The organism is Yoonia rosea, from assembly GCF_900156505.1.
GTDB classification, from domain to species: Bacteria; Pseudomonadota; Alphaproteobacteria; order Rhodobacterales; family Rhodobacteraceae; genus Yoonia; species Yoonia rosea.
Map to the genome: position 1 here is coordinate 969,317 of NZ_FTPR01000001.1, position 55,509 is coordinate 1,024,825.

Annotated in this window: 59 protein-coding genes and 1 tRNA gene (2 of these 60 only partly in view); 32 read left to right on the forward strand and 28 right to left on the reverse strand. The window is 58.3% G+C overall.

The genetic code is table 11. The features are described from left to right. The 3 genes from speB (B0B09_RS04680) to B0B09_RS04690 form a co-directional block, all read right to left on the reverse strand. A protein-coding gene (gene speB / locus B0B09_RS04680) for an agmatinase (RefSeq protein ID WP_076658560.1) crosses the window boundary here: on the reverse strand, window positions 1–538 show its 5' portion. Its footprint begins 404 nt before the window's first position; 538 of the gene's 942 nt are visible here — the first part of the coding sequence; the start codon lies at window positions 536–538; its stop codon lies beyond the left edge, outside the window. Then, window positions 538–1,506 (reverse strand): agmatinase, encoded by a 969-nt coding sequence (speB, locus tag B0B09_RS04685; RefSeq protein ID WP_076659797.1) that lies wholly within the window; start codon window positions 1,504–1,506, stop codon window positions 538–540. Before speB (B0B09_RS04685) ends, speB (B0B09_RS04680) begins: the two co-directional genes overlap by 1 nt. A gap of 67 nt (window positions 1,507–1,573) precedes the next feature. Beyond that, a complete protein-coding gene (locus B0B09_RS04690) occupies window positions 1,574–2,731 on the reverse strand; it encodes a M20 aminoacylase family protein (RefSeq protein WP_076658561.1) in 1,158 nt (385 codons plus the stop codon). Between the two features lie 63 nt (window positions 2,732–2,794). Here B0B09_RS04690 and mazG point away from each other — a divergent pair, with 63 nt between their 5' ends. Both mazG and B0B09_RS04700 read left to right on the forward strand, forming a co-directional pair. Then, a complete protein-coding gene (mazG, locus tag B0B09_RS04695; RefSeq protein WP_076658562.1) occupies window positions 2,795–3,613 on the forward strand; it encodes a nucleoside triphosphate pyrophosphohydrolase in 819 nt (272 codons plus the stop codon). A 52-nt stretch (window positions 3,614–3,665) separates the two neighbouring features. After that, a complete protein-coding gene (locus B0B09_RS04700; RefSeq protein WP_131824993.1) occupies window positions 3,666–4,331 on the forward strand; it encodes a hypothetical protein in 666 nt (221 codons plus the stop codon). Here the strand turns inward: B0B09_RS04700 and B0B09_RS04705 are convergent. Genes B0B09_RS04705 through B0B09_RS04715 form a run of 3 tightly spaced genes read right to left on the reverse strand, consistent with a single transcriptional unit; the run spans window position 4,328 to window position 7,212 of the window. After that, window positions 4,328–4,633, reverse strand: coding sequence for a hypothetical protein (locus B0B09_RS04705; RefSeq protein ID WP_076658564.1), 306 nt, complete (start codon window positions 4,631–4,633; stop codon window positions 4,328–4,330). The two genes, B0B09_RS04700 and B0B09_RS04705, sit on opposite strands and share 4 nt — an antisense overlap. 35 nt (window positions 4,634–4,668) lie before the next feature. After that, the gene (locus B0B09_RS04710; RefSeq protein WP_076658565.1) at window positions 4,669–6,474 is read right to left on the reverse strand and encodes an ABC-F family ATP-binding cassette domain-containing protein; all 1,806 of its coding nucleotides are present in this window, start codon (window positions 6,472–6,474) and stop codon (window positions 4,669–4,671) included. Window positions 6,475–6,483: 9 nt separating this feature from the next. Continuing rightward, window positions 6,484–7,212 (reverse strand): GNAT family N-acetyltransferase, encoded by a 729-nt coding sequence (locus B0B09_RS04715; protein WP_076658566.1) that lies wholly within the window; start codon window positions 7,210–7,212, stop codon window positions 6,484–6,486. Between the two features lie 75 nt (window positions 7,213–7,287). Here B0B09_RS04715 and msrB point away from each other — a divergent pair, with 75 nt between their 5' ends. Continuing rightward, window positions 7,288–7,680 (forward strand): peptide-methionine (R)-S-oxide reductase MsrB, encoded by a 393-nt coding sequence (gene msrB / locus B0B09_RS04720; protein ID WP_076658567.1) that lies wholly within the window; start codon window positions 7,288–7,290, stop codon window positions 7,678–7,680. 14 nt (window positions 7,681–7,694) lie between these two features. Here the strand turns inward: msrB and B0B09_RS04725 are convergent, their stop codons facing one another. Both B0B09_RS04725 and B0B09_RS04730 read right to left on the reverse strand, forming a co-directional pair. Next, window positions 7,695–8,555 carry a hypothetical protein gene (locus tag B0B09_RS04725; RefSeq protein ID WP_076658568.1) on the reverse strand — a complete coding sequence of 287 codons (861 nt, stop codon included), beginning with the start codon at window positions 8,553–8,555 and terminating at the stop codon, window positions 7,695–7,697. Window positions 8,556–8,688: 133 nt separating this feature from the next. After that, window positions 8,689–9,165 carry an outer membrane protein assembly factor BamE gene (locus tag B0B09_RS04730; protein ID WP_076658569.1) on the reverse strand — a complete coding sequence of 159 codons (477 nt, stop codon included), beginning with the start codon at window positions 9,163–9,165 and terminating at the stop codon, window positions 8,689–8,691. 84 nt (window positions 9,166–9,249) lie between these two features. Here B0B09_RS04730 and B0B09_RS04735 point away from each other — a divergent pair, with 84 nt between their 5' ends. The 11 genes from B0B09_RS04735 (at window position 9,250) to B0B09_RS04785 (ending at window position 18,754) form a co-directional block, all read left to right on the forward strand. Continuing rightward, entirely contained in the window at window positions 9,250–9,798 is a 549-nt protein-coding gene (locus tag B0B09_RS04735) for a YceD family protein (protein WP_076658570.1), read from the forward strand. Between the two features lie 161 nt (window positions 9,799–9,959). Continuing rightward, a complete protein-coding gene (gene rpmF, locus B0B09_RS04740; protein WP_055292964.1) occupies window positions 9,960–10,166 on the forward strand; it encodes a 50S ribosomal protein L32 in 207 nt (68 codons plus the stop codon). A gap of 22 nt (window positions 10,167–10,188) precedes the next feature. Beyond that, the gene (gene plsX, locus B0B09_RS04745; protein ID WP_076658571.1) at window positions 10,189–11,313 is read left to right on the forward strand and encodes a phosphate acyltransferase PlsX; all 1,125 of its coding nucleotides are present in this window, start codon (window positions 10,189–10,191) and stop codon (window positions 11,311–11,313) included. 2 nt (window positions 11,314–11,315) lie between these two features. Continuing rightward, window positions 11,316–12,287, forward strand: coding sequence for a beta-ketoacyl-ACP synthase III (locus B0B09_RS04750; protein ID WP_076658572.1), 972 nt, complete (start codon window positions 11,316–11,318; stop codon window positions 12,285–12,287). 100 nt (window positions 12,288–12,387) lie between these two features. After that, entirely contained in the window at window positions 12,388–12,690 is a 303-nt protein-coding gene (gene ihfA / locus B0B09_RS04755) for an integration host factor subunit alpha (protein WP_055292967.1), read from the forward strand. 3 nt (window positions 12,691–12,693) lie between these two features. Further along, entirely contained in the window at window positions 12,694–13,272 is a 579-nt protein-coding gene (locus tag B0B09_RS04760; RefSeq protein ID WP_076658573.1) for a MerR family transcriptional regulator, read from the forward strand. Window positions 13,273–13,326: 54 nt separating this feature from the next. Then, window positions 13,327–13,403: transfer RNA gene (locus B0B09_RS04765), tRNA-Pro, on the forward strand. Window positions 13,404–13,465: 62 nt separating this feature from the next. After that, window positions 13,466–14,545 (forward strand): 2'-deoxycytidine 5'-triphosphate deaminase, encoded by a 1,080-nt coding sequence (locus B0B09_RS04770; protein ID WP_076658574.1) that lies wholly within the window; start codon window positions 13,466–13,468, stop codon window positions 14,543–14,545. Window positions 14,546–14,859: 314 nt separating this feature from the next. Then, window positions 14,860–15,909, forward strand: a complete 1,050-nt coding sequence (locus B0B09_RS04775; RefSeq protein ID WP_076658575.1) for a LysM peptidoglycan-binding domain-containing protein — start codon at window positions 14,860–14,862, stop codon at window positions 15,907–15,909. A gap of 244 nt (window positions 15,910–16,153) precedes the next feature. Then, on the forward strand, window positions 16,154–16,774 hold the full coding sequence (locus B0B09_RS04780) for a hypothetical protein (RefSeq protein WP_076658576.1): 621 nt from the start codon (window positions 16,154–16,156) through the stop codon (window positions 16,772–16,774). 303 nt (window positions 16,775–17,077) lie between these two features. Beyond that, entirely contained in the window at window positions 17,078–18,754 is a 1,677-nt protein-coding gene (locus B0B09_RS04785) for a VWA domain-containing protein (protein WP_076658577.1), read from the forward strand. 502 nt (window positions 18,755–19,256) lie between these two features. On the opposite strand, the gene B0B09_RS04790 is transcribed toward B0B09_RS04785, so the two are convergent. From B0B09_RS04790 to B0B09_RS04820, 7 genes are all read right to left on the reverse strand, one after another. Next, complete coding sequence (locus B0B09_RS04790; RefSeq protein WP_076658578.1) at window positions 19,257–19,457, reverse strand: hypothetical protein; 201 nt, start codon at window positions 19,455–19,457, stop codon at window positions 19,257–19,259. A 42-nt stretch (window positions 19,458–19,499) separates the two neighbouring features. Beyond that, complete coding sequence (scpB, locus tag B0B09_RS04795; RefSeq protein ID WP_076658579.1) at window positions 19,500–20,153, reverse strand: SMC-Scp complex subunit ScpB; 654 nt, start codon at window positions 20,151–20,153, stop codon at window positions 19,500–19,502. Next, on the reverse strand, window positions 20,146–20,940 hold the full coding sequence (locus B0B09_RS04800) for a segregation and condensation protein A (RefSeq protein ID WP_055292974.1): 795 nt from the start codon (window positions 20,938–20,940) through the stop codon (window positions 20,146–20,148). Before B0B09_RS04800 ends, scpB begins: the two co-directional genes overlap by 8 nt. A 6-nt stretch (window positions 20,941–20,946) precedes the next feature. Further along, on the reverse strand, window positions 20,947–21,930 hold the full coding sequence (locus tag B0B09_RS04805) for a glycoside hydrolase family 3 N-terminal domain-containing protein (RefSeq protein WP_076659798.1): 984 nt from the start codon (window positions 21,928–21,930) through the stop codon (window positions 20,947–20,949). 6 nt (window positions 21,931–21,936) lie between these two features. Continuing rightward, on the reverse strand, window positions 21,937–22,866 hold the full coding sequence (locus tag B0B09_RS04810) for an SPOR domain-containing protein (RefSeq protein WP_076658580.1): 930 nt from the start codon (window positions 22,864–22,866) through the stop codon (window positions 21,937–21,939). A gap of 75 nt (window positions 22,867–22,941) precedes the next feature. Continuing rightward, window positions 22,942–24,681 (reverse strand): arginine--tRNA ligase, encoded by a 1,740-nt coding sequence (gene argS, locus B0B09_RS04815; protein ID WP_076658581.1) that lies wholly within the window; start codon window positions 24,679–24,681, stop codon window positions 22,942–22,944. A gap of 108 nt (window positions 24,682–24,789) precedes the next feature. Beyond that, window positions 24,790–25,962 (reverse strand): deoxyguanosinetriphosphate triphosphohydrolase, encoded by a 1,173-nt coding sequence (locus B0B09_RS04820; protein WP_076658582.1) that lies wholly within the window; start codon window positions 25,960–25,962, stop codon window positions 24,790–24,792. Between the two features lie 74 nt (window positions 25,963–26,036). Here B0B09_RS04820 and B0B09_RS04825 point away from each other — a divergent pair, with 74 nt between their 5' ends. Beyond that, on the forward strand, window positions 26,037–26,363 hold the full coding sequence (locus B0B09_RS04825) for a HesB/IscA family protein (protein ID WP_076658583.1): 327 nt from the start codon (window positions 26,037–26,039) through the stop codon (window positions 26,361–26,363). Between the two features lie 344 nt (window positions 26,364–26,707). On the opposite strand, the gene B0B09_RS04830 is transcribed toward B0B09_RS04825, so the two are convergent. Beyond that, the gene (locus tag B0B09_RS04830; RefSeq protein WP_131824994.1) at window positions 26,708–27,544 is read right to left on the reverse strand and encodes a hypothetical protein; all 837 of its coding nucleotides are present in this window, start codon (window positions 27,542–27,544) and stop codon (window positions 26,708–26,710) included. On the opposite strand from B0B09_RS04830, the gene xth reads away from it, so the two are divergent. Then, window positions 27,529–28,329 (forward strand): exodeoxyribonuclease III, encoded by an 801-nt coding sequence (xth, locus tag B0B09_RS04835; RefSeq protein WP_076658585.1) that lies wholly within the window; start codon window positions 27,529–27,531, stop codon window positions 28,327–28,329. The two genes, B0B09_RS04830 and xth, sit on opposite strands and share 16 nt — an antisense overlap. 54 nt (window positions 28,330–28,383) lie before the next feature. After that, on the forward strand, window positions 28,384–28,704 hold the full coding sequence (locus B0B09_RS04840; RefSeq protein WP_076658586.1) for a hypothetical protein: 321 nt from the start codon (window positions 28,384–28,386) through the stop codon (window positions 28,702–28,704). Window positions 28,705–29,089: 385 nt separating this feature from the next. Here the strand turns inward: B0B09_RS04840 and B0B09_RS04850 are convergent, their stop codons facing one another. Further along, on the reverse strand, window positions 29,090–30,238 hold the full coding sequence (locus B0B09_RS04850; protein ID WP_076658588.1) for an FAD-dependent monooxygenase: 1,149 nt from the start codon (window positions 30,236–30,238) through the stop codon (window positions 29,090–29,092). A 1-nt stretch (window position 30,239) separates the two neighbouring features. Further along, window positions 30,240–30,662, reverse strand: a complete 423-nt coding sequence (gene dksA / locus B0B09_RS04855; RefSeq protein WP_055293422.1) for an RNA polymerase-binding protein DksA — start codon at window positions 30,660–30,662, stop codon at window positions 30,240–30,242. 176 nt (window positions 30,663–30,838) lie between these two features. Between dksA and B0B09_RS04860 the strand changes: the two genes are divergently transcribed. Further along, complete coding sequence (locus B0B09_RS04860; RefSeq protein WP_055293424.1) at window positions 30,839–31,678, forward strand: AAA family ATPase; 840 nt, start codon at window positions 30,839–30,841, stop codon at window positions 31,676–31,678. Here B0B09_RS04860 and B0B09_RS04865 read toward each other — a convergent pair. Next, window positions 31,675–32,046: a hypothetical protein gene (locus tag B0B09_RS04865; RefSeq protein WP_131824995.1), complete on the reverse strand. Its 372-nt coding sequence runs from the start codon at window positions 32,044–32,046 to the stop codon at window positions 31,675–31,677. The two genes, B0B09_RS04860 and B0B09_RS04865, sit on opposite strands and share 4 nt — an antisense overlap. 114 nt (window positions 32,047–32,160) lie before the next feature. On the opposite strand from B0B09_RS04865, the gene B0B09_RS04870 reads away from it, so the two are divergent. From B0B09_RS04870 to B0B09_RS04895, 7 genes are read left to right on the forward strand one after another with little or no spacing between them, the layout of a single operon-like run. Further along, the gene (locus B0B09_RS04870) at window positions 32,161–32,619 is read left to right on the forward strand and encodes a GNAT family N-acetyltransferase (protein WP_076658590.1); all 459 of its coding nucleotides are present in this window, start codon (window positions 32,161–32,163) and stop codon (window positions 32,617–32,619) included. Further along, a complete protein-coding gene (locus tag B0B09_RS04875; RefSeq protein WP_076658591.1) occupies window positions 32,616–33,962 on the forward strand; it encodes a DUF2927 domain-containing protein in 1,347 nt (448 codons plus the stop codon). The genes B0B09_RS04870 and B0B09_RS04875 overlap by 4 nt, the downstream gene beginning before the upstream one ends. 15 nt (window positions 33,963–33,977) lie before the next feature. Next, on the forward strand, window positions 33,978–34,145 hold the full coding sequence (locus B0B09_RS17870; protein WP_165689266.1) for a hypothetical protein: 168 nt from the start codon (window positions 33,978–33,980) through the stop codon (window positions 34,143–34,145). 3 nt (window positions 34,146–34,148) lie between these two features. Next, on the forward strand, window positions 34,149–35,336 hold the full coding sequence (locus B0B09_RS04880) for a vWA domain-containing protein (RefSeq protein WP_076658592.1): 1,188 nt from the start codon (window positions 34,149–34,151) through the stop codon (window positions 35,334–35,336). A gap of 12 nt (window positions 35,337–35,348) precedes the next feature. Next, window positions 35,349–35,708, forward strand: coding sequence for a hypothetical protein (locus B0B09_RS04885; RefSeq protein WP_076658593.1), 360 nt, complete (start codon window positions 35,349–35,351; stop codon window positions 35,706–35,708). Next, a complete protein-coding gene (locus B0B09_RS04890) occupies window positions 35,701–36,351 on the forward strand; it encodes a DedA family protein (RefSeq protein WP_076658594.1) in 651 nt (216 codons plus the stop codon). The genes B0B09_RS04885 and B0B09_RS04890 overlap by 8 nt, the downstream gene beginning before the upstream one ends. 30 nt (window positions 36,352–36,381) lie before the next feature. Further along, window positions 36,382–37,068, forward strand: coding sequence for a M48 family metallopeptidase (locus B0B09_RS04895; RefSeq protein ID WP_076658595.1), 687 nt, complete (start codon window positions 36,382–36,384; stop codon window positions 37,066–37,068). Between the two features lie 88 nt (window positions 37,069–37,156). Here the strand turns inward: B0B09_RS04895 and B0B09_RS04900 are convergent, their stop codons facing one another. Genes B0B09_RS04900 through B0B09_RS04910 form a run of 3 tightly spaced genes read right to left on the reverse strand, consistent with a single transcriptional unit; the run spans window position 37,157 to window position 39,507 of the window. Beyond that, the gene (locus tag B0B09_RS04900) at window positions 37,157–37,699 is read right to left on the reverse strand and encodes an RSP_2648 family PIN domain-containing protein (protein WP_076658596.1); all 543 of its coding nucleotides are present in this window, start codon (window positions 37,697–37,699) and stop codon (window positions 37,157–37,159) included. Further along, the gene (locus tag B0B09_RS04905) at window positions 37,696–38,901 is read right to left on the reverse strand and encodes an RSP_2647 family RNA methyltransferase (protein WP_076658597.1); all 1,206 of its coding nucleotides are present in this window, start codon (window positions 38,899–38,901) and stop codon (window positions 37,696–37,698) included. The genes B0B09_RS04900 and B0B09_RS04905 overlap by 4 nt, the downstream gene beginning before the upstream one ends. Window positions 38,902–38,952: 51 nt before the next feature. Then, window positions 38,953–39,507 carry a DUF6778 family protein gene (locus tag B0B09_RS04910; protein ID WP_055292993.1) on the reverse strand — a complete coding sequence of 185 codons (555 nt, stop codon included), beginning with the start codon at window positions 39,505–39,507 and terminating at the stop codon, window positions 38,953–38,955. Window positions 39,508–39,670: 163 nt separating this feature from the next. On the opposite strand from B0B09_RS04910, the gene edd reads away from it, so the two are divergent. The 3 genes from edd to B0B09_RS04925 all read left to right on the forward strand — a co-directional run bounded on the left by edd (window position 39,671) and on the right by B0B09_RS04925 (window position 44,463). Next, entirely contained in the window at window positions 39,671–41,476 is a 1,806-nt protein-coding gene (gene edd / locus B0B09_RS04915; protein ID WP_076658598.1) for a phosphogluconate dehydratase, read from the forward strand. A gap of 79 nt (window positions 41,477–41,555) precedes the next feature. Next, a complete protein-coding gene (eda, locus tag B0B09_RS04920) occupies window positions 41,556–42,194 on the forward strand; it encodes a bifunctional 4-hydroxy-2-oxoglutarate aldolase/2-dehydro-3-deoxy-phosphogluconate aldolase (RefSeq protein WP_076658599.1) in 639 nt (212 codons plus the stop codon). A gap of 79 nt (window positions 42,195–42,273) precedes the next feature. Then, window positions 42,274–44,463, forward strand: coding sequence for a methyl-accepting chemotaxis protein (locus tag B0B09_RS04925; protein ID WP_076658600.1), 2,190 nt, complete (start codon window positions 42,274–42,276; stop codon window positions 44,461–44,463). A 37-nt stretch (window positions 44,464–44,500) separates the two neighbouring features. Here B0B09_RS04925 and B0B09_RS04930 read toward each other — a convergent pair whose 3' ends face one another. Beyond that, window positions 44,501–44,770: a hypothetical protein gene (locus B0B09_RS04930; protein WP_055292997.1), complete on the reverse strand. Its 270-nt coding sequence runs from the start codon at window positions 44,768–44,770 to the stop codon at window positions 44,501–44,503. Beyond that, entirely contained in the window at window positions 44,767–47,532 is a 2,766-nt protein-coding gene (locus B0B09_RS04935) for a [protein-PII] uridylyltransferase family protein (RefSeq protein ID WP_076658601.1), read from the reverse strand. The genes B0B09_RS04930 and B0B09_RS04935 overlap by 4 nt, the downstream gene beginning before the upstream one ends. An 80-nt stretch (window positions 47,533–47,612) precedes the next feature. On the opposite strand from B0B09_RS04935, the gene B0B09_RS04940 reads away from it, so the two are divergent. From B0B09_RS04940 to B0B09_RS04955, 4 genes are all read left to right on the forward strand, one after another. After that, window positions 47,613–48,083 carry a YbaK/EbsC family protein gene (locus B0B09_RS04940; protein ID WP_076659799.1) on the forward strand — a complete coding sequence of 157 codons (471 nt, stop codon included), beginning with the start codon at window positions 47,613–47,615 and terminating at the stop codon, window positions 48,081–48,083. 115 nt (window positions 48,084–48,198) lie between these two features. Continuing rightward, on the forward strand, window positions 48,199–48,636 hold the full coding sequence (locus tag B0B09_RS04945; RefSeq protein WP_076658602.1) for a DUF2852 domain-containing protein: 438 nt from the start codon (window positions 48,199–48,201) through the stop codon (window positions 48,634–48,636). A gap of 59 nt (window positions 48,637–48,695) precedes the next feature. Beyond that, a complete protein-coding gene (locus B0B09_RS04950) occupies window positions 48,696–49,154 on the forward strand; it encodes an RDD family protein (RefSeq protein ID WP_242654342.1) in 459 nt (152 codons plus the stop codon). 73 nt (window positions 49,155–49,227) lie between these two features. Further along, window positions 49,228–50,034, forward strand: a complete 807-nt coding sequence (locus B0B09_RS04955; RefSeq protein ID WP_076658604.1) for an arginyltransferase — start codon at window positions 49,228–49,230, stop codon at window positions 50,032–50,034. A gap of 72 nt (window positions 50,035–50,106) precedes the next feature. Here B0B09_RS04955 and B0B09_RS04960 read toward each other — a convergent pair whose 3' ends face one another. The 4 genes from B0B09_RS04960 to B0B09_RS04975 all read right to left on the reverse strand — a co-directional run. After that, on the reverse strand, window positions 50,107–52,461 hold the full coding sequence (locus B0B09_RS04960) for a TRAP transporter large permease (RefSeq protein ID WP_076658605.1): 2,355 nt from the start codon (window positions 52,459–52,461) through the stop codon (window positions 50,107–50,109). 18 nt (window positions 52,462–52,479) lie between these two features. Beyond that, window positions 52,480–53,424 (reverse strand): TRAP transporter small permease subunit, encoded by a 945-nt coding sequence (locus tag B0B09_RS04965; RefSeq protein ID WP_055293003.1) that lies wholly within the window; start codon window positions 53,422–53,424, stop codon window positions 52,480–52,482. Between the two features lie 109 nt (window positions 53,425–53,533). Beyond that, window positions 53,534–54,619, reverse strand: a complete 1,086-nt coding sequence (locus tag B0B09_RS04970) for a TRAP transporter substrate-binding protein (RefSeq protein WP_076658606.1) — start codon at window positions 54,617–54,619, stop codon at window positions 53,534–53,536. 355 nt (window positions 54,620–54,974) lie between these two features. After that, window positions 54,975–55,509 carry the final stretch of a LysM peptidoglycan-binding domain-containing protein gene (locus tag B0B09_RS04975; RefSeq protein WP_076658607.1) on the reverse strand. 539 nt of this gene lie beyond the right edge of the window, so 535 of the gene's 1,074 nt are visible here — the last part of the coding sequence; the start codon falls outside the window, past its right edge — the gene reads right to left on this strand; it ends in the stop codon at window positions 54,975–54,977.

A 55,509-nucleotide genomic window follows, 5' to 3' on the forward strand; every position in this document is an offset into this window, starting at 1 on the left:
CCTTGTTGGCGGTAATCAGCCCCTCCTCATAGGCACGACGAAACACTGTACCGTGGGTCTCGCGTTCGCCGAACATCTCGTCGTTCACATCGGCATGGGCATCGACATGGATCAGCGCGACCGGCCCGTGTTTTGCCGCCACCGCGCGCAGCACAGGCAAGGTCAGCGTGTGATCACCGCCCAGCGTCATCGGAATGAAATCATGCTTGAGGTGTGAAGTATAAGTATCTGTAATAATGCGGATACTTTCCGATAGCGAAAACGTATTGATCGCCACATCCCCGATGTCGGCACATTGCAGCGCATCAAAGGGGGCCGCACCCGTCTGGATGTTATAGGGGCGGATCATCGCCGATTGTTCGCGCAATTGCTTGGGCCCCATCCGCGTCCCTGATCGCCAAGAGGTGCCGATATCCATCGGAATGCCGATAAATCCCACATCAAGCCCTTGCGCGCTGCTCACATCCGGCAAACGCATAAAGGTCTGCGGCCCTGAAAACCGCGCCAGATCATTCCCTGATATCGGTTGGTTTGGCATCACTTTTTCCTTTTGTTCCAGAGTGAAAGACAGCAAAGCTCCATTGCGATATGTGCCCCCGCAATCGCGGTGGCGCCCGTGGTATCATAGGGCGGCGAAACTTCGACCACATCCCCCCCCACCATGTCGATCCCCGCGATATCCCGCAGGATCGCGGCGGCCTGCCAAGACGCCAGACCACCCCAGACAGGCGTGCCGGTGCCCGGCGCAAAAGCGGGATCAAGTGCGTCAATATCAAAGCTCACATAGGTCGGATGATCGCCCACGCGTGCTTTGATCTGTTCGGCCACCCAACCGCTGCCCTTTTCGTGGCACCTGCGGGCGGCAATATAGGGCATCCCCAAATAGTCTGCGCATTCCGTCCGAATGCCGATCTGGATCGAGCGCGTCACATCAACAAGGCCCAGTTTCACCGCCTTATACATCATCGTGCCGTGATCAATGCGGGCCATATCGTCATCCGGCCAAAGATCGGAATGGGCGTCAAACTGCACCACCGACATCGGCCCGTATTTTGCGGCATAGGCGCGCAGGATCGGCAGGGTGATAAAGTGATCACCGCCCAAGGTCACCGCTCCGCAGCCCTGCCCCAATATTCCCGCTGTATGGGCCTCTACCAGATCGGGCACACCGGCCACATTGGCATAATCAAAGGCCATATCGCCATAATCGGCGATGGCGAACTCGCTCAATGGATCAAACCCGTCCCAGCCGTAAGGCGGATCATAAGGTTGCAGGCTTGACGCCTCGCGGATCGCGCGGGGCCCGAAACGGGTGCCCGGGCGGTGGGTGACGGCCTGATCGAATGGCACACCTGTGACGGCCAGATCAAAGCCCGTCAGATCCTTGGTGTACATCCGGCGCAAGAACGACGTGGCCCCGCCAAAAGCGTTTTCATAGGCCAACCCACGCCGATCTACCGCCGTAAATGCCCCGTCGACCGCCTCTTTCGCTTTATCAAGTGTCACCACACCACCTCATTTTCCATGTTCAATCAAACTTCCGCCGGAGGCTCCTGCCCCCGGACCGCGCGCCTTAGGCCGCTGGCAAAGCCCGCTCGACCAACCGCGCGAAATAGGACGCCCCCACAGGGGCCGCCCCATCGGCAAAATCATACTTGGGGTGATGCAACCCCGCACTGTCGCCGTTACCGACATACACATAGGCACCGGGGCGCTTTTCGAGAAAATAGGAAAAATCCTCTGCCCCCATGTCATACTGGCGGGCATCGTCCACATCCGGCGAGATTTCCCGCGCGACAGCGGCGGCAAAGGCAGTCTTTTCAGGGTCATTGATCGTGGCCGGATAGCCGCGTTCGTAAATTACCTCGGCCTGCACACCGTAAGCTGCCGCATGGCCCGCGACGATCTCGGTCAGCCGCTTTTCCACCATGTCCTGCACCGATTTTGCCATCGTGCGGACTGTGCCGTTGATATAGGCTTTCTCGGGGACGATGTTATCGGCTGATCCCGTATGAATTTGCGTGACCGAGACGACCAGATCCTCGAACGGCACATGGTTGCGGCTCACAATCGTCTGGATCGCATTGACCATCCCCACAGCCGCAACCACCGGATCAGCGGTTTCGTAAGGGTAGGCCCCGTGCCCGCCGATCCCTGTGATATGAATATGAAAGCTATCGACAGCGGCCATAATCGGCCCCGGGGTGGTATAGAAGGCCCCCACCGCATCGCCCGGTCCACTGTGCAGGGCATAGACCTCGGCGATATCAAACCGCTCGAGAATACCTTCCCTGACCATCACCTCACCGCCGCCGCCATTCTCTTCGGCAGGCTGGAAAATCAACGCCACGCGCCCCGCAAAATTGCGCGTTTCCGCCAGATAACGCGCCGCCCCCAGCAGCATCGTCGTATGCCCGTCATGGCCGCAGGCATGCATCCGGCCCGCCACCTTTGAGGCATACTCCAACCCCGTTTCCTCTTGCATCGGGAGCGCATCCATGTCGGCGCGCAGACCAATGGTCGGTCCCGCGGCCTTGCCGTTGATAATCGCCACGACGCCGGATGTCGCAATCCCTTCATGGATCTCATCGACACCAAATGCGCGCAGTTTCTCGACCACGAAAGCCGCCGTTTCATGGCAGTCAAACCCCAACTCGGGATGCTGGTGCAGATGCCTGCGCCATGCGGTCATATCCTCCGCAAAATCGGCGATACGGTTAATCACTGGCATGTCTGGTGCTCCGGGAGTTCTGCTCTTACGGTGCCACTTGACCCCAACAAGAGGCCCCGTGCAATGCCTGATGACACCCTGATCCATGATCCCGATGGCGGAATGCCGCGTCTGCTGGAAATCATGCGCCGCCTGCGTGATCCCGACACCGGCTGCCCTTGGGATATCGCACAGGATTTCGCCAGCATCGCCCCCTACACCATTGAAGAGGCCTATGAGGTCGCTGATGCCATCGCCCGCGCCGACTGGAAGGATCTTGAGGGTGAATTGGGCGATCTTCTGCTGCAAACCGTTTATCACACGCAGATGGGGTCCGAGGCGGGGCATTTCACCTTTGACAGCGTGGTCAAGGCGATTGCCGACAAGATGGTCGCGCGGCATCCGCATGTCTTTGGTGACGAATCGCGTGATAAAAGCCCCGCGCAACAAACCCAGGACTGGGAAAGGATCAAAGCCGCCGAACGCGCAGGCAAGGCCCAGACCCGCACGCTGGACGGTATCGCCACCGGCCTGCCCGCCCTGACCCGCGCGGTCAAACTGCAAAACCGGGCGGCCCGTGTGGGCTTTGACTGGCCCGACACATCCCATGTGATCGCCAAGATCGTAGAAGAGGCCGGTGAATTGGTCGAAGCGCGCGCGACCTTGTCCCAAACAGAGGTCGCCGAAGAATTCGGTGATCTGATGTTTGTGGTGGCCAATCTTGCCCGCCATCTTGATATCGATCCCGAAACCGCCCTGCGTGCCGCCAACGCCAAATTTACACGGCGCTTTGAGGCGGTAGAAGATGCATTGAAAGCAAAGGGTAAAACCCCCGCTGACAGCGATCTGGCCGAGATGGACGCGCTATGGGATCAGGTTAAAGCGGCCGAAAAGGCGCGTTGACCCACGCGCGACACCACTTGCCTGACAGCAAAGAAGCATTCGAATGGTCGCTATGATGAATTTTGCACCAACAACCGAAGATTACGGACTGCTCGCCATGCCTTTGGCTGCGGCGGCGCAGGCTTATGAAAGGCTGTTTGCGGCGGCTGACCAGTCACTGACGCGGCAGAACATCGAGGGCAAGCCGTCCGCGCTTTTTCACGCACTCGAACCACTGACCATGGCACTTGACCGAACCATGCTGATTGCCCACGGGCCAACCTGGACCAGCTATTTTGCAAACGGGCTGCTTGGGTCCGATGCAGTCCTGCCCGTGTCGCGTATCGCGGCCATGAACGGGTGCACCGGCCTGCGTATCTGCCGATCATCCAAAGCGACGCTTCTTGAGGTCTATGAAAGCCCCGAACGCGGTGGCGATGGTTTAAATCTGCGCCGCACGATCTATGCCGCGCAGGATGGCAAATGGACATTCGGCAACAGCGGCACCCCATATCCATTTGAAAGCACTGAACAATACACAGAGAAGCGCATCAAAGACCGGTTCACACCAAAGCATCTGGATGCCATGCTTGACGGCCTTGGTGCACCCGTGACCCCCCTGCCACCTCTCGATCAGCATAACGCGGTGCTTTTTGTGCAGGATGGCGCAAAGGCATCGCGGCTTACGTTATATTCCTATGCGCAGGTGCAGGCCAAAGAACCGTGGAAGCGCAACTAGGTCAACGCGCAAGCAACACGGTGCCCGTCTGTCGCACGCGCCAAAAGCCCATCCACGAATGTGGCATGCACGAATTTCACGTCAATCGCTTCGTCATAAATGTAAGATAAACAAACGGTATCTTCAGCACCAGATGCGCGGCTTTCGAATTGATGTGCGCCAATAACAGCAGCGACTTGCGCCTGATCCATCCCAACTTCGAGCCGATTTGCCAGACTGTCAGAACTTGCGAAAATCGCGGGCTGTTCGCAGGCGGCCAATAGCAGAGCGGCGGCGGCCAGAACTGTTTTCAGATGTGACATTTCTTTCCCCGGTCGTGGTAAACTATGATGACAGGCTAGCCCGCTTTGTCTTCCAGCATCAACCATTCTTCCTCGGCATCCTGCAGCGCGTTTTGCCGCGCGACCAACGCGTCAGTGGCTTTTTGGAACTTCACAGGCTGCTTGGTGAAGAGCTCAGGATCGGCCAGCAACTCCTCAAGCTTTGTGATCTCGGCGGTCAGTTTGTCGATAACCGAAGGCAGTTCTTCAAGACGATGTTTTTCGGTAAAAGACAGACCCGAAACCTCTTTCTTCGGTGCTTCTTTTTCCTTCTTGGCCAATGGCTTGCTGGCCTGTTTGGCCTCGGTAAAATCACCGCCGCGTTGGGCGCGATAGTCTGTCCAACCGCCAGCATAGACGACCGCCTCGCCATTTCCTTCCATGGCAATCGTCGTGGTCGCGACACGGTCGAGAAAGTCACGGTCGTGACTGACGAGAAGCACCGTGCCCTCGTAATCGCCCAATATATCCTGCAACAGATCCAGCGTTTCGATATCCAGATCGTTGGTCGGTTCGTCAAGGATCAGCAGATTGCTTTCCCGCGCCATCAGCCGCGCCAGCAAGAGCCGCGCTTTTTCACCGCCCGAAAGCGACCGCACGGGCGCACGTGCTTGCGCTTCGTTGAACAAAAATTCCTTCAGATAGCCGACCACATGTTTGGGCGTGCCGCGCACCATGATCTGGTCGGATTTTCCGGACACACCCAGTTCGGGGTCATTGGCCAGATTTTCCCACAGCGTCATGTCTTCGTTCAACGCCGCGCGCGTCTGGTCAAACACCGCAATATCAAGGTTCGTGCCCAGCTTGATCGACCCTTCATCAGGTGCCACCTGCCCCAAAAGCATCTTGATCAGTGTGGTTTTGCCCACACCATTCGGCCCCACAAAGGCAATGCGGTCACCGCGCTGCACGGTCAGATCGAAATTGCGGACAATATTCTTGCCATCAAAGGCTTTGCTTAGACCGAAGGCCTCAACCACCTTCTTGCCGGAGGTCGACCCGCCGTCAAAGGCCATCGCCGCCGTGCCCTGCCGTGTGATCTGTGCGGCACGTTGGGCGCGCAATTCCTGCAAGGCACGCACGCGGCCTTGGTTGCGCTTGCGGCGTGCAGAAATGCCCTCCACCGCCCAACGCGCCTCGGCCTTGATTTTACGGTTCAGCTTGTGGCGTTGCTGGTCTTCCTCTTCCCAGATTTTATCGCGCCACGCCTCGAAGTTCTCGAAACCCTCTTCAGCACGCCGCACCTGCCCGCGGTCAATCCACAGCGTCGCACGCGTCAGCGCACGCAAAAATGCTCGGTCGTGGCTAATCAGTACGAATCCCGCACGGGTGGATTTGAGTTCATTCTCAAGCCAGGCAATCGCTTCGATATCAAGGTGGTTCGTCGGCTCGTCCAGCAGCATCAATTCGGGCGCTTCGGCCATCAGCTTGGCCAAGGCGGCGCGCCGGCGCTCACCGCCCGAGGCGGTATTCACATCACCTGCGGGATCGAATTTCAGCCCCTCGGCCACCATATCAACCTTATAGGCCTCATCAATATCCAGCCCGCTGGCGGCATAATCCCCCAAGGTGGCAAAACCCGCCATTGTCGGGTCCTGCTCCATATAGCCCACCCGCACACCGGGGGCGGCGGTGCGCGCGCCACTGTCGGGCAGGACCAGCCCCGCCATCACCTTCATCAAGGTGGATTTGCCCGATCCGTTGCGCCCCACCAGCGCCACACGGTCACCGGGTTGGACGACCAAGGACAGGTCTTCGAATACAGGATCGCCGCCGAAGGTCAGCGCGATTTCAGAGAGTTGGAGTAAGGGTGCTCTAGCCATATCCGCCTGCTATGGCAGAGATGCTGTCTGCGCAAGGGCCCTCAGTGCAGCGGCACGCGCAGGCGGCACCGATGCGACCTCAAGACAGGTGAAAACATGCAGCGTCTGCATATGCCGGTCGATCACCGCGTGGTCACAGACCCAGCCGCCCATGGCCAGATAGGTGCGCAAAAGCGGCGGCATCGGCACGGTGCCATGGCACGGGATATCGGCAAAGCGCACGACCTCTGCGGCTTTCGGGCCGGGGCGCAAGGTTTCAGGCCCCAGATGACGCGCGGCAAGTCGTTGAAAGGCCCGCCCGTATGGCGCGGGATCGGTACCTGCAAAACTGGTACAGCCGAACAGGACCGCGATACCGCGCGCATCCACCAGCCCGGTCAACGCCCCCCACGCTACGCGCAAAACATCCGCATCACGCGCATCAGCAGCAATACAAAAGCGGCCCACCTCGATCATCGGGGCGGCGCAGGTCGCAAGCCCCGATAGATCATAATACCCCGCCGCATAGCACTTGCCGATCTCGGCCCCTGACGCGATTTCAAGCAACCGTGCCGTCGCCACCAGCCGCCCCGCCTGATCCTCGACCATCACATGGGCGCAAATCGCATCATAGGCATCGCGGTCCTGCCCCTTGCCGCCAAAAAAGCACTGATGCCGCAGGCGGTGACAGGCAACAAGATCATCATCGGTTCTTGCCAACCGTGCCGCATAGCGTCCGTCCTGAAACGAAATTGTCATCTGGGCCTGCCTTGGCGAACTACCGTTGTCGACCTAAGTTAACGCTAGAAAAGTTACGAAAGGAATGGGGAAACCATGGATAAAGTTGTCAAATCTGATGCCGAATGGCGGGCGCAGCTCTCGGATATGGCCTATAAGGTTACGCGCAAGCATGGCACGGAACGGGCTGGCACGCATGAGGATTTCCCGAAAGGTCCGGGCACTTACATGTGTGTTTGCTGTGGTGCGCCGCTCTTTGAACAGGCGGCCAAATTCGAAAGCGGCACAGGCTGGCCTTCGTTCTATCAACCCATCGATTCCGAAATGGTTGGCGAGAGTGTCGACCGCAGCTTTTTCATGAAGCGCACCGAGGTGCATTGTAACCGCTGCGACGCGCATCTGGGCCATGTGTTCCCCGACGGACCGCAGCCAACCGGTCTGCGCTACTGTATCAACGGGGTCGCGCTGGAATTCGAACCGGAAGAATAGTCACTTATGCGTCGCTATGGGCATTTGCGCGCATGCCGCGACACATTCGACATGTTCGTTACAAACCGCGGGAGTGTACACAGGCCACCTGGACAACGCGCCACGCCCTGATCGGTTGGAAACAGAAAAACCTGTGTGTCGACAGTGGCAAACGGAACGTTATTATCATTCAGCAGTACGGGAATATCATTGAAAATCAGCCTGAAAAATGTAGGCGAAGCAGGCGAAACAACATCCACATCATCATAGGGAAACCTGCGCTCAATACCCAAGGGTATGCCCGACGACGTCGTCTGAACGTATCTCAGATACAAGCGTGGCCCAAGCACCTGCACAGCATTCTCGCAGCCCTCGACGGGGTTTTGAAAGACAGTGCCCGTCACTTCAGACGGCCCCTTCGGTTCGTTGATTTGCGCACGCCAACTACTGTCCATGATCTCGAAAGCGAAAGGTGAGTGACACGCAGTAAATGTTCCAGAGATCGAGATGGACGTCTGAGAAAGATTGCGTGCATCGAAAGGCGAACGCTGCAATTCGCCGCCGTTGCAGCTGACTTCGACTTGTGTGAGTTCAGTGCCAGACCTGTGACCTACAAAGCATCTTGCTTCTTCCTCTAGGATGACACCATCCGATGATATGCTAGCTTCCCGCAAAGACTGCACATGCTGCGCCGTATAGGACACTTCGCCGGTCTCGAATTCCACTTTGAACGCGATTTGGCCGGGACCATTGCATTGAGGGTGATCTTCAATGATCGTGAGCGGAGCAAATAATCCATTTGGAATATCTGATGCAATTGTGTCCGCATCGCTGGCGACAGGTGCTGCGATAAAAGACGCGCAAACCACACCACCTAGGAAAAGTGAATTCTGCATCGATTCCCCCGCTCTACTTCAGGTAGAACTATGGGCAACCTGATCTGTCACTTCAAGGTGCAGGCGTCTATGGCAGCAGCCTCCTGACCAAACCAGCGGGCATGACAAGTGATTGTCATTGCCCAAGTGCGCCTTACGGCTCGTCACCCAGGAATTGCCCGGCATCAATGCGGCCGAACGATCCCAACAGCTGACTGAGGAAAGTAATGTCGTTGATACCGTCCTCGGTCACCCGACGGTCAAGCACGACCACGCGGCCGTCTTCGAGCGTGTAGCGCGAGATATTGCGCACGCGGTCGCCCGCGTCAAAATCAATCGCCAGAACCTGCCTGTCCACTTCTTCCGGTGCGAAGGGTCCGAAGACTTCGAACTGGCTGGACGCATAGTAGATCGTGTTGTTCTGCAAGGCGCGGTCAGACACAGGCGGGCCGAAAAGTCCGATCACCTCGTCCTTGGTTGTGCTGCCGACATTCACCGCCGCAAGCTCTTCTGCGGGGGGGATAAAGCCGTGATAGCGGTCCATCGGGCTACAACCAGCCGCAATGGCAAACACAGACACTAATCCTGCGGCCTTGATTGTTTTGCGCAGCTTTACTGTCATCGCACTCATACCCGTCGCCTCTTGCCTTGGCGCCGCGCGCCTTTTATCCCCGATACAGTACACCCCGCCCCTGTTCAAGAATCGAAAGCAGTAATGACCAACATACCCACGTCACATCTGCGTTTGGCTGATCTGGCAACGCGCAAACCAACATCTTTTGAACTTGTGCCGACGCCACAGGAACGCGCGGCGATTGCAGAGGAGCTTGGCATTGTCGGGATCAAGAAACTGCGCTTTGCCGGAACACTGACACCGCAAGACCGCAAGGACTGGGTCTTGAACGGCGAACTGGGTGCCACGGTGGTGCAATCCTGCGTCGTCACGCTTGATCCGGTGACCACCCGCATAGATGAGCCGCTTGTGCGGCACTACATGGCCGAACTGCCCGAGATTGAAGCCACCGAGATCGAAATGCCCGTGGAGGACACAGTTGAGGCCTTGCCCGAAACGCTCGACCTTGCGCAGGTGATGATCGAGGCGCTGGCGCTGGCTTTGCCGCTTTATCCGCGCAAAGAGGATGCCGCGCTCACAGATGCGGTTTTCACCAAACCGGGCGAAACCCCGATGACGGACGATGATGCCAAGCCCTTTGCGGGCCTAGGCGCCTTACGGGAAAATCTTGAAAAGAAAGAAGAAAAATAGCGCCACGGCCCTTGGCGAAAAAGGGTTGCACTATAGAGGAATCGCAGTATGTTCGCGGCCTCTTTGACATCGTGTCTCGACAGGGCTGCCACAATGGCGTAGGACCCCGCGCAGACGCACAGAAATCAGGGCCGCGGCCCTTTAAACCATAGGGTTGAGACATGGCTGTCCAGCAGAATAAAGTATCCAAATCCCGCCGCAACAACCGGCGTGCACATGATTCACTCGTCGCGGCGAACCCGAACGAGTGTGACAACTGTGGTGAGCTCAAGCGCCCACACCACGTATGCCCGTCTTGTGGCCACTATGCGACACGTGAAGTGATCGCAAACACCACAGAAATCGATCTCGACGACGACGCTGCATAACGTCACGCAAAGGCAAAGTAGCATGACAACACCCCAGACGGACACCGCTCCGACACAGGGGCATGCAGCAAGCCAAGTGCTTTCCGTTGACGCCATGGGCGGCGACAAAGGGCCTGCAACGGTTGTTGCGGGCCTTTCGGCGTTTTTACGCGACAAACCCGCCGCCCGTGCAATTCTTCATGGGCGCGAGGCCGAACTGGAATCGCTGGTTGCCAAACACGGGATCGGCGAGCGCGTGACGATCCATGATGCCGCTGACGTCGTGATGATGACCGACAAGCCCAGCCATGTGCTGCGCCATGGCAAGAACACTTCCATGTGGTCGGCGATCGAAGCGGTGCGCAACCGCGAGGCCGCTGTTGCTGTCAGCTGCGGCAACACAGGCGGTCTGATGGCGATGTCCATGCTGCGCCTGCGCAAGGCCGAGGGCGTCAACCGCCCCGCCATCGCCTGTCTGTGGCCATCACGTAACCCCTCAGGGTTCAATGTGATGCTGGATGCGGGTGCCGATATCCGCGCCGATCAGGATGATCTGCTGACTTATGCGCTCATGGGGGCCTCTTATGCGCGCAACGGTCTTGATATCGCGCGCCCGCGCGTGGGGCTTTTGAATGTCGGCACCGAAGAGCACAAAGGCCGCGCCGAACTGAAAGTTGCCCATGAACTTATTGGAAACGCTGCAATAATCGGTGACTTTGACTATGTTGGCTTTGTAGAGGGCGGCGACCTTCCTTCCAACAAAGTCGATGTGATCGTCACCGACGGTTTCACCGGTAATGTCGCGTTGAAAACCGGCGAAGGCACCGCCACTCTGATCAGCGAGCTGCTGCGCGGTGCCTTGATGAAGAACCCTTGGTCCATGTTGGGTGCCGTGCTTGCAGGCGGGTCATTGCGTGCATTGCGCAAACGGATTGATCCGCGTCGCGTGAATGGTGGCGTCTTTCTGGGGCTCAACCAGACGGTGATCAAAAGCCACGGGTCTGCGGATGAAACGGGTGTTGCAGCGGCCCTACACCTTGCCTACCGGCTCGCAGAGAGCGGATTTTCAGATAAACTCGCGGCAAGGGTTGCGTCCGCTGCGTCGCTTGCCCAAGATGCCAGCACGGCAAGCGGAACTGATGGTTCCAAGACAAAAACGGACAAATAAACATGATGCGTCGCGCAGTGGTCAAAGGGGTTGGTCATTACCTTCCCGAACGCGTGGTTCTGAATGCTGAATTCGAAGCAACACTCGATACTTCGGATGAATGGATCAAGACCCGCTCCGGCATCGAACGCCGCCATTTCGCCGCTGAAGGTGAAACCACATCAGACCTTGCAATCAAAGCCGCCAAGGCCGCACTTGCCATGGCGGGTATGGACGGAAACGATATCGACGCCATTGTTCTGGCCACATCAACCGCTGATCTGACTTTCCCCTCAGCCGCCACAATGGTGCAGAACGCCATTGGCAACACCACAGGCTATGCCTTTGATGTTCAAGCGGTTTGTGCCGGATTTGTTTATGCGTTGTCGAATGCCAATGCGCTGATTGTCTCGGGTCAGGCGAATCGTGTTCTTGTCATCGGGGCGGAAACCTTCAGCCGGATCATGGACTGGACCGACCGCGCGACCTGCGTGCTTTTCGGGGATGGTGCGGGTGCGTTGATCCTTGAGGCCGAGGAAGGGACCGGTGAAACCACCGATCGCGGGATCCTGTCGGTCGATCTGAATTCTGACGGCCGCTATAAAGACCTGCTTTATGTGGATGGCGGCGTCTCAACCCAAAACTCGGGCATGTTGCGGATGAAAGGCAGCGAGCTTTTCCGCCATGCGGTCGAGAAACTGGCGCAAACAGCCGACGCCGCATTGGAGAAGGTGGGGCTTGGCGCGGAAGATATCGACTGGGTTGTGCCGCATCAGGCCAATATCCGGATCATCCAGTCCACCGCGAAAAAGCTGGGCGTGGGCATGGACCGGGTCATTGTGACCGTGCAGGACCACGGCAATACGTCGGCGGCATCGATTCCCCTCGCCCTTTCTGTTGGCGTGCAGAACGGGCAAATCAAACAGGGTGATCTGCTTGTGACCGAGGCAATTGGTGGCGGATTGGCGTGGGGCGCGGTTGTCATCCGCTGGTGAGTGCCGGAAACACGCTGTTCACTATGCTTGCCAAGCCGTTGTTATTGACTCTGAAAATACGCTGGGCCTATGCTATTTGAAATTGTAAGGGGTTCCGACGATGGCTGACAAGACTTTGACGCGGATGGATTTGGCTGATGCAGTGCATAGTCAGGTCGGACTTTCCAGAAATGACAGCGCCGATCTGGTTGAAAGCGTCCTGACGCATGTTTCTGACAGTCTGGTGCGCGGTGAAACCGTCAAGATATCGTCTTTCGGGACTTTTTCCGTCCGCGAGAAAGCAGCCCGCATCGGGCGCAATCCCAAAACTGGCGAAGAAGTGCCCATCCACCCCCGTCGTGTGCTGACATTCCGCCCCTCGCATCTGATGAAAGATCGCGTCGCAGACGGAAACAAGCGCTAGGTCATGGCCAAAGCCAAAGATGCATTCCGCACGATCAGTGAAGTCGCTGAATGGTTGGACACGCCCACCCATGTGCTACGTTTTTGGGAAAGCAAATTCAGCCAGATCAAACCTGTCAAAGGTGCCGGTGGCCGGCGGTATTACCGCCCTGCGGATATGGAACTGCTCGGCGGGATCAAACAGCTTCTCCACGTTGACGGGCTGACGATCAAAGGCACGCAGAAACTGCTGCGTGAAAAAGGCGTGAAATATGTCGCCAGCCTCGGGCCGTCGATGACGGCACAGGCCCCCGCCGATGAACCCGCACCAGCCAAGCCGGTTGACGCCACACCGGCACCGGTCGAAGCCACGCCGGCACCGGTAAAAGCGCCGCCAGCGCCGGTACAAGACACCCTGCCCTTCGCTCTAGATGCACCTGCTTTTGTGATCGACCTGCCGCTGCCCCCTAAGTCCTTGCCTGCTGCAAAACCGCGGCTGATCGGGCGCGCACCTGCTGATTCACGCACCTTACAGGCCCGCGCCGCACAGATCGCGCCACTCTTGGCGCGGCTGGAAGACATTCGTGCACGGATGCATGGCTGAGACATGTTTTTCGGGCTTGCCCTTGGATCAGTTTGGGGTATGAACGCCCACAGTCGGGCTATAGCGCAGCCTGGTAGCGCGTCCGTCTGGGGGACGGAAGGTCGCAGGTTCGAGTCCTGCTAGCCCGACCAATCATAACCGCCCGCCACTGCCAACGCAGGGCGGGCGTTTTGGTATCAAGAGGGAAGACGACATGACAAACGCTGGTGTCCTCGCCGACCATCAAATCAGCGATATGATCGCATCGGGTGGCATCACGGCAGAAGCCCCGATCAAGCCCGGCCAAATCCAGCCCGCTTCGCTTGATCTGCGTCTGGGCACCTCTGCCTACCGCGTCCGCGCATCCTTTCTGGCCGGTCGCCAGCGCACTGTAAAAGAGCGCCTTGCAGATTTTCAAATGCACGAAGTTGACCTGACCGGTGGTGCCGTCTTGGAAAAAGGCTGTGTCTATGTCGTCCCCCTGATGGAACGCCTGACCCTGCCCCAAGGCATGACCGCCGCCGCCAGTGCGAAATCGTCCATCGGGCGGCTTGATCTTTTGACGCGCATTATCACCGACCACGGTGTCGAATTTGACCGCGTACCCGAAGGCTATGACGGTCCGCTTTACGTAGAAATCTGCCCGCGGTCCTTTTCGGTCGTGGCCCAGCCCGGGCAGATGCTGAACCAGATCATCTTCCGGCAGGGCAAAACCCTGATGTCAGACGATGATCTGCGCGCCCTTCACGCGCAAACACCCATTGTATCGGGCGCACCTGTCATCTCGGATGGCTTGGGCTTTTCTGTCGACCTGCGGCCCGAGAGCGGCACCTTGGTCGGCTACCGCGCCAAACCGCACACGGGTGTCGTGGATCTGGCGAAACTGAACCATTACGACCCGACCGAATTCTGGGAAGAGGTCCATACCAAAGACGGCTGGATCATCCTTGATCCCGGTGCGTTCTATATTTTGGTCAGCCGCGAGGCGATTGTGATCCCGCCGATGCAGGCGGCAGAAATGGCCCCCTATCTGGCGATGGTGGGTGAATTCCGTGTGCATTACGCGGGGTTCTTTGATCCCGGTTTCGGCTATGCCGAGGCGGGCGGCGCAGGATCACGCGGTGTGCTGGAAGTGCGCTGTCACGAAGCCCCCTTTGTGCTGGAACATGGGCAGGTCGTGGGGCGGTTGGTTTACGACCACATGTCAGCCATGCCAGCCGCTCTTTATGGCCGCGAGATCAAGTCAAACTATCAGGGTCAGGGCCTGAAGCTATCAAAGCACTTTAAGTCATAAACTTGGACAAATGGGGCTGTTATGAAGGCCAAGCATCAGGCGCTGCGTTACGGCACGGACTATCTGTCGTCGCACGGTTTTTGTTCTCAACATATTCAAGAAATGATTTAAATCCAGCGTCATAGCGGGTGCAGGACCCACTCATTTGATTGATCCACTTCTGCCCAAAAATCGCCTTTTTTGATATCTAACCCTCACATCAACCATGTTTGGGTATGCAAAATTTACGTTGTTTTCGATCCTGTTGGTTAACGGAAAACAATCATGCAGCATCAAGTTTATGTGGTTATCGAGACTTAAAAAGGAATGACTGAATGAAAACGAAATTAATGGTTGCCGGTGCAATTTTTCTAACAGGAGCTGCGGCAGCAAGCGCACAGGAAGCTTGCACATCTTATACTGTACAGGCGGGCGACTCGCTGAGTGCAATCTCGCGGACAGCTTATGGCACAATCAGCTTTCAGCAGATTTGGGATGCCAATCGCGCGGTAATTGGAAGCAACCCCAACGCAATTTCCGTGGGCATGCGCCTTGAGTTGCCTTGCCTGGACGGAACGCTCGCCAGCGCAACCGACGCAGCCCCGACGCAACGCACCCCAAGCACGAACACAAGCGGCGATAAGGTTAACATCCATCTGATCACTGGCAACGACTACAAGCCTTTCACAGACGAAAGCATGGATGGCGGTGGTGTTGTGACACAACTTGTCCGCAATGCTTTGGCAACGGTCCAAGATGACGCAGATACGCAGATCACCTTCATCAACGACTGGGGTTCACACATGGAGGTGTTGCTTCCAACAGGCGCCTTTGACGGTACGTTCCCTTGGGTCTTGCCAAACTGCGAAGCAGCGACATTGACCGCAGACATGCAGGCACGGTGCGATAACTACCGGTTTGCAGATCCCGTTTACGAAATCGTAACCGGTATGTTCACTCTGAACGGCAACCCACTTGGCACGACAACATCGGCTGCAGATTTTTCTGGCAAGAACGTATGTGTTCCTGAAGGCTACAGCGCAATCGTTCTTGCAGCCGCTGGCGTTGATGCTGACAGCGTAAACTATGTTTCCCCCGCTACGCCCGAAGCATGCTTCGACGCGCTGTTGGCCGGTACTGTGGATGCTGTCGAACTTGAGCAAGCGCAGGCCGCCGATATCGTTACGCGCCTTGGTTTGGATGATCAAATTGCCGTGAACGATCAGGTATCATCGGTGAGCGTGCTGACTGTATATGTTCACAAGAATAACCCTGATGGGGATGCGATCTTGGAAGCAATCAACACTGGTCTCGAAAACATTCGTAGCAACGGTGTGTGGTTCCGGACGGTGCAGGACGGCTTCAGAGCTTACTACAACGAGTAAACAAACAACACTGCCTGGCAGCGCACCACGTTGCCAGGCAACTTATACCGACGACCAGCCCCGAAAAAATTGGCCCGACGAGGGTGCAGGACATTTGGCTGAACGTCCTCAGTTTTCTTCCTGAAACTGCCCACCTTGATGGTTGCGATGCGGTTGCAAAAAAGCAAAGAATAAGCCATGCAAAATGCAACAACAGACGGATATCTCAGGATGTTTTGGTTTAGGATAGTATCGGAAATTTAAGATGAAAATCAAACTTGCACGCAGAATAAATGCATGCCACGCAACATTTCGGTTGTTTTTATGTACGATCTCGACGGCCTTGGGCCTTTGCGCAGCTTTCGTCGGCACTGCCTCCGCACAAGCCGCGAATACAGTCACGCTTAAGACTGATGGCGGGGAAGATGTTACCGGAGAGCTTGTTGAATTTTCCAATAATTTGTTCCGGATTCAGGCGCGTGTGGGCCTTATTGCAATCCCGGCCGACGGGGTGACTTGCATCGGGGCAGCCTGCCCCGAAGGAACACGCCTGGAAACCACAGGTCCTGTGATCACGCTCACTGCTCGTGACGGCTCGGCGACCGTCTCAGGAAATCTTATCGAAATTTCAAATGGGCAATATGTGCTTGCAACAGACATCGGCGAGATGCGTATCGATCAGTCGATGGTGGATTGCGAAGGATCAGCCTGTGTCGAAGCTCAGACCGCGATTGGCGGCAACGTTGTACTGACCGGCGGTGGCGCGACAATTGAAGGTATTCTGGTCGAAGACTTGGAAGATTCATTTCTTGTCGATGTTGCCAATCTCGGTGTTGTTCGCGTGCGGAAGGATACGTTCACTTGCACGGGTGCAGGATGCCCCTAGCGATACATCACCGGTTTCCTGTTTGCTGCGAAAGACAAACCGCCAACGCAAATCCTTAAAGCCGTTGATGCACTTTCGGGCGTGAGGTGTGAGGTGATCGTAAGATAAGGCAATGTAGGCCATACCGGCCCACTGGCAGCTAAAAAACTCGATATTTAGCGGGCTTATCCATCTTCGAACGCGCGGCTGGTTCTCATGATTTGTCGCTTGTTTCTGCCAAAAATAGCAGATGGTTCTGCCTCCTATTTACAAGTGTTCCAGCGACTCGTTACGCAGGAAAGACTGGCTCGTCTGGAGATTTGAATGCGCTTCTTTGCTTTGGTTTTGGCTGCAACGATATCGACAACTGCTGTCGCTCAAGACAGCGCAGGTACCGTCTTGGTGCTCGACGGCTCTGGGTCCATGTGGGGACAGATTGATGGCGAGGCCAAGATCACTATTGCGCAGCAGGCTGTTGGTGCAATTTTGGATGATTTTCCGCAGGATCAGCGGCTAGGCCTCACGCTCTATGGGCATCGACAGGAAGGAAGCTGCCGAGATATCCAGACGATCGTTGCTCCTGCGCTCGGCACTGCAAGCGAAGTGCGCACCGCAGTGAATAATATACGTCCACTTGGCAAGACACCAATGACCGACGCGATTATCGCCGCGGCAGAGACGCTCGATTACACCAACCAAGCTGCGACCGTCATTTTGGTATCCGATGGGGTTGAAACCTGTAACCCAGATCCATGTGCCGCGGCACGCCGTCTTGATGATGCGGGCGTCAATTTCACTGCACATGTGATTGGCTTCGATGTCGATGACCCTATCGCGCTTGGGCAGATGCAGTGTATCGCGTATGAAACCGGAGGTCGCTTTCTGAGGGCTGCAGATGCGACGGAACTCAAAGATGCTATTGCAACCGTTGCTGCAGAACCAGAGATTGAAACAGAGGTGCTCGTTACGCCCGACGCAACGCTCGATGCGCCCGCGACGGCTATGGCAGGTGCCACCATCACAGTGCGTTGGAATGGCCCGGCCGCAGCTGGCGATAGCCTGACCATCGCGGCTCCAGATACCCAGAGCTTTGTGTATGTCGCTGAAGGTCAGCCGGCTCAACTCCGAATGCCCGCCGATCCTGGTGTTTATGAAATACGCTATATCTACGGCCCAAACGATGAGATCGCAGCAACGCATCGCATTACGGTAACGCCTGCTGACGCTTTCATTGACGCGCCTGCAAACGCCATTGCTGGTGAAACGCTCCTCTTGGTCTGGTCCGGCCCTGACAACGAAGGCGATTACCTTGCAGTTGGTCCGGCGGGTAGCGAAGCTTACATTAATTTTGCTTACCTTTACCAAGGCAATCCCGCGCCATTGGTGATGCCCATTGAGCCGGGTGTCTACGAACTCCGATATCATGAGGGACAGAACGACGCCGTCGTCTTCGCAAGATCTATAGAAGTGAATGCCGCTGATATTCACGTCGCGGTACCCGCTTCAGCGCCTGCCGGTGAAACGCTTCAGTTGCCCTGGGTCGGGCCGGAAAATGAGGGGGACTACCTTGCTGTCGGTCAGGTTGGCGGAGAGGGGTACATCAACTTCGCTTACCTCTATGAAGGAAACCCCGCACCTTTGGTAATGCCGGTTGTGCCGGGTGAGTATGAAATCAGATATCATGCGGGTCAGGACGAGACTGTCCTGTTCACCAGCACGATTGATCTGACACCGGTTACAGCGACCCTCGAAGCGGCGGAAACGGCCAAAGCAGGCGAAATACTCACCGTCACTTGGGATGGTCCAGGCTATGTGTACGACTTTGTCGCGATTGGTGCATTGGATGAAGAAGGATACCAGTCGGGAAGCTGGCGCTATACCCACGAAGGCAACCCGTTGACGATCACCGCACCATTGGCGCCCGGCCAGTATGAGGTGAGGTATTTTCTAGGACAGGGCGAAGTGGCGATCGCAAGCCGACCGCTCATTGTCACCGAATAATTGAATGGGGCAGATCAATTTCAAGTGGACTGGCCAATGTCCTCAGGCTTTCACCTTTGCAACCGAAAGTCCTTTTGCACGCTGTTGTAAGAATTACTCGGCGGAACAGACGTCTTGAAAGGCTGCAATACCAGGTGTGATGTGATCCACTTCACGATTGGATTGGGGTGTAATGAGGTCTTTCATTTTATTGGCGACGCCTGTTCATTCGCCATCTTCAGCTGGGTTGCGTTCGCCGAGGATGGTGTACGTCAATGTCGTAAGCGCCTGCAGTGTTTCCGCGTTGTGCTCTTCTCGTGCAGCCAACGTGGTGAGGGTGTTCGAAGTGCCGCGCACTCAGCTGCTGCAAGCTCACCAGCCGATCCGGGGGGCAGACGGTGTCAGGCAGGACATCGCGCCAACCGTAACGTTCAAACATCACAAAAACTGAACGCCGGATGCTCTGGCTTGAAACAACGAGAGACCTGTCTGGACCAAAAACCAGAGCTAAAGCCCGGCTTTCCTACCGCATGAACCGCCGCGCGGCATTAAGCCCGCGTTGCGCCTTTTGCGCGGTCTGCTGTGCGTTCTTGGCCTGCGCGCGTTCTTCCGATGTCATATCCTCGGGCCGTTTGCCCTTGTTCGCCATCAGAGCCATGCCCTTGCTCATGCCTTTGCGCATCAGCATCCGCAGGCCCATATTGATCAGTTGATTCATATTCATCTGCGACTCCCTCTCTGCTTAACGCGATATAAGACCTGCGGATTAATCTTCAAATAATTCGGACTGATCATCGTCATCATCATCATCATCGTCGGTCTCGCCCAAAAGCTGGGCGCCCGGTGGTGGACGGTTTTCCAGAAGGCCTGCAGAGCGCAATTCCTTGAGGCCCGGCAGATCACGGGCGTTTTCCAGACCGAAGTGATCAAGGAACCCCTGCGTCACCACAAATGTCACAGGCCGCCCCGGTGTCATCTTGCGGCGGCCAAAGCGGATCCATTCCAGTTCGATCAACTGGTCAATCGTGCCACGGCTGACGCTGACACCGCGGATCTCTTCGATCTCGGCGCGCGTGACGGGCTGGTGGTAGGCCACAATTGCCAAGGTTTCGATCGCGGCACGGCTCAGCTTGCGCGTCTCGACCGTTTCTTTTTGCATCAAGAACCCCAGATCGGGTGCTGTGCGGATGGCCCAGGCATCGCCCACCTTTACCACATTCACCCCGCGCCCTTCATAGCGTTTGCGCAGATGCGCAATCGCCTCGGCGGGGTCACACCCATGCGGCATCCGCCCAGTCAATTCAGTGATCGTCACCGGATCGGCGGTGGCAAACAAGATCGCCTCGACCATGCGCTCCTGTTCGCCCATCGGCGGCGCTTCAAAGAGGCTTTCGTTCTTGGGGGTCTCTGTCTTAGCCATCACGCGGGTCTTTCTTGCGGATTTCGATCGGGGCGAACATCTCGCCCTGCCGGATTTCTATTTTGCCTTCTTTCGCCAGTTCCAACGAAGCGGCAAAGGTTGCCGCAGTGGTCGAGCGGCGGCGTTGCGGGTCGGCATCCCAGCCATCGGGAAGGTAGCTTACAATATCGGTCCAGTTGCCCGCAAAGCCGATCAGCGACCGCATCCGCTCCAGCGCCTGTTCCATCGTCATCACATGCTGACGGTCCATCACAAAGGGGCGGAAATCGTCGCGGGTGCGGATACGGGCATAGCCCTGCATCAGGTCCAGCAGCGTCGCGGTATAGGTCACGCGGCGGACGCGCTGCACGTCTTCGGTGATCCCGCGTGCAAAAAAATCGCGGCCTAACTGATCGCGCGCCATCAATTGGGCTGCGGCATTGCGCATCGCCTCGAGCCGTTCCAACTGGAACGCAAGGTGTGCCGCCAATTCCTCGCCGGACGGCCCCTCCTCGGACGGGTCAGGTGGCAGCAAGAGCCGCGATTTGAGGAAGGCAAGCCAGGCCGCCATCACCAGATAATCCGCAGCAAGTTCCAGACGCAGCCGCTTGGCCTGTTCCACAAAGGCCAGATATTGTTCGGCCAAAGCCAGAATGGAAATCTGGCGCAGGTCCACTTTCTGTGTGCGCGACAGCGTCAACAACAGATCGAGCGGGCCCTCGAATGCGCCCACATCAACGATCAAGGCCTCAGCGGCGACACGCTCGCTGACACTGATCGTGTCTTCCTGGAAATCTTCGCCCTGCATCTGCCCTCAGCCTAAGTGACGGCCAAGTTCCGCTTCCAGCGCCCCGATGTCAATATTTGCAGGTGTTTTTCGCAATGCCAAAGCACGATTTGCGCGGGTTATGGCCGCGTCCGTCATCACGCCCGACGCCTGTGCTACCGCCGCCATTTCATCCGCCTTGCCGTTGCAATGCAGGATAATATCACAGCCCGCCGCAATGCTGGCCGCTGCACGCTGCGCGACCGTCCCCGAGAGCGCCTCCATCGACAGATCATCGGTCATCAAAAGACCATCGAAACCAATGCCCTTGCGGATCACTTCCATCATTTTAGCGGATGTTGTGGCGGGATTGGCGGGATCGATATCCGAGAACACGATATGCGCAGTCATCCCCATCGGCAGATCGGACAGCGCCGCAAAAGGCGCGAAATCCCATGCGTCCAATTCCGGCCGCGGCGCATCCACACGCGGCAGGTCCTTGTGGCTATCCACCGCCGCCCGCCCGTATCCCGGGATATGTTTCAGCACCGGCAGTACCCCACCGGCCAGATGCGCGTCCGCACAGACGCGGCAGGCCTCAACGACGGTCTGCACATCATACCCGTAAAGGCGGTTTTTCAGGACCGGATGCGTTGCCTCTTCGGCGATATCGGCCAAGGGGGCGCAATTGGCATCAATCCCGACGTCATGCAGTTCTACGGCGATCAACCGGTTGCGGACCCAATGGGCCCGCAGCGGATCAGTGGCGCGCGCCATCTGGTCCAAGGCAGGCAGGTATTCGCGCCAATGCGGGCTCCGCATCCGCTGAACGCGCCCGCCCTCTTGATCAATCAGGATCATCGCGTCGCGCTGGACCGCTTCGCGCAGACTATGCGTCAGGCGGCGCAACTGGTCAGGGTTGTCGATATTGCGCGCAAAAAGGATAAAGCCAAGCGGCTGGACCTCGCGGAAAAAGCCGCGTTCCCAATCCGTGATCTTCAGCCCCTCGGGGCCGAAAATCGTCGCATTCATCGTCACTTAGTTGACCACCACGGCAATACATTCCGCACCTTCGGCCTGCAAGGCGGCACACAGGCGGCGGGCTTCGGCGCGGTCTTCAAACCCGCTGGCACGCAGACGGTACCACGTGGCACTGCTTTGGTTGCTGACCTGAATGACGCGCTCGCGCCCCGCCATCAACTTACCAAACTGCGATTGCAGCCGGTCCCATTCAGCAGCGGCAAGGCTGGGGTTGGGGAAAGCGCCAAGCTGCACAAGGTTGGTGCCAACAGGAAAGGTAGCGGTGGTGACGGCCACTTCGCTTGTGGCAGGCGCAGCTGTTGCCGCAGCAACCGGTGCCGGAATACGCATATTGGCGGGCCGGATCACCGGGCGGACCGATGTCGCGACACCGGGCACAGTTGACGGAACGACACGCGGGTCTTGTGCCGCTTCGGCTTGCGCCAAGGGTGGTTCAGTGCTCAACGCTGCCAATTGCGCGGCCAGTGCTGTGGCATCATCCTGCACTTCAGGGGCTGCGATGGTTTCATTCTCGAAAACCTCTGCTTCAAACCCTGCTGTGACGTCTTCAATGGCGGCCGATACGGTTGAGATCACCTCTTGCGCGGGTTGAACATCAAGGTCCTCAGGCGACAATCCGGCCGTGCGCGGCGCCAGCACCAAACGATCCTCGGGACCGCCCGCTTCGCCCATCGCGGCAACTTCATTCACCGAAAGCCCGGTATGCGCGGCAACGCCACCGCCGGGATTGTCGGGCAGAACCCGCATATCGCCTTCCATTGCGCGCACCACAGGGATCCCGCTGACATCACGCACAATCAACTTGTATCCCCAAAAGCTTACGCCGAGGATGAGCGCGAGCGAAAACGCCGCACCTGCGAAGTTGACTAAACTGGTTGAGCGCGGCTCACTTGCCGCCCGGGCGAACCCGTCATCGTATACTGCCATCTCTGCCTCACTGCGCCCCAGACCTTATGGTTTTTTCGGGGTCAATATTTTCAGCTCGATCCGGCAGCCTGTGCGTTAACGCATCTCTTCCGCCGGAGTGACCCCAAGAATACCCAAACCGTGCAAAATAACAATCGCTACGGCCCGAATGAGGGCAATTTTCGCTTGTGTGGTATCTGAGTCACCCTCTTGGACAAAGCGCAGCGCCTCATCCGCGTTCCCGTGGTGGTAAAGCGCGTGGAAATCTGACGCCAGATCATAGAGGTAAAAGGCAATCCGGTGCGGCTCGTGTCCGCGCGCCGCGATTTCTACCAGACGCGGCCATTCCGCCAGCTTTTTGATCAGTGTCAGTTCCGCTTCATGGGTCAGACCCGACAGATCAACGCCTGCCAAAGTGGCGTCAGACACATCTGTGAACGCCCCCGCTTTGGCCACGGCGGAATTCACCCGCGCATAGGCATAGTTCACATAGAAAACCGGATTGTCCTTGGATTGCTCCAAAACCTTATCGAAATCGAAATCCAGCGGCGCATCGTTCTTGCGCGTCAGCATGTGGAAACGGGTGACATTGGGTCCGACCTGATCGACGACATCACGCAGGGTCACAAAGGTCCCTGCCCGCTTGGACATTTTGAAAGGTTCGCCGTTCTTATAGAGCTTCACCAGCTGCGTCAGCTTTACATCCAGCGGCACCTTGCCATCGGATAAGGCGGACACAGCCGCCTTCATCCGCTTGACGTACCCGCCGTGATCCGCGCCAAAGACGTCAATCAACTGGTCAAAACCGCGCTGCACCTTGTCATAGTGATAGGCGATATCGGGTGCGAAATAGGTCCACGACCCGTCCGATTTCTGCACAGGCCGGTCCACGTCATCGCCGTGCGCGGTGGATTTGAAGAGCGTTTGTTCGCGCGGCTCCCAATCCTCGGGCATCTTGCCTTTGGGGGGTTCCAGCACGCCGCGATAGATCAGGCCCTTGGCGTCGAGTTCGGCAATCGCCTTTTCGATCAACCCCGTGCCATAGAGCGATTTTTCCGAAAAAAAGCTGTCCATGACCACACCAAGCTGGGCCAGATCCGCGCGGATCAGGTCCATCATGGCTTCGGTGGCGAATTCACGGATCTCTTCAAGCCAGACCTCTTCGGGCTGCCCGACATAGGCATCGCCTGCCTTTTCTTTCAGCGCCTCGCCGACTGGGATCAGATAGTCGCCCGGATAGGTGCCATCCTCGAACGCCACTTCCTGTCCGTGCGCCTCAAGATACCGCAGGTACACCGACCGCGCGAGCACATCGACCTGCGCGCCGCCATCGTTGATGTAATATTCTTTGGTGACATCATAACCTGCGTAATCCAGCAACCGCGCCAAGGCATCACCAAAGACAGCGCCCCGCGTGTGGCCAACGTGCAAAGGCCCCGTGGGGTTGGCGGACACATATTCCACCATCATTTTCTGCCCTTGGCCCAGCGTGGATTGCCCGTAGGACGGATCGGCCAGTACGGTTTTGACCACGCCTTGCCACACGTCAGGCACAAGCCGCATGTTCAGGAACCCCGGCCCCGCCACTTCGGCCACCGCGATTTGCGGATCATCCAAGAGCTTTGCCGCCAGCGCATCCGCGATCACCCGCGGGTTCATTTTGGCAGGTTTTGCCAAGACCATCGCAGCATTCGTTGCCATATCACCGTGGGCCGCATCGCGTGGCGGCTCGACCGAGACAGCAGCGGTCGAGAGGCCCTCAGGCAGCACACCGTCAACGACCAATTGGTCCAGACAGGCCAGCACACGGGTGCGAATATCAGCAAAAAGGTTCATGGGTCATCCAACAGCTTTGTTTGACTGGGGTTTACCACCCCGATAGCGCAGGGCAAGCAGACTTTTGACAAAAGTCTGCCTCCAAATCCTTCAAAGGATTTGGCCCCTCTAATTTCCGTCGATCACCCCAGGTGGAATATCCTCACCACCAATCAGGCGCTTGTGTTCCTGAATGGCAAAGCGGTCTGTCATCCCGGCAATGTAATCCGCCACGATCCGCGCCAGCGCAGTCTTGTCGGGCGCATCGGCGACATCCTTGCGCCATTGCTTGGGCAATTCATCGGTATTTTCCATGAAAAACGGGAAAAGGTCATTGACCATCTGTGTGACCACCACCCGCATCTCCACCACCGCAGGGGCGCGATACATCCGCGTGAACAAAAAGGCACGGATCACCTTCAGGTCTTCCCAAAGTCCCGGTGAAAACTGCACCATCATGCGCCCTGCGTGGCGGATATCATGGACCGACTGCGGGGCCAGTTCCGCGAGATTACGGCGGCTGACGGCGATCACATCCTCGACCAGCACACCAAAGAACCGCCGCAGTGCTTCGTGCCGGCGGCGGTAGTAATTCAGGTCTGGGTATTTCGCATCCACTCGCGCGAAACAGTCACGCAGGATCGGCAGTTCGGCCAGTTCATCGGTGCTGAAGAGTTCTGCCCGCAATCCGTCATGCAGGTCGTGGTTATTATAGGCGATATCATCAGCCAAGGCCGCCGCTTGTGCCTCGGCACTGGCGTGGGTGTGCAGTTCCAGATCATGGCGCGCATTATAGGCAGCCAGTGCATAAGGCACATGCCCCACAACCGGCCCGTTATGTTTGGCAATCCCTTCCAGCGTCTCCCACGTCAGGTTCAACCCGTCCCATTCCGCATAATGCCGTTCGAGGGAGGTCACGATATGCAGCGCCTGTGCGTTGTGATCAAAGCCGCCATAGGGCTGCATCAAGGCATCCAGCGCCTCTTCGCCCGTATGACCGAACGGCGTGTGGCCCAGATCATGGGCCAACGCCACGGCCTCGGTCAGTTCGACATTCAGATCAAGGGCTGCGGCCACCGTGCGCGCGACCTGCGCTACCTCGATCGAATGGGTCAGACGCGTGCGGAAATAATCGCCTTCATGTTCAATAAAAACCTGTGTTTTGTGCTTCAGCCGCCGAAAGGCGCTGGCATGGATGATCCGGTCACGGTCCCGTTGAAACGGCGAACGGAACGCACTTTCTTCCTCAGGATAAAGCCGCCCGCGCGCATTGGCGGGGTCTGTCGCATAGGGCGCTGCCATGTGAATTGCCTGTCTTGTCGCTTTTGCCTGTCATCCCTATATTACAGGTACACCCAAACCGATAGGCCCCCGTGATGTTCACCGTCCCCCCCAAAGTTACCACCCGCGCATTTGAACGCCTGGCCGAGATTGGCGCGAGCGCGCAAGGCAAGGCCCTACGTGTCGCGGTCGAGGGTGGCGGCTGTTCCGGTTTTCAGTACGAGATCGACCTTGATGAAGCGAAAGAGGATGATCTGGTGCTGTCTGACAAGGGCGAAACAGTGGTCATCGATTCTGTGTCGCTGCCGTTTCTGGCGGATGCCGTGATTGATTTCACCGAAGAGCTGATCGGCGCGCGGTTTGTGATCAACAACCCGAACGCGACTTCGTCCTGCGGCTGCGGCACATCGTTTTCGATGTAAGTGTGCGGCAAAGTCTGCTGGGCGCGAAAGTCAGGGTTACGCCCAACGTGCCACCTCAGGTGTCGTCCGGCCATCGTCCGACCTGGAGGGCTGTGCGGCGTCAGAGGCACGGGATCGTGCAGTAAAATCAGGGTCAGATACCTTTGAAAGCGTTGCAAAATCGCCCTCCTGGGGGAGGTCGGGCGATGGCCGGACTGCGCCGGCCAGTTCTGCCGTGGGGTGCGTTTGGGGGGACGGCGAAGGCCGTTTTGTCCGCCAACCTGATTTCGCGGTTATGCGCGGCGAAAGTTAGGTTTGAGCCCATCCTGTCAGTTGCTGCCACGCAGAAAACGAACTGAGTTAGACTATGCTGAAAGGTCGTTTAACAAGTCCTCGTCGAAGGGGCGATTTTCGCTTTTGTCATTGGGATGCGCGGCGAGCCATTCCGAAAACACCTTCTTTGGGCGGGCGTCGCCTTCCATACTCCAATCGTGAGTATTCGGGTCTACAACGCTTGGGATGAGGTCTCCGCCTAGCACGGGCGAATGTGAATAATAACAGCCATACAATCGCTCGGCTTCAATACCGTCCGCGACGAACTGGATATGGAAACTTTCGTCCATTTCGCGTCCCACATCTTCCATCCATCGTGAAATAGCATGATATGCTGAATGGTCGTCTTTCGCGCCCACTTCAGCATAAACTGCTGTGAGAAAACGAAACTCTTGTTCCTCACTTAGCGGCTTCCAACCTAGAGAGGTCAAGAAATCTTCAAGTTTCGATAGCATCTCAAAGTAGTTCAGTTCCGGGCTCTCAAGGTAGGCAAATTCATCCGCATAAAGCCCAATGCTCATTAAACTTTCGATGACCGACGCGACTTCTGCGGAGTTTACTTTCCTAAGATTTGCCTCAGGCGTTGGTCGGAAACGCGCTGCCAATCGCAGTAATCGAAAATTAGGTTCGTTGAACACTTTCATTTCCCGTGCCGGCATGGCTGTTCCGCTGGTTTGAGTTTCTCTCTGCTTGTAGCGGAAACTGTCGCAAACAATGAGATGATGCAACGGAAACGAACGGCAGCTTCGTCCGCAAAGCAGACATTTCCTATCATGTCCCGCCCCAAACGAAACCAAGAGTTGCCTTTCTCCGCCCCCTTCGCCAAAACCCTTGGCAACAACAGGGGGCGCATATGAAAATCGCGACATTCAACATTAACGGTGTCAAAGCCCGTATTGACGCGCTGACCAACTGGATTGATGACACCCAGCCCGATGTGGCGGTGCTGCAGGAAATCAAATCAGTCGACGAAGGCTTCCCCCGCGAGATATTCGAGGACAAGGGCTATAACGTCGAAACCCACGGCCAAAAGGGCTTTAACGGGGTCGCACTCCTGTCGAAATTCCCGCTTGAGGACGTCACGCGCGGCCTGCCGGGTGCCGCAGGCGCGGGGCGCGACGGTGTGGACGACGAAGAGGCCCGCTATATCGAGGCAACCGTTGTGGGCGACAAAGCGGTGCGGATTTGCGGGCTTTACCTGCCCAACGGCAACCCCGCACCGGGGCCGAAATATGACTATAAACTGCGCTGGATGGAACGGCTTCAGGCCCGTGCCGCTGAACTTATATCACATGAGGAAGTGGCGCTAATGTGCGGGGATTACAATATTATCCCGCAAGCCGAAGATGCCGCGCGCCCGGATGCGTGGCGCGATGACGCGCTCTTTCGTCTTGAAAGCCGCGAGGCGTTCCGCCGTATCCTGAACCTTGGCTACACCGAAGCTTTCCGCGCGCGCGAGGCGGGTGCGGGCCACTATTCCTTCTGGGATTATCAGGCGGGTGCCTGGGACAAGAACGACGGTATCCGTATCGACCACTTTCTGCTGACACCACAATGCGCGGACCTTTTGAACAACTGCTGGATCGAAAGCGACGTGCGCGGCCGTGAAAAGCCCTCGGACCACGTGCCTGTCTGGGTAGACCTTGCCGCCTAGCCCGTTGATCGGTTAGGATCGCTTTTTCAGGTCGCATTTCAGGAGCACAGACACATGCTTCGCCAGTTTATCAGTATCGTAGCCGTCGCTGTCATATTGCCGACAATCGGTCAGGCACAGTGCCGCATCGCCGTCGCGGGCACCGCTTGCGTCGCCATCCCCCAGCCCTTGACGCCACAACCGGGCCCCGTCGAGATCGGTGAGATCCTTGAGCGTGGACAATATTCCATGATCATGAATGCGCGTTACTATGGCCTGCCAACCGTCAGCGATGGCTGGGTCTATTTCCGGATCGAAGACGAGATCTACCGCGTCGATTGGCGTACCCATGAAGTGTTGGAAAGGGTCACCGATCAGGCGAGCAGGAATTGGTGATTATTGCGGTTGGGTTTTGAGCCCATAAAACCAACACCTTTACAGGCCACTAGGCCTCTGACACCTGCGAATGCCGCGCTATCGTTCTTGCGTCACTGTTCTGCGTGGTGCGGTGTTTCCACGCAAAGGATAAGGTCGTGCGCCGGATCGTGATTGCCAGAAACATATCTGCACCGGACACGGCACCGGACGCAGGCTGCACCGTGGAGGTTTGGGCATGCTTATGAAAGTCGATGGGCAACATGATGCCTGAATACATAGGCAATTTGCCGAAAGCTGGGCAAAAACCGGAAACAATCAAGGTATTAAGAAGCATTGTTGCCGCAATCGCGACATAACCTGCAAACGCGGTCTTGCTTTGCCCTGTTCGGAAAAAGCTGCGCGGTCAGGCAGTCACATCGTGATCATAAAGCCAGCCGAGCCGGTTGAGAAACGCGGTTGGCGCGACTTTCCCCAAGGTCCGCAGCCCAGCATGGGCCACCATGCGCTGCACACCGCCCAGGTGATAATTGCGCGCATTCTTGTTTGCCGCCTCAATCGCCCGCACGACACGCGCGCGGCGTTTGTCCTGATAGCGGCGCAAGCCTGCCTCAATCGTGGCCTCTTCATTGCAGCAGCGCGCCAAGGTATAGGCATCCTCGATCGCGAGGTTTGCACCCTGCGCAAGAAACGGCAATGTGGGATGTGCCGCGTCCCCCAAAATCGCCAATGTGCCCAGATGCCATTTTGCCGCCACGGGGTGCCGGAACAGCCCCCAAAGCCGCACATCTTCGACCGCAGACAAGATACTTTTCGCCTCCCAGCCGCAGTCCGCAAAGGCCATGCGCAGGTTGCCGGGGTCATCGCTGTGGTGCCAGCCTTCCTTGGCCCATTGGCTGCGTTCCTGCACCGCAACAATGTTCAGCCGACCGCCAGGCAATGGATAGGTGACCATATGCCGTCCCGGGGCCATCCAGATACGGGCCACAGGGTCCGTCTTGTCGGTCTTGATCAGGGCACGCCATGCCACCTGCCCCGTAAAGAACGGCTGTGCAGGCCGGTTGATCAGGCCGCGCACCACGGAATGCAGCCCGTCGGCACCGACAGTCAATGCAGGCCGGCATGTCTTGCCATCGCAACTGAAACTGCCGTCAGTACTGATCTGTGTGATCTTCGCGCCCAGCCTGATCGTGACGCCTGCAACATCACAGCCACGCGCCAGAATATCGATCAGGGCCGCGCGGTGATAGAAGACGTAAGGCGGCGTCTGCGCGGAGAGATCAAAGCGCGCAATCTCGCGCCCTGTCATCGCATCCATCGGCACGACGGCCTGTGCCTGCACACCGGAGGCGGCAAGCGCGCGGTCGATCCCAAGCGCGTTCAAGGCACGCGCACCGTTGGGCGTAATCTGCAGACCGGCGCCAACCTCGGTCAGCGCGGGTGCCTGTTCATAGACTGTGACGGTTGCGCCATCGCGCGCGAAGGCCAATGCGGCCGTTAACCCACCAATGCCGCCGCCGATTACAGCGATGTCGCGGCTTTGGTTATGGGCCATTCTAGTCGTCCCGATGCACCTTTTCGCGGCGTTCGTGGCGCTCTTGCGCCTCAAGGCTCATGGTGGCGATGGGACGGGCATCCAGACGCTTGAGCGAGATAGGCTCGCCAGTGATTTCGCAGTAGCCGTATTCGCCCTGTTCGATCCGGCGCAATGCCGCGTCGATCTTGGTAACCAGCTTGCGCTGGCGGTCGCGTGTGCGCAGCTCAAGCGAACGGTCGGTTTCTTCAGAAGCGCGATCAGCCACATCAGGAATATTGCGTGTCTGGTCTTTCATGCCGGCGACAGTGTCGCGGCTGTCTTCAAGGAGTTCGGCCTTCCAGGCCAGCAGTTTGCGACGGAAATATTCGGTCTGCCGCTCATTCATGAATGGTTCGTCATCTGCCGGGCGATAGTCGTCTCCAAGAAACACTTCTGCCTTCATATTCATACCCTCTTGCTTTGATGCGCGCTGACGCATTGCGCTCACCCCAACCCCAATTTTGTCGGGGTTTACTTGGTTCCCGGCGCGCTGTCACCCCCCATTTTGACAGGCCTCGCAGGGTGTTGATGATCCCGAACGACCTGCTAGGTTACTTTTGCAAATCAAAGGGCAAGCAGATGCAATTCACCGGAACCGAGACTTATATCGCCACTGACGACCTGACCATGGCGGTGAATGCAGCCGTCACGCTGGAACGCCCGCTTTTGGTGAAAGGCGAGCCTGGCACCGGCAAGACCGAGCTTGCGCGGCAGGTCAGCGCGGCCCTTGGGCTCCCTATGATTGAATGGCACATCAAATCGACAACCAAGGCGCAACAGGGGCTTTATGAATACGACGCCGTGAGCCGTTTGCGCGATAGCCAATTGGGCGATGCGCGGGTGCATGACGTGGCCAACTATATCAAGAAGGGCAAGCTCTGGCAGGCCTTCGGCGCGGATGGCAAGGTCGTGCTCTTGATCGACGAGATCGACAAGGCCGATATCGAATTCCCCAACGACCTTTTGCAGGAACTGGACCGGATGGAGTTCCACGTCTACGAGACCGGCGAGACCGTGAAGGCCATCCACCGCCCTGTCGTGATCATCACATCCAACAACGAAAAAGAACTGCCCGACGCCTTTCTGCGCCGCTGTTTTTTCCACTACATCCGCTTTCCCGACATCGACACGATGCGCAAAATCGTCGCGGTCCATCATCCGGGCATCAAAGAACAGTTGCTGACCACCGCCCTCACCCAGTTCTACGAATTGCGTGAAACGGCGGGCCTGAAGAAAAAGCCCTCCACCTCTGAAGTGCTGGACTGGCTCAAGCTGCTATTGGCCGAGGATCTGAGCGCCGAGGACCTCAAACGTGACGGGGCGAATGCGCTGCCGAAACTGCATGGTGCCCTGCTCAAGAACGAGCAGGATGTGCATTTGTTCGAACGGCTGGCGTTTATGGCGCGGGGACAGCGCTAATCGGGGTGAAGGTCAATTCCGCGCGCCTCCGCGAAGGACCGGCAGTAGTCGAACCAATCGCCCATGTCCTCGGAAAACACGGCCATTGCGCCGCGATCCGTCCACTCCTGATATTTTGCGGCTTGCGCAGTTGCGACATAGGCGGCCGGATCTGCAACGCCTTCAGTTTGCGCCTGCAAGACCGCCGCGTTGATCCATTTGGCCTGACCAAAATCAAACAGATAGGCCCGCTCCGGATCGGTCATGAACGCAGCGCCGAACTGATATAGGCCTGCGCATTCCGCCATGCTTTTGCTGAACGGCTGCGCCGCCAGCGGGCCGGACAATCCGATGATAAAGACGATGCTCTGCATGACCAGCTGTTTCATGCAGGTGACTAAACAAACAAAATTACGCCAATTCAAGGCCCCACAGGGAATTGACTGGCCCTATGGCCAAACACCGCTATTGTCTGGCCTAACAAATACGAACGAGCACCGCGCATGACAGCCTCCTCTTCCGCCACGATCCGCCCGCTTGAGGCCAAGGACGAAGTTGCGTGGCGCGCGCTTTGGAAAAGCTATCTTGCCTTCTACAAATCCAGCGTTCCCGAGGCCGTTTATGCCAGTACATTTGCACGCCTGCTGGGCGGGGATGCGCAAGACTTTCACGGCATGGTCGCTGAACAGGACGGCACCATTGTGGGGTTGGTGCACTACCTCTTCCATCGCCATTGCTGGCGGGTCGAGAATGTCTGCTATCTGCAAGACCTCTATGCCGATCCTGCGGTGCGCGGCACAGGGATCGGGCGCAAACTGATCGAAGCGGTCTATCGGGCAGCGGATCAGGCAGGTGCACCGGCAGTTTACTGGCTGACGCAAGAAGATAACGCCGTAGGTCGCCGCCTGTATGATCGCGTGGGCCAGAAAACCGACTTCATCAAATACGCCAGACCCGCATGAAGTACCTTGCCGCTTTTGCCCTCGCCTTTGCAGCGGGCTGTGCCCAGATGCCTGCCGAGCCAGACCCCGTGCGTCTCACATTCCCGGAAATGGCGCGTTTTGCGGGTGAAAGCCCCGGACCGTCCACGCGCCCGAACGCGGAGATTGCGCTGGATTTCGTGGATCTGGCGTTCCGGATGGAAAGTGGGCGGCCTTTGCCTGTCCTGACCCGTTTCGAAGGCCCGATCACTGTGCGGGTCGTCGGACAGCTGCGCCCGGAAAACCGGCAAGATCTTGAGGCGCTCTTGCGCCGCCTGCGCAACGAAGCCCGCATTGATATCCGGCTGACCAATAACACCGACGCCAATATCGTGATCGAGACCCTGCCCAACCGCACCATCCAGCGCGTTGCGCCCAATGCCGCCTGTTTCGTGGTCCCGCGCGTCCAGAGCTGGAGCGAATTGCGCGCCGCGCGTAACACCCCCACCCTTGACTGGGCCACCCTGCAACAGCGCGACAAGGCGGCAATTTTCCTGCCATCGGATGTGACCGCGCAGGAAGTGCGCGATTGTCTGCATGAGGAACTCGCACAGGCGCTTGGCCCGCTGAATGATCTCTACCGGCTGCCTGATTCTGTCTTTAATGATGACAACATGCACGCCGTGCTGACCGGTTTTGATATGCTGATCCTGCGGGCCTATTACGCGCCCGAATTGCGCAGCGGTATGTCCGAACGGCAAGTCGCCGAACGCCTGCCCGCGATCCTTGCGCGGATGAACCCGAGCGGACAACGCCCCGGCGGGCAGATCCCTTCTGAAACATCGCGGGCCTGGATCAACGAAATCACAACCGCTCTGGGAAGTGGCGCCTCTGAACCGCGCCGCAGACAGGCTGCGGCCCGTGCTGTTGCGATCGGGCAATCATTGGGCTGGACCGGCCCGCGCGAAGGCTTTGCCAACTATGCCTACGGCCGTTTGCAGATCGGCAATGACGCGACCCTGTCGCTGGGCGCCTTCAACGCCGCAGGCCGCGCCTATGCGCAAACGCCCGCCACCAATATCCACGCCGCCCATATCGCCCTGCAACTGGCCGCCTTTACGCTGATCTCGCGCGATGCCGACGCCACCATCGCACTGACAACCCCTGCCATCGCGGCCGCCCGCCGCCATGAGAACGCGGCTTTGATGGCGCTGCTGATGATGTTCAAAGCCGAAGCGCTTGATCTCAAAGGCGAGACCGAGGCAGGCATGGCCCTGCGTCTGGACAGTCTGGGGTGGGCGCTTTATGGCTTGGGCGACAGGGATGAGGTCATCTTGAGGCTCAATGAAATTGCGTCTCTGGCCCCGCCTCCGCCCCCAACCTAACAAAGGCCCTTTTCGATGATATTCCCGCTCTCAGGTATGGTTTTCGGTGCAGTCCTCGGTGCGTTGCGCGCGAAATCGAAAGGCGGACGGCGCAAGGATATGCTGCAATGGGGCGCGGTGTTTGCGATCATCTTCGGCCTTATCGGTCTTTTTGTTCTGATCTTCCTGCAACGCAGCTTGTGATCCATGTTTCTGCCCTTCTTTGACAACTTACGCCGGCACGGGGTTCCTGTGTCTTTGCGCGAATTCTTGTCATTTCTGGAAGGGATGAAGGCTGGCCTTGCCACCTATGATGTCGAGGCTTTCTACTTTCTGGCCCGCGCCACCATGGTCAAGGACGAGCGCCACCTCGATAAGTTCGACCGCGCCTTTGCCGCGAGTTTCGAGGGCCTTGACGCAATCCCCGATGAGGCCGTGCTGAATGCCGTTGATATTCCTGCCGACTGGCTGGAAAAACTGGCCGAAAAGCACCTGAGCGACGCAGAGAAAGCCGAAATAGAGGCCATGGGCGGTTTTGATAAGCTGATGGAAACGCTCAAAAAACGCCTTGAAGAACAAAAGGGCCGCCATCAGGGCGGGTCCAAATGGGTCGGCACTGCAGGCACCTCCCCTTTCGGGGCCTACGGCTATAACCCCGAAGGCGTGCGGATCGGCCAGAAAGAGAGCCGCCACCAGCGCGCCGTGAAAGTCTGGGACAAGCGCGAATTCAAGAACCTCGATGACACGGTCGAACTGGGCACACGCAACATCAAAGTTGCGCTGAAACGCCTGCGCCGCTGGGCACGTGACGGGGCGAACGAAGAACTGGACCTGAACGGCACCATCCGCGCCACCGCCGAACACGGCTATCTGGATGTGCAAACCCGCCCCGAGCGGCGCAATGCTGTGAAAGTCCTGCTCTTCCTCGATATCGGGGGGTCGATGGACCCGCATATCAAAGTGGTGGAAGAGCTGTTCAGCGCCGCCAAATCCGAATTCAAGCATTTCGAATATTTCTACTTCCACAACTGCCTTTATGAGGGCGTGTGGAAAAACAACCGCCGCCGCTGGAACGCGCAAACGCCGACATGGGATGTGCTGCGGACCTACGGGTCTGATTACAAATGCATCTTCGTGGGTGACGCCAGCATGTCGCCCTATGAAATCGCCTTCAAGGGCGGCGCGAACGAACACTGGAACGAAGAGGCAGGCCAGACTTGGCTGGAACGGGCGCGCGACCAATGGCCCAACCATCTCTGGATCAATCCGCTTGACGAACGCTACTGGCCTTACACACAGTCGATCCAGATGATCCGGGAAATTTTTGGCCCCGACCGTATGGTGCCGATGACACTCTCGGGGATTGACGCGGGCATGCGGACCTTGGGGCGCTAGGAGGCACAGGCGATGTGGCACCATCTCAAAGACTTTTGGACCCACAATCGCCCAGCTTTTCTTGCCTTTCTAGTGGTTTTTGCACTGACCGGCGTTTTCGGTATGCGCGCTGTCACGCAATACATCTACTGGTCCGATCCGGGAAAACAGAACCAGACTTTGGCCGGATGGATGACCCCGCGCTATGTGGCCAAATCGTATAACGTGCCCCCCGAGGTGATCAAAGCGGCGTGGAACCTGAACCCCGACAGCGCATTACGGCGCGCCTCGCTTGACACGATCGCGCAGGAACTGGGGCTCACGCTGGAAGAGATGCAGCAGCGGGTTGCAGCTGCGGCATTAGCCTTTCACGCAGGTCAAACCGATGAATGATCTGATCCTCGGGCTCGCGGCGGACTATGGCGTTCCCCTGCTCTTTATTGTGACATTCCTCAGCTGTCTGGCCCTGCCGGTTCCGTCATCACTGTTGATGCTGGCCTCGGGTGGTTTTGCAGCTGCGGGTGATTTGTCATTGGCAGCCGTGACCGCCGCCGCTTTTTGTGGGGCGGTCCTGGGCGACAATACGGGGTATTGGGTGGCGCGCCGGTTGGGTGCGCGCATGGATCGCTGGCTTATGGCGAAACCAAAACGGGCGGCGCTGCGCAGCAAATCCGCGCAATTCATGGACAAATGGGGCGGGTCTGCTGTGTTTTTCTCGCGCTGGCTGGTGTCCCCGCTGGGCCCGCATATCAACTACGTCAGCGGCCTTGCGCGGTTTCATTGGCCCCGCTTTGCGCTCTGGTCCATGAGCGGCGAGCTTGTCTGGGTCGCTCTCTATGTCGGGCTGGGCTATGTTTTTGCGGATAACATGACAGCAATCGCCAGCATCTCGGGCAACCTTTCGGGCTTTCTTGCGGCGGGTGTGCTGGCGACAGGGCTCGGCCTGTGGCTGGTGAAATCCAGCAAGGCGCGGGCACGGCGCAGGGCGGGCGACGCGGCGCCAAATGTCGCAGATGAAAACCCCCGTCAGGCTTGAGAAACAGCCGCAAACGCCCATATTACTCTAATGATCAAGTTCACACCGATCCTTCTTGCCGTGCTCTACGGCCTTGCGATGTACCGCTTCTCGATGTGGCGCACCAAGCGTGAGCTTGACGCGCGATCCACCGAGCTTGCCGATCCGATCCTCAAGGTGCTGATGGACCGCATGGCCAAGGCGCTCGATATCGAGCGGATCAAGGTGCATATCTATGAAATCGAACCGGTCAACGGGCTGGCCGCCCCTGACGGGCGCATTTTCATCACCCGCGGGTTCTATAACAAATACCGTGCAGGCGAGGTCACCTCCGAAGAAATGGCCAGTGTGATCGCTCATGAAATGGGCCACGTGGCCTTGGGCCATTCACGCCGCCGGATGATTGATTTCTCGGGGCAGAACGCGATGCGCACGGCACTTGCGATGATTCTGGGGCGCTTTGTGCCTTTTGTCGGCCCATGGATCGCCAATGCGCTGATGAGCCTGCTGGCCGCCCGCCTGTCGCGCAGTGACGAGTTCGAGGCTGACGCCTATGCCTCGGCCCTGCTGGTCAAAGCAGGGATCGGCACAGAGCCGCAAAAATCACTCTTCAAGAAACTGGAAACGCTGACGGGCGCCCATGGTGCCGCAACGCCTGCGTGGATGTTGAGCCACCCCAAAACGCCATTGCGCATCGCCGCGATCGAGGCGAATGAAGCCAAGTGGAACGCCGGTTAAACACGCGGCACCGCTTTTCATCTTGCCCGAAATACTCCCGCCGGAGGCACCGGCCCGCGCAATCAGCACCGAGGGTGGCGCAGAAGCACTACGCTTCCAGCGCCTTGCCGAACCGCGGCATCCGCGCCTTTTTCATCAGCGCCCGCATCGTCCACGGCTCGGGCGACAGCCTGTTGGCCGTGTCCAACACACGCGCCGCCACGCCGCGGACCTGATCGGGGGCCTCCGCCAGCAACAAAAGCGCAAAGCCGTCAGGGTCCCACCGCAAAAGTGCCGCATCCCCCAGAATATCCTTGGGGAAATCCTTGGCATTCATCGTCAGAATGCCGTCACAGGACCCGACAACCGCAGCTGTCAGCACATGGATATCCGCAGGATCAGGCAACCAGAACGCCCGCTCCTGCGCCGGATCATAGCGCACCATCGCATCGGGAAATTTCGCCGCCAGCGCTGCAATCTCGCCGCGTGCCCAGACCTCTTGCTCTGGCCCGAGCTTCACCGTCGCCCGCGCCCATTCTTCCAGAATCCGCACCGACCACCGCGCCTCGAACAGCCCCGCCGCAGCGCAGCCCAGAAGCACTTCGCGCATCACGGTGGGATAGAGAACGCAAGCGTCGAGCATCACCCTCATAGGCGGAAGGTCAGCGCTTTCAGATAGCCGCTTTCGGCCAGATGTGGCAGCAACGGATGATCCGGCCCCGCAAATCCGGTGTGGATGATCTGCCCGCGCCGCCCACCGCGCCCGATCCCGCGGGCCGAGGCATTGCGGAACTTCGTCAGATCCGCCGCATGCGAACACGAACATAGCGTCAGATAGCCCCCATCCGCGACCAGTGGTGCCGCAAGCCGGGCGATCCGCTCATAGGCCCGCAGGCCCGCCTCAAGCGAAGATTTAGAAGGGGCAAAGGCCGGCGGATCACAGATCACCACATCAAATGTAGCACCCTCTTCAGCCAAGGCGGTCAACACATCAAAGGCATCGCCTTTGCGTGTTTCGAACCGGTCCGACACCCCCATGGCGGCCGCACCCTGTTCGGCCAGTTCCAGCGCGGGCGCAGAGCCGTCAACCGCCAGTACTGAAGCCGCACCCCCCGCCAATGCCGCCAATCCGAACCCGCCGACATGGCTGAACACATCCAGCACGTGCGCAGCTTTGGACAGTCCGGCCACAAAGGCATGGTTCGGGCGTTGATCAAAAAACAGGCCGGTTTTCTGCCCGCCCATCACATCGGCCATATAAATCGCACCGTTCATCGGCACCTGCACCGGCGCATCGGGGGCGGTGCCCACAAGAACGTCGGTTTTTTCTTCAAGCCCCTCGAGCGTGCGCGCACGCCCTGTCCCGTTCATGATCACGGTGGTGACGCCGGTGACCTCTTGCAGCGCCGCAACCAGCGGTGTGATCAGCAAATCGGCCCAAGCGGCATTAGGCTGGATCACTGCCAGATCGCCAAAACGGTCGATGATGACACCCGGCAACCCGTCGGCCTCGGCATGGACCAGACGGTAGAACGGCGCCTCATAGAGCCGCGCACGATGGGCCAAAGCGCGTTGGAGCTTGCCCGCAAACCACGCCTGATCAATCACCGCAGCCGGATCCTGATCCAGCATACGGCAGATGATCTTGGATGCAGGGTTCACCGTCACAACACCCATGGGCGTGCGATTGGCGTCTTCCAGTTGCGCAATGGTCCCGGGGGTCAGATTGCGGGTGCGGCGGTCTGTGACCAGTTCATTGGCATAAACCCAAGGAAACCCGTGGCGGATCGCACGGGCTTCGGCTTTGGGGATCAGCCGGACAACCGGCATGGCGGAGGATGTATGTTCTGTCATACCCGCCTCCTATCCGCCTTTGGGGCGGCTGGGAAGCCGTGCGATGACAAATTAGACCAATTGCGCCCGCAGCAGGCTGGTCAGAAAATCCGTCACCCGCACCTTCTGCGTCTGGCCTTCGCTTTCCAGTTCGGTTGCACGGGTCCCGCCCGGCGCGTCAAGATTGCCGACAACGCGGCGCGCGGGTTCGATCACGTCACCTGTGTTTGCATTGCGCACAGTCATGTCAAAGACCACATTGTAGACACCGCCCACTGTATAGCGGGTCCTGTTGGTCACCCCGTGAAACCGCACCAGTGTCACATCCACCGTGACAGGCAGCGTGCCATCAACGGTCAGCCGGTTGCGCGCGGCAGCCTCTTCGAACATCGCCGCAATCTGCGGAATGCGCGGTCCCAGCGGATCGCCGCGCCACACCACATCTGCCGTCGGATAAAAGGTTTCGTCTTCCGAAACGGTCAAACCCTCAAGCACATTGAAATTGAAACCTTGCAGCGCATAAGAGCGCTCCATCTGCGGGCGCGCATCACTTTGCAAGCCTGCGGCCGCGCCACAGCCCATAAGCCCCAGAAGAGGAAACGAAACAAGAAAAGTTCTACGATGCATCAGCCCGCCCAATCACGTGTTTTTATTTATTCACCATGGAAATCTGACAATATCAAGACATGTCGGTGACGCCTTTGCAATCTCTCGCATGCGTCCTCTCGCCCCCTTGTTAGCGCTAACGGGTCGTGGTAAGCCATCCGCAAACAGATCGAGGGAGGATGCCATGTCACTGCACCCCAAAATTGCCGAAGTTACGGACCGCATCCGCGCCCGCTCGGAAGGGCCACGCCGGAAATATATGGACACGATGGCCCGCGCGGCCGCCGAAGGCCCGCGCCGGTCGCATCTGACCTGCGGCAACCAGGCCCATGCCTATGCCGCAATGGGCGGCGACAAAGATGCGCTGACGGCGGGCCGGACCCCCAATATCGGCATTATTACCGCCTACAATGACATGCTCTCGGCGCATCAGCCGTTTGAAACCTACCCCGATCTGATCCGCGCCGCCGCCCGTGCGGCCGGTGGGACAGCGCAGGTCGCGGGCGGCGTGCCAGCAATGTGCGATGGCGTGACCCAAGGGCAAACGGGGATGGAACTGTCACTCTTCTCGCGCGATGTGATCGCGCTGGCCGCAGGTGTGGGCCTGTCGCACAACGTCTTTGACAGCGCGGTTTACTTGGGTGTCTGCGATAAAATCGTCCCCGGCCTTGTGATGGCCGCCGCGATCTTCGGCTATATTCCGGGTATCTTCATGCCCGCAGGTCCCATGGTGTCCGGCCTGCCCAACGATGAAAAGGCACGCGTCCGGCAAGAATTCGCCAAAGGCAATATCGGCCGTGAAGAGCTGATGGCGGCCGAAATGGCAAGCTACCACGGCCCCGGCACCTGCACCTTCTATGGCACGGCCAACTCCAACCAGATGCTGATGGAATTCATGGGCCTGCACCTGCCGGGTGCCTCTTTCGTCAATCCCGGCACACCGCTGCGCGACGCGCTGACCACGGCCGCCACAGAACGCGCGCTGGAAATCACGGCGCTTGGCAACGACTATACGCCTGTCTGCGACATCCTTGATGAAAAGGCCTTTGTGAACGGCATCGTTGGTCTGATGGCCACGGGCGGGTCCACAAACCTTGTCATCCACCTGCCCGCCATGGCGAAAGCGGCTGGCGTGATCCTCGATCTTGAGGATTTCAGCGATCTCTCCGCCGTCACACCACTCATGGCCAAGGTCTATCCAAACGGTCTGGCAGATGTGAACCACTTCCACGCCGCAGGCGGACTTGGGTTTATGATTGGTGAGCTTTTGAACGCGGGCCTTCTGCACGACGATACCAAGACCGTCGCAGGGCAAGGCCTTGAACGCTATTCCCAGGAACCCAAGCTGGTGGATGGCCGCGTGGAATACGCCGCAGGTACAACCACATCGCTGAACGAAAAAATCCTGCGCCCCGTCACCGATCCGTTCCAACCGCAGGGGGGCCTCGTGCAACTCTCCGGCAATCTCGGACGCGGCGTGATTAAAACCTCTGCCGTGGCCCTCGAGCGTCACGTGGTCGAGGCCCCTGCCCGTGTGTTCCACACCCAAGAGGCCGTCAAAGACGCCTTCAAAGCAGGCGAGTTCACGCAAGACACGATCATCGTCGTCCGCTTTCAAGGCCCCAAATCCAACGGGATGCCCGAACTGCACGGCCTGACACCGACATTGGCCGTGCTGCAGGACCGTGGTCTGAAAGTGGCGCTTGTCACCGACGGGCGCATGTCGGGCGCTTCGGGCAAAGTCCCCTCAGCTATCCACGTCTGCCCCGAAGCAGCCGATCACGGCCCCATCGCCCTGATCCGCGACGGTGATATCATCCGGCTTGACGCGACAACCGGTACGATCGAAGTCAAAGGTGTCGATCTTTCCACCCGCACCCCCGCCACCGCCGATCTGAGCGGCAACGGCACCGGCGTCGGGCGCGAACTCTTCGAGGTGTTTCGCCAGAATGTCGGTCTCGCTGCGGAAGGCGCAGGTGTCGTTGTCTGACCTTCCCTTTCCATGTCCAATCAAACTTCCGCCGGAGGCTCCGACACATGCCCCGCATACCACACGCTAGGATACTGAAATGACCCCACAAGAAGCCTCTGCTGCCGCCGCAAAAGTCTGCCTCATGGCCCCTGTCGTCCCGGTTCTCGTTGTTGATGACGCCGGTATCGCAGCCGCATTGGCACGGGCGCTTGTCGCTGGTGGCCTGCCCGCACTGGAAGTCACGCTGCGCACCCCCGCCGCTTTGGATGTGATCCGCGAAATGGCGACGGTTTCAGGCGGTGTGGTCGGCGCAGGCACACTTTTAACACCCAAAGACGTCGAAGATGCCAAAGCCGCCGGTGCGACCTTCGGCGTATCGCCCGGCGCCACGGATCGTTTGCTGGACGCCTGTGAAGCCAATGACCTGCCGCTCCTGCCCGGTGCCGCGACAGCCTCCGAGGCGATGCGCCTGCTGGAACGCGGCTATACCGTGCAAAAATTCTTCCCCGCCGAGGCAAATGGCGGCGCCCCTGCACTCAAGGCGATTGGCGCGCCGATCCCGCAGGTGAAATTCTGCCCGACAGGTGGTGTGACTTTGAAAAATGCGCCGGATTACTTGGGGCTCAGCAACACGCTCTGCGTTGGTGGTTCATGGGTTGCACCCAAGAATCTGGTGGAGGCGCAGGATTGGGCCGGCATCACTGCTTTGGCCGCCGAGGCTGCTGCTCTGTCATGAACGCAGGGTGCGTGGCGGCTTTCACGCCATGTTAGGAAATTGGCTCTAGGGGTTTCTCAAATGTTTTGAGGACCCGCCAATGCTTGACTCATGGCCAATATCGCGACGCGTGAACACCGGCTTTCTCATCGTGACGCTGATGCTGGTTGGCTTGGCCGTGTTTTCACACCGAACGGTCGGTGCGCTTGGCAAAGTCTATGAAGAATATCGGCAAATCGCGAACCAGAAGATCGCCATTTCCGCTTTTGTCGAAGACATCTTCGAGGCGAAACAAGCGGCCTTGCAGTACCGCATCACGCCAGACCCGGTCTTCCGTGAACAAGTCAGTAGCAATATTGACGAGGTGTTGGATGGTACAGTTTTTCTGAACTCTTTTGCGACTGCGCCAGATAGGTTGGCCGCAGTCGAAACCATCCTGGGCACAGCGCGCACATATCAGGGGCAGTTCACCCTGATGGCCAATGCCCTTGAAACGGCTAATGTCGTGGAACGCGATTTTTCCGCGCGCTCGGACCAGCTTCAAAGGGAAACGGGAACGGCGTTTGACCTTGCGCTGCAGTCGGCCAATCCGGCACTCACATCAGCAGTGGGACGGTGCCTGCAAACCCTGTACACCGCCATTCTGGCCGGAAAGCGCTATCTGGCATCAAGTGACACCGCTGACCTGGACGAATTCACCACAGAGTATACCACCTTTGGCAACGCACTGAAGCGCTTGGAGGCACTGAACCGCCAAGACAACATCACTGAGGTCGTCAACCGGATCAAAGACCTGATGAGCGGCTATCCCGAGATGCTCAATGCCTTCTCCGTCGCAAATGCAGATGCAAAGAATATCCAGAACGAGGTGCTCGACCGGATTGGCCCAGAGATGCAGGAGCGGTTGGACGATGTCGCCGCAGCGATCGCCGACCGACAAAGCGATCTTGGCGCCGAAGGCAGTATGATCGTCAGTCAGATACGCGCAGTCATCCCGATTGCTGGCGTGGTTGCAACGTTCTTTGCGCTCGCTGCCGCCTATGTCATCGGGCGCTGGATCAGCGGCGCCATCGCAAGGCTGGCAGACGTCACAGACAGGCTGGCCTCAGGCGACAACGAAGTCACCATTTCCGGCACCGAACACCCGCATGAATTGGGGCGCATGGCGCGGGCACTCCTGATATTCCGCGACACGCAGATCGAACGGATCGCAAGTGCGGCCGAGCAGGCAAAACTGCGCGCCGAACAGGATGCGGTGGTCAGCACGATGAAACGCCAGCTTGCGGCGCTCGCGGCGGGCAACCTTACCGCTGAAATCAAGGAACCCTTCGCTCCGGAATATGAAGAGCTGCGCATCAATTTCAACGATGCTCTCACCGGCCTGCACAGCGCAATGCGGCGGGTCATCGAAACCTCGGCGCTGATTGGTGATAACGCGACCGAATCAAACATCGCTACAGCAAATCTTTCCCAACGCACCGAAAATCAGGCCGCGACCCTTGAAGAAACGGCCGCTGCACTGGATCAATTGACCGCAAGCGTCCGCTCGGCGGCCGAACACGCCAAGTCGGTCGACACATCTGTGACCAAAGCACGTACAGAGGCGGCGAAGAACGGAGAAATCGTGGCACAGGCCGTCAGCGCCATGAGCGCAATCGAACACTCCTCAAAGCAGATCACACAGGTCATCAGCGTCATCGACGATATTGCCTTCCAGACCAATCTTCTGGCCCTGAACGCCGGGGTTGAGGCCGCGCGCGCCGGCGAATCCGGCAAAGGCTTTGCCGTTGTCGCTTCTGAAGTGCGCGCACTGGCCCAACGGTCAGCCGATGCTGCCAAAGAGATCGCGGGACTGATCGAAAACAGTTCCCGCCATGTGGCCCAAGGCACACAGCTGGTGGGACATGCAGGTGATGCGTTGTCCGAGATTATCACACAGGTGAACGACATCGCATCCATGACATCCCAGATCGCAACCAGTGCCGAGGAACAGGCGATTGGTCTGTCTGAAATCAATGTTGGCGTGAACCAACTGGATCAAGTGACCCAACAGAACGCCGCAATGGTACAGGACTCGATCACGCGCGGCGATGCGCTGGCGACAGAAACAAGCAAACTCAACGCCTTGATCGGCAAATTCAAAATGACATCACAGCGTATGACGCCCGCCGTCCCAGCTGATACCGCCGACGCCTTGCGTGACGCCATCGCAAGAACCCATAAACCGGCGCATACCATGCCGCGTCCGACGTCACATGTCGCCGCAGAACCGGCGTGGCAGGATTTCTGACCAGACCAAGCCACCCGGAAAGGGCTGGATCACTGCGCTAGACGCGCCCGCGTCGCCCGCCCTTACGCTTCGGGGTCGGTGGCTCTTGCAGTGCGGCGCGCAGGGTTTCCAGCATTGGGTGCGTTTGCGGTGCGTGATCGCGATAATGGGTGATCAGCTTGCTTGCCTCGACCCGCACGTCATACCCCGCCGGCAGCCCAAGTGCCCAATCCAGAAAAATGCTCCGACATTCCGGCGCGCCGATCCCCTCAATCGCAAAGGACTCGTGGATCAGCCCCTTTGGGTCAAAAACTGCCTCGTCCGTCATGTGACCTCCAGGTATCGTTGGATGATTGCGCCAGCCTGTTCTTGCGTTGCACGTAACGCGGCCAAAAGCGTCTCGACATCTTTCGCGCCTGTTTCGCGCAGGATCAAGCGCTTTGCGCCCTCAGAGAGATCGCCCAGCTCGCCCTCTTCACCGGCCAGAAACCGCAGGGCCGTTTGCAACTGCCAGAAAAGATCAAAGGCAGCACCCAGTATCTCCGCATCACCTGCCGTGATCCAACCATCCGCAACACCGGCCTGTAGTTGATGCTGGGTATCCGCAGCACCGTCAGCGGCTTTCAACGCGACGGTCTGGGCAAAAAGTTCAATATCCTGCAAGCGCCCGGGGCCGATCTTGGTGTCCCATCCGGCACCCTGCCCCTTTTCCGTCGCGATCCGCGCGCGCATGTCAGCCACATCCGCCAAAATATTTGCCCCCTCCGATTTGGCCTGCAAAAGCGCCGTGCGAAACGCCTTGATCTCTGCGCAAAGACCGTCATCACCTGCGATCGCACGCGCGCGGGTCAGCGCCAGATGCTCCCATGTCCAGGCTTCGTTTTTCTGGTAGTCCTCGAATGAGGCCAGCGAGGTCGCCACTGGGCCCTGCCGCCCTGAGGGGCGCAAACGCATGTCCACCTCATAAAGCCGCCCCTCGGCCATTTGCGCGCTCAATGCCGTGATCAATGCTTGCGTGAGACGGGCAAAATAGGTGCGGGTGGGCAGCGGCCTGCGCCCGTCCGACGTTTCCACCCCTTGCGCATCATACACCATGATCAGATCGAGATCAGAGGTGGCCGTTAACCGCGCCGCCCCCAGCGACCCCATCGCGATGACTGCGCCACCACGCCCCGGCATGGCGCCGTGTTTGCGGGCAAAATCGGCCACCACGGCAGGCCAGAGGCCTACAACGACAGCCTCGGCGAGATCGGCGTATTGCCCGCCGGCCTGGGCGGCATCTGTCAGATCACGCAGGAAATGGACACCGATCCTGAAATGCCACTCCTTGGCCCAGCGACGGGCGGCCAGCAATTGGGTCTCATAGTCGTCAGAGGCCGCTATGACCCCGTTCAATTCATCAATAAGTGCGCCCTTGCCGGGCCATTCCGCAAAGAACGCACCACCAAGAACCGCGTCCAGCACACCAGAGTTCCGCGACAGATATTGCGCAAGGGCCGGTGCCGTCGCGCAAATGTCGACGATCAACTGAGTCAGATGCGGGTTGGCCTCAAAAAGCGAAAACAACTGCACACCCGCAGGCAGCCCCGCAAGAAATCCGTCAAACTGGGCCAAAGCTTCATCCGGCTTCGCAGCCTCTTGCAAACGGTCCATGATCTTGGGCGTGATGCGGGCAAAAATCTCGGTCGCGCGGGAAGATCGCAACGCCGGATAGCTGTGCCAGCGCGCGACAATATCCTGCCCCCATTCCAGCGTTTCAGGGTCGGCAGATGATGTATCAGGGCTGAAAAACCCCTCGGTCAGTGCATGGACATCTTCCAGCCTTTCCCGCAGTTCCGTCCGCAGTGCCATCGTCTCTCGCCCCATGAAAGCCGCCAGCCGGTCAAATCCGGCGGCATCCTGCGGCAAGGTCTGGGTCTGTGCGTCATTGATCATCTGCAAGCGGTGCTCGACCTCGCGGTGGTGGCGGTAATGGTCGTAAAGTTGCTCGGCCGTCTGCAATGGTATCCAGTCCGCCGCGGCCAGCGCCAACAAGCCTTCGCGGGTCTGGCGGGCGCGCAGGGAGGGGTCCCGCCCGCCCGCAATCAACTGGCGGGTCTGGGTAAAGAATTCAATCTCGCGGATGCCACCGCGCCCCAGTTTCATGTTATGGCCTTCAAGCACAAGCGGCCCGTGCAGCCCCTTATGGTCGCGGATCTTCAGGCGCATGTCGTGGGCGTCCTGAATGGCTGCGAAATCCAGATGCTTGCGCCAGACAAAAGGGCGCAGGGTTTCGAGGAACCGCGCCCCCGCCACCTGATCGCCCGCGCAAACCCGCGCTTTGATAAAGGCTGCCCTTTCCCACGTGCGACCCACGCTTTCGTAATAGCGTTCGGCGGTTTCCATCGACAGGCAAACAGGCGTGACAGAGGCATCGGGGCGCAGGCGCAGATCGGTCCGGAAGACATAGCCGCCTTCGCGCAGGTCGGACAGGATCGCCGTCATCTTGCGGGTGACGCGAATGAAGGCGCTGCGCACTTCGTGATAATCGTCAGGATCAAAGCGCGTCTCGTCAAAGAGGCAGATCAGATCAATGTCGGAGGAATAATTCAGCTCGCCCGCGCCCATCTTGCCCATGGCCAGCACGACCATACCGCCTGCATCGGCAGGGTCACCACCGCCAGGCAGTTTGCCGCGCGCAACCTCTGCCGCGACCAGCTGGCTCACCGCCGCCTGCACTGCCGCATCGGCAAAATCCGTGAGAATTTGCGTCACCGTCTCCAGCGGCCAGACGCCTCCCAGATCGGCGAGGCCGGTGAGCAGCGCGATACGCCGCTTGGCCTGTCGCAAGGCAAGCGGCAGATCGGACAAAGCGACCTTGGGAATATCCGCAAGCAGATCGGCAACCGCCGCTTCGGGGTCGACGAAAGCCGCTTCGATCCAAGCCCCCTCGCGGCGCAGCAAATCGGCCAGAAACGGGCTGCACCCGGCCGTTCCGGCAATCAGACTGCGCAGCTCGGGCGGCAGTGACGGAAATTCTGCAAGGGCATCCTGCCCCCGATCAACGTCGAATGGATAAGGCGAACGGGTGATGCGTGCGGCAAATGACATGGGCCCACACTGCGGCGCAGTTGCGCTCTGGTCAATCCGTCACGCGGGGGTAGACTGGCCCCAAAAAGGACATGACGATCATGAGCAAAAGTCTCAAACGGGTGATCGCCGCGTTGTCGGAAGCCGGTCACGAAATTGCGCCACTGGAGCTTGGCCCCGAAACGCGCACGGCACAGCAGGCCGCCGATGCTGCGGGATGCGCGCTGGACCAGATCGCGAAATCGGTGATTTTTGCAGGGCAGACCAGCGGGCGGGCAATTCTTTTCATCACCGCAGGCGGCAACCGCGTTGACCCGGCCAAAGCCAGTGCCGTGGCGGACGAGCCGTTGGGCAAGGCCGATGCCGCCCTGATCCGCGCACAAACAGGGTTTGCCATCGGCGGGGTGGCACCGGTGGGCCACCTTGCCCCGATCACCGCGTTTTTTGATCCGAGACTGCTCGACTTTCCGCTCATCTACGCCGCCGCAGGCACGCCAAGGCATATTTTTCCCATAGCGCCAGCGGATCTCTTGCAAATTTCCAGCGCGCAAGTCGCTGAATTCACATCATAATAAAAGTAAATGTAAAAAACATTTACATCAGGACTTGAAGCAGGCAGGCAAACCTCCAATATCGGTGATGTGAAAAGCATTCACATAAACACACAGATAGCCAAGGAGCCCAACCATGAACACCGCCACATCCCATTCCCCAATGGCAATGCACAACCGTCCCGGTTTTTTTGCCCGTGCCGAGGCTTGGCTTGATGAGCGTGGCAAAGGCGCTTGGATCGCCGCCATGGTTGTCAGCTTTATCGTCTTCTGGCCCATCGGCCTTGCCCTTCTTGCCTATATGATCTGGAGCAAACGCATGTTCAATTCTTCCTGTTCGTCCAAAATCCGCAGCCGCAAACGCCACATGGGTCAATCTTCGGGCAACAGCGCATTTGACGCCTATAAGGCCGAAACGCTGCAGCGTCTGGAAGAAGAGCAGGACAAATTCGAGGCCTTCCTCAAGCGCCTGCGTGACGCCAAGGACAAGGCAGAGTTCGACCAGTTCATGGACGACCGCGCCAAGAAGATGACTGACGCTGACGATACAAACGCCGGTCCTGCCGCTGTCTAAGCGCAGCAGCCTCAAGGGCGGCCTGCTTTCCCCGGCAGGTCGCCCTTCCCTACCCTTTGATGCATGAGTTCACCATGACCACCTCTTACGCATATGCGCCCCATCTTGACTACGACCCCGAACGCTATGAAGGCGTGACCCTCAAACGCGGTATTGCCTGGGTATTTGACGTTGTCATGATCGCCATGCTCTGTGCATTGATCCTGCCGTTCACGGCCTTTACCGGCATCTTCTTCTTTCCCTTCCTGATGCTGGTTGTGGGCTTCATCTATCGCTGGTTCACGCTTGCAAACGGGTCATCAACATGGGGGATGCGCCTGATGGGCATCCGGTTCCGCGACCATCGCGGCGCGCCGCTCTCGTCCGGTTTGGCGCTTGCCCATACGCTTGGATATAGCATCAGCATTGCGATGCCCCCTCTGCAACTGATCTCGATTATCCTGATGCTGGTCACCGAACGGGGCCAGGGCCTGACCGATCTGGTCTTGGGGACCGAGGCGGTGAATATTTATCATTAACTATGTCGCACCCAAGGGGCTTGGCGCAGGGTAAACAGATTGTTAAGCTTCGTCGAAATCAACCGGACCTTGCATGCGCCATACGCTTCCCATTGCCCCGCAGTTTTACGTGACTGCCCCCCAGCCCTGCCCTTATTTGGAAGGGCGGATGGAGCGTAAACTGTTTACCGCACTCCAGGGCGATATGGCCACCAAGCTGAACGATTCTTTGTCCAAACAAGGCTTTCGCCGTTCGCAGAATGTGCTCTACCGGCCCTCTTGTGCGGAATGCTCGGCCTGTATGTCCGCGCGGATTGATGTGTCGAAATTCACCCCCAGCCGCAGTCAGCGCAGGGTTGCCAAACGCGCCGCACACCTCAACCGCCGCGCGACATCGCCTTGGGCGACGGAAGAGCAATACGATCTGTTCCGCGAGTACCTTGACGGGCGGCACGCCACAGGCGGCATGGCCGACATGGATATGTTCGAATTCGCGGCGATGGTCGAAGAAACACCGATCCGGTCCCGCCTGATCGAATACACGACCGAACAGGATCTGACGGCGGTCTGCCTGACCGACATCCTCGATGACGGGTTATCGATGGTGTATTCGTTCTTTGATCCTGCCAGTGAAAAGCTGTCGCTTGGAACCTACGTTATTCTCGATCACATCGCCATCGCCCGCGAATTGGGCCTGCCCTATGTGTATCTGGGCTACTGGGTGCCTGGCAGCCCCAAGATGGACTATAAAGCGAAATACAAGGGCCTTGAAGTGTACCGCGGCGGTGAGTGGACGCCTGTGAAGGACCCGTCGGAATACCGTGCAGACATGCACCCGCTCTCGACCGATCCAATTGCCGAGCAAGTTGCCCGGATCGATCTGCCCGACGGGCGCACCTGACGCAACATGACATAATCTAAAGAAAAAGGGCGGCGCCATCGGCACCGCCCTTTTTTGTCTGTTTGGCCCCGCTTAGTTCAGCAGGTTCGGAACAATCGTCACCACACCCGGCACGAAGGCCAGCAGTAGCAGTGCAAAGACCTGAATACCGATGAACGGCATCACACCCTTATAGATTTGCCCTGTCGTAATCGACTTGGGCGCAACCCCGCGCAGATAGAACAGCGCAAAGCCGAAGGGCGGTGTCAGGAACGATGTTTGCAGGTTCACCGCAATCATGATCGTGACCCACTTGGGATCAAAGGTGCCGCCGTAGATAACCGGCCCTACGATCGGGATAACGATGTAGATGATCTCGAGGAAGTCGAGCACAAAGCCCAGCACGAAAAGCACCAGCATCACCAGCAGGAACACGGTCCATTCGTTGTCGAACGAGCGCAGGAACTGCTGGATGTAGTGTTCGCCACCAAATGATATCAGCACGAGGTTCAAAAGCTGCGAACCGATCAGGATGGTGAAGACCATCGAGGTCACTTTGGCCGTTTCGCGTACAACCGGTGCCAGAACACCGCCCGCGATCAGAACCCAGCAAGACCACAGCAAACCAAACATCGCGTAAAGGAAGGCCGCAAAGGCCACCAGATAGGCCAGACGGTTCTCAAACAGGACCACGTCCTGCCCGAGGCGCAAATCGAAGTTGCCACCAATCACAAGCATGACAACAATCGCGCCAGCGGTCAGAAGTACGATCCGCCCGGAAAGCCCCTGATCCTTACGCTTGCGATAGGCCGCCAGCAGGATGGCACCACCCGCCCCCAAGGCCGCAGCAGGTGTCGGGTTGGTGATGCCGCCAAGGATGGATCCTAGCACAGCAACGATCAGGACAAGCGGCGGGAAGACCACGCGCATGATCTCGTTTCCAGCCAGATATTTGACCGCATGACGCATTCCCAGATAGGTCACGAAAAGCGGGATGATCAAGATCAGCGTGGTGACGCCCGGCGACGTCATCGGCGTGATCAAGACGATATCGGCCAGCAGGATCAGGCCAACACCGGCCGCCCCCAGCCAAAGCGGGCGATGATCGGCACTTGGTGCCACACCACGTGCCAGCGCCAGCAAAAGGCCAAGCAGCACAGCAAGAACCGCAATACCTGTGCCAATCGGTGCCGCATCTTCGGCGGCCTGTACAACAGCGGCTGCGCGCTCTTCCGGTGTCAGTTCGCGCGATGCCGTGGCGCCGCCCGATTCCTCAATCGCTGCCTGCTGGGCGACGGCGGTTTCCCATGCCTCGATCCCGTGCAATTCGATCATGGATGCCTGACATTCTTCGCCGACGCGCGTGCGCAGTGATGCGTTTTCGCTGGCGTCTGTGAAGCTGTCCACAAGGACGGATTGCGAACCCACAAGGTTCACCTGCCCCATGCCGATGGTCAGGGCGATGATACCCGCAGGTACGGCCAACAGCCATGTCAGACCTTCGTTGCGCGTAATCACTTCGCGGCCTGCACTATCGGCAAACTGTACCGCTGGTGCTTTGCTCGGGTTGATCAGCGCAAAGATGAACGCATAGCCCGCATAGAGCGTTGCCAGCAGAACACCCGGCAATAGCGCCGCCTGGAACAAGGTCCCGACGGACAATACGGCAGGTGAGCCGAGATAGGTCAAGGCATCGGTACAGCCCGCCAGTTGCGCGCGGTTTTCCTGTGCGGCGGAATAGATATCACCGGCCAGTGTCCCCAACAGAACAATCACAATCGACGGCGGAATGATCTGTCCCAAGGTGCCCGACGCGGCGATGACGCCGGTGGACAGCTCGGGCGAGTAACCGTTCTTGAGCATGGTTGGCAGTGCCAGCAGACCCATGGTGACAACAGTAGCACCGACGATGCCTGTGGACGCGGCAAGGAAAGCCCCCACGATCACGATGGACACAGCCAAACCACCCGGCAGCGGGCCAAACACCTTTGCCATCGAGGTCAGCAATTCATCCGCAATCCGCGACCGCTCAAGCACGATGCCCATCATCACGAACATCAGAACCGCCAGCAGCGTTTCAATCGACTGGCCCGCAAGCACACGCTCGTTCATGCGGTTGACCATAAAGCCGATGTTGCGGTCCAGCGCCACTTCCCAGCCTTGCGGGAACAACGGCCCCTCGTAACGGGGCAGTTCGGGGTGACTGAATACCGAGATCGTTTCTTGTCGCACCCCTTCGTTGACCAAGGCGCGGAACTCGGCCGAGCTTGAGTCGACCGCCGCGTGTATCAAGAGACCTGCACTATCCAGCCCCGCGATAATCGCGAACGAAATCACCGCAGAGCCCATGATTGCAAAGGCAACAGGGAAGCCCGAAAGGATCCCCGCAAAGAGCGTCAGAAATACGATAATGATACCGATTTCGATGCCATCTAATCCGAAAAGCATGTCTTTACCGCCCTGTTCTTAGTGGATGTCTGCGACGAGTTCGGCAGTCGGATCGCCGAGTTCGTCTTTATCAAGATGTTTGCCTTCGCTTTCGGGACCCTCTTTCCACTCAAGATACGAGCGGTAGAAGAAAGCAACGGCCTGCAGCATGACCATCAGCGCGAAGGTCACCAGCAGCACCTTGAAAAGGAAGTACGCATTAAAGCCGTTGGGCGAGAAACCGATGGTTTCGATATTCCACCGCAGCGCACGGGCCTTGGTCAGCAAACGGTCGAGCGTATCCGAGGCCGACGGGTTCGGCACCACAAGGTGACGCCACAAGAAGAACCAGCCGTAAAGCCAGATAATAATCGCGCCGGGCAGCATGAACACAATCGACCCAAACATGTCGATGACGCGCTTGGTGCGATAGCTGACGGCGGAATAAACCAGATCGACGCGCACGTGGCCGCCCTGCACGAATGTGTAGGCGGCGCAAAGGCATACAATCATGGCGTTATAGAATTTCAATTCTTCGGACCACCAGCTGACGTCTTTGGTGAATGACGCACCAAAGCCCACGCTGATTTCAGCCACAGCAAAGACCCGCTGCATGAAGATGATGATGATCTGTTGCAGCACCATGAGCAAACCTGCCCATGCCGCAACCCGACCAACGATGTTCGCAAAGCCCTCAAGCCCGCGCACATAGCCCCACATGATCCGGTTGTTATAAAGACCGACCGCTGTGAAAACGAGAAATGCCGCCAATGCGACAAAGAAGAACTCGACGGAGGCCCCGTAGTAGATAAAGCGCATCAGCGCCTCTTTCTGCTCGGTCTCCATTGCCCCGTTGATGGTGGGCACCCACGACAACCACTGGCCCGGATGAAAGATCGCATAAAAGAAGTTGTAGAACGCTTCAATCAGGTTGGCGAAAAACCACCCGATCGCATTGCCGCCCCATGCTTCGACCAGTCCCATGGTCACTCCCCCGCATTGATGATCGTCTTGTTTTGCGGATAGGGCCCCGCCACTGGCAGGGCCCTATCATATTGCGCGTTTTCAGCCGCTATCGGCCGAAACAAACACCTTAAAGTGCGTTGAAACGTGCGCGCTGTTGCTGGAACACGTTGTCCGAGATGGACGTCCAAGCATATGTCGCAGCGGCGGCTTCTTCCTGGCTTGCACGGATACGGGCGAAAAGCTCGTCACCCATGAACTCGTCCAGCGCTTCTTTTGATGCACGACCGAATGCATCCCAGACATCGTCAGGGAATTGCATGATCTTGGTGCCCTGCTGCTGCAGACGCTGCAACGCTGCACCGTTGTTGTAGTTGGACTGCGACAGGCTCCAGTGGTGTGTTGCAGCGGCAGCTGTTTCACAGATCGCCTGCTGGGCTGGTGTCAGCTCGTTCCAGACATCGCGGTTAAACGCACATGTCAGAACCGAACCCGGCTCGTGGAAACCACCTGTGTAGTAGAATTCACAGACTTCCTGGAAGCCAAGACGCTCGTCCGCGAAAGGACCGATCCACTCGGCACCGTCGATCGCGCCCGAAGAGAGGGCCTGATAGATTTCGCCGCCTGGGATGTTCTGGACGGATGCACCTGTGCGACCCAGCGCCAGACCACCGATGCCCGGCATACGGAAGCGCAGACCCTGCAGGTCGGCGGCAGAGTTGATTTCTTTGTTGAACCAACCACCTGGCTGGTGACCTGTGTTGCCGCACATGAACGACTTGAGGTTAAAGATTTCGCCCAGTTCGTCGTGCAGTTCTTTACCGCCGCCATGCTGGTACCAGCTGATCATCTCGCCGCCTGTTGCACCGAAAGGCACAGCCGTGAAGTAGTAGTAACCGGGGTGCTGACCGCCGAAGTAGTAATCAGCCGAGTGATAGACGTCCGCTTGGCCCGAAGACACAGCGTCAAACACTTCGAATGCACCAACCAGCTGGCCTGCTGCGCGCTTTTCGATTGTGATTTGACCGTCGGACATGCTGTTGACAAGGTCAACAAACTTGACTGCGGCATCATCAAAGACAGCAAAGCCGTCAGGCACCGATGTTACCATCGTCAAAGTGCGTCCACCCTGCGCGATTGCTGGTGCTGCCAGTGCCGATGCGGCAACAGCCGAACCACCAATAGCGGTATTCTTTAGAAAGGAACGACGATCCATTTACTTTTCTCCCAGTTGTAACTCTGTCCGGCTCCTCCCAGAGCTCGAACCCGTATAAGGTGGAGGCATCCTAGCGCCGCAGATTGAAAGTTAAAGCATTACATTCGTGCAAATGGCAAAAATTGTTATTTATTTTGACCAATCTTTACGCAAATCCTGCCTGCTGACCCGCCACAACACGTTAAACGTGCAAAGATGATGCGTTTGTTGCGCGTATGCGGTGCAGATCGCAACAATACCACATGACCGTTCAGGCACGGGTACCGGCCTGCGCATAATGCCTGCCCGCCATCGCAGATATGAAAACGCCCGCTGCAATCAAGCAACGGGCGCTTCCACCGAGAGGGAACTTGATTTAGTTTTCAACGGTCTGTTGAATGCTTTCACGTACAATGTTGAACCACTCACCGGACAGGCGCAGCTGTTCCAGACCCGCGTTGATGATCGGCAACGCTTCGTTGGCGAAAGCGTTGTCTTTCGACACAAAGACATGGGACGACACGGCGCCGCGCAGTGGCTCTAGTGTTGCGACCGCGTCGACCATACCGGCAGAGCGGATGTCCTCTTCGGCGGGCAGCGCGTCATAGGTGACGATATCGACTTCGCCGTTCTGCAAAAGCTGGAAACAGCCGTCTTGCGCCACTGTCGTCACATAGGTGATGTTCGGCTCGACAAGCTGCGCCGCCTCAAGATCGAAGGTGAACCACGCTTCGGGCCGGCAGATACGTGCGCCGAACAGATCGTTGGTGCTTTGCGCATTCGCATATGCACTGCCGTTCAATGTGTAGAAGTCTACGATGATCTCATAGAACGGGTCAGAGTGGTTGAAGTCGGTGCACCGGCTGGCACTTGCCGGTCCAAGGTTTTCAACGCGGCTACAATCAGGACGG

Excerpts from the sequence above, each read along its gene's own strand:
- B0B09_RS04690 (WP_076658561.1), bottom strand. The coding sequence starts at position 2,731 with ATGCCAGTGATTAACCGTATCGCCGATTTTGCGGAGGATATGACCGCA.
- mazG (WP_076658562.1), top strand. The coding sequence starts at position 2,795 with ATGCCTGATGACACCCTGATCCATGATCCCGATGGCGGAATGCCGCGT.
- B0B09_RS04700 (WP_131824993.1), top strand. The coding sequence starts at position 3,666 with ATGATGAATTTTGCACCAACAACCGAAGATTACGGACTGCTCGCCATG.
- B0B09_RS04705 (WP_076658564.1), bottom strand. The coding sequence starts at position 4,633 with ATGTCACATCTGAAAACAGTTCTGGCCGCCGCCGCTCTGCTATTGGCC.
- B0B09_RS04710 (WP_076658565.1), bottom strand. The coding sequence starts at position 6,474 with ATGGCTAGAGCACCCTTACTCCAACTCTCTGAAATCGCGCTGACCTTC.
- B0B09_RS04715 (WP_076658566.1), bottom strand. The coding sequence starts at position 7,212 with ATGACAATTTCGTTTCAGGACGGACGCTATGCGGCACGGTTGGCAAGA.
- msrB (WP_076658567.1), top strand. The coding sequence starts at position 7,288 with ATGGATAAAGTTGTCAAATCTGATGCCGAATGGCGGGCGCAGCTCTCG.
- B0B09_RS04725 (WP_076658568.1), bottom strand. The coding sequence starts at position 8,555 with ATGCAGAATTCACTTTTCCTAGGTGGTGTGGTTTGCGCGTCTTTTATC.
- B0B09_RS04730 (WP_076658569.1), bottom strand. The coding sequence starts at position 9,165 with ATGAGTGCGATGACAGTAAAGCTGCGCAAAACAATCAAGGCCGCAGGA.
- B0B09_RS04735 (WP_076658570.1), top strand. The coding sequence starts at position 9,250 with ATGACCAACATACCCACGTCACATCTGCGTTTGGCTGATCTGGCAACG.
- rpmF (WP_055292964.1), top strand. The coding sequence starts at position 9,960 with ATGGCTGTCCAGCAGAATAAAGTATCCAAATCCCGCCGCAACAACCGG.
- plsX (WP_076658571.1), top strand. The coding sequence starts at position 10,189 with ATGACAACACCCCAGACGGACACCGCTCCGACACAGGGGCATGCAGCA.
- B0B09_RS04750 (WP_076658572.1), top strand. The coding sequence starts at position 11,316 with ATGATGCGTCGCGCAGTGGTCAAAGGGGTTGGTCATTACCTTCCCGAA.
- ihfA (WP_055292967.1), top strand. The coding sequence starts at position 12,388 with ATGGCTGACAAGACTTTGACGCGGATGGATTTGGCTGATGCAGTGCAT.
- B0B09_RS04760 (WP_076658573.1), top strand. The coding sequence starts at position 12,694 with ATGGCCAAAGCCAAAGATGCATTCCGCACGATCAGTGAAGTCGCTGAA.
- B0B09_RS04770 (WP_076658574.1), top strand. The coding sequence starts at position 13,466 with ATGACAAACGCTGGTGTCCTCGCCGACCATCAAATCAGCGATATGATC.
- B0B09_RS04775 (WP_076658575.1), top strand. The coding sequence starts at position 14,860 with ATGAAAACGAAATTAATGGTTGCCGGTGCAATTTTTCTAACAGGAGCT.
- B0B09_RS04780 (WP_076658576.1), top strand. The coding sequence starts at position 16,154 with ATGAAAATCAAACTTGCACGCAGAATAAATGCATGCCACGCAACATTT.
- B0B09_RS04785 (WP_076658577.1), top strand. The coding sequence starts at position 17,078 with ATGCGCTTCTTTGCTTTGGTTTTGGCTGCAACGATATCGACAACTGCT.
- B0B09_RS04790 (WP_076658578.1), bottom strand. The coding sequence starts at position 19,457 with ATGAATATGAATCAACTGATCAATATGGGCCTGCGGATGCTGATGCGC.
- scpB (WP_076658579.1), bottom strand. The coding sequence starts at position 20,153 with ATGGCTAAGACAGAGACCCCCAAGAACGAAAGCCTCTTTGAAGCGCCG.
- B0B09_RS04800 (WP_055292974.1), bottom strand. The coding sequence starts at position 20,940 with ATGCAGGGCGAAGATTTCCAGGAAGACACGATCAGTGTCAGCGAGCGT.
- B0B09_RS04805 (WP_076659798.1), bottom strand. The coding sequence starts at position 21,930 with ATGAATGCGACGATTTTCGGCCCCGAGGGGCTGAAGATCACGGATTGG.
- B0B09_RS04810 (WP_076658580.1), bottom strand. The coding sequence starts at position 22,866 with ATGGCAGTATACGATGACGGGTTCGCCCGGGCGGCAAGTGAGCCGCGC.
- argS (WP_076658581.1), bottom strand. The coding sequence starts at position 24,681 with ATGAACCTTTTTGCTGATATTCGCACCCGTGTGCTGGCCTGTCTGGAC.
- B0B09_RS04820 (WP_076658582.1), bottom strand. The coding sequence starts at position 25,962 with ATGGCAGCGCCCTATGCGACAGACCCCGCCAATGCGCGCGGGCGGCTT.
- B0B09_RS04825 (WP_076658583.1), top strand. The coding sequence starts at position 26,037 with ATGTTCACCGTCCCCCCCAAAGTTACCACCCGCGCATTTGAACGCCTG.
- xth (WP_076658585.1), top strand. The coding sequence starts at position 27,529 with ATGAAAATCGCGACATTCAACATTAACGGTGTCAAAGCCCGTATTGAC.
- B0B09_RS04830 (WP_131824994.1), bottom strand. The coding sequence starts at position 27,544 with ATGTCGCGATTTTCATATGCGCCCCCTGTTGTTGCCAAGGGTTTTGGC.
- B0B09_RS04840 (WP_076658586.1), top strand. The coding sequence starts at position 28,384 with ATGCTTCGCCAGTTTATCAGTATCGTAGCCGTCGCTGTCATATTGCCG.
- B0B09_RS04850 (WP_076658588.1), bottom strand. The coding sequence starts at position 30,238 with ATGGCCCATAACCAAAGCCGCGACATCGCTGTAATCGGCGGCGGCATT.
- dksA (WP_055293422.1), bottom strand. The coding sequence starts at position 30,662 with ATGAAGGCAGAAGTGTTTCTTGGAGACGACTATCGCCCGGCAGATGAC.
- B0B09_RS04860 (WP_055293424.1), top strand. The coding sequence starts at position 30,839 with ATGCAATTCACCGGAACCGAGACTTATATCGCCACTGACGACCTGACC.
- B0B09_RS04865 (WP_131824995.1), bottom strand. The coding sequence starts at position 32,046 with ATGAAACAGCTGGTCATGCAGAGCATCGTCTTTATCATCGGATTGTCC.
- B0B09_RS04870 (WP_076658590.1), top strand. The coding sequence starts at position 32,161 with ATGACAGCCTCCTCTTCCGCCACGATCCGCCCGCTTGAGGCCAAGGAC.
- B0B09_RS04875 (WP_076658591.1), top strand. The coding sequence starts at position 32,616 with ATGAAGTACCTTGCCGCTTTTGCCCTCGCCTTTGCAGCGGGCTGTGCC.
- B0B09_RS17870 (WP_165689266.1), top strand. The coding sequence starts at position 33,978 with ATGATATTCCCGCTCTCAGGTATGGTTTTCGGTGCAGTCCTCGGTGCG.
- B0B09_RS04880 (WP_076658592.1), top strand. The coding sequence starts at position 34,149 with ATGTTTCTGCCCTTCTTTGACAACTTACGCCGGCACGGGGTTCCTGTG.
- B0B09_RS04885 (WP_076658593.1), top strand. The coding sequence starts at position 35,349 with ATGTGGCACCATCTCAAAGACTTTTGGACCCACAATCGCCCAGCTTTT.
- B0B09_RS04890 (WP_076658594.1), top strand. The coding sequence starts at position 35,701 with ATGAATGATCTGATCCTCGGGCTCGCGGCGGACTATGGCGTTCCCCTG.
- B0B09_RS04895 (WP_076658595.1), top strand. The coding sequence starts at position 36,382 with ATGATCAAGTTCACACCGATCCTTCTTGCCGTGCTCTACGGCCTTGCG.
- B0B09_RS04900 (WP_076658596.1), bottom strand. The coding sequence starts at position 37,699 with ATGAGGGTGATGCTCGACGCTTGCGTTCTCTATCCCACCGTGATGCGC.
- B0B09_RS04905 (WP_076658597.1), bottom strand. The coding sequence starts at position 38,901 with ATGACAGAACATACATCCTCCGCCATGCCGGTTGTCCGGCTGATCCCC.
- B0B09_RS04910 (WP_055292993.1), bottom strand. The coding sequence starts at position 39,507 with ATGCATCGTAGAACTTTTCTTGTTTCGTTTCCTCTTCTGGGGCTTATG.
- edd (WP_076658598.1), top strand. The coding sequence starts at position 39,671 with ATGTCACTGCACCCCAAAATTGCCGAAGTTACGGACCGCATCCGCGCC.
- eda (WP_076658599.1), top strand. The coding sequence starts at position 41,556 with ATGACCCCACAAGAAGCCTCTGCTGCCGCCGCAAAAGTCTGCCTCATG.
- B0B09_RS04925 (WP_076658600.1), top strand. The coding sequence starts at position 42,274 with ATGCTTGACTCATGGCCAATATCGCGACGCGTGAACACCGGCTTTCTC.
- B0B09_RS04930 (WP_055292997.1), bottom strand. The coding sequence starts at position 44,770 with ATGACGGACGAGGCAGTTTTTGACCCAAAGGGGCTGATCCACGAGTCC.
- B0B09_RS04935 (WP_076658601.1), bottom strand. The coding sequence starts at position 47,532 with ATGTCATTTGCCGCACGCATCACCCGTTCGCCTTATCCATTCGACGTT.
- B0B09_RS04940 (WP_076659799.1), top strand. The coding sequence starts at position 47,613 with ATGAGCAAAAGTCTCAAACGGGTGATCGCCGCGTTGTCGGAAGCCGGT.
- B0B09_RS04945 (WP_076658602.1), top strand. The coding sequence starts at position 48,199 with ATGAACACCGCCACATCCCATTCCCCAATGGCAATGCACAACCGTCCC.
- B0B09_RS04950 (WP_242654342.1), top strand. The coding sequence starts at position 48,696 with ATGCATGAGTTCACCATGACCACCTCTTACGCATATGCGCCCCATCTT.
- B0B09_RS04955 (WP_076658604.1), top strand. The coding sequence starts at position 49,228 with ATGCGCCATACGCTTCCCATTGCCCCGCAGTTTTACGTGACTGCCCCC.
- B0B09_RS04960 (WP_076658605.1), bottom strand. The coding sequence starts at position 52,461 with ATGCTTTTCGGATTAGATGGCATCGAAATCGGTATCATTATCGTATTT.
- B0B09_RS04965 (WP_055293003.1), bottom strand. The coding sequence starts at position 53,424 with ATGGGACTGGTCGAAGCATGGGGCGGCAATGCGATCGGGTGGTTTTTC.
- B0B09_RS04970 (WP_076658606.1), bottom strand. The coding sequence starts at position 54,619 with ATGGATCGTCGTTCCTTTCTAAAGAATACCGCTATTGGTGGTTCGGCT.